This window comes from Nocardia sp. NRRL WC-3656 (assembly GCF_000720265.1).
GTDB lineage: Bacteria > Actinomycetota > Actinomycetes > Mycobacteriales > Mycobacteriaceae > Nocardia > Nocardia nova.
In genome coordinates, this window is sequence record NZ_JOJF01000036.1 from 1 (window position 1) to 42049 (window position 42049).

Below are 42049 nucleotides of genomic sequence, written 5' to 3' on the forward strand. Positions count from 1 at the left end.
TGGCGTCGCCGGGCAGGGTGCCGCAGGGGGCGACGTTTTCGACGAAGTGGCCGACCATGTGCCGCGACAGCGACCACACATCCTTCAACGGCGACGACATGGGCCGTCCCGAGAAGGTGAGACTGGACCTGTTGGAGCTGTCGACGGTCATCACTGACTCCTTCTACTCCCGAACTATCTGTTCCGGCGGTTAACGCTAACCGGCGGGCCGGGAACCGAGGGTGCTTCGCGAATCGTCTGTGCGGAAATCGAAGCAGGTCGGCGGGCCGTTGTGATCGCTCACAGTCGCCGGGACGCGGATCGGTTCCTCAATGCCACAATCGGCGGCAGGGCAGCGGTCGCAATCCGGGCCGGACCATGCCGTCCACGGTGACCGCCAGCCCGGAATGCACGGCGGCGGCGGCGAACTCCCAGGCCTCGGCGCGGGTGGCGGCGTATTCGAGCACCATGTCGCCGTCGGGGCCGGTGCCGCCGAAGTAGACCGTGATCCGGCGAGTGGGTATGTCGGGGGCCGTTTCGGAGATGTCCATAGCCGTGCTCCTTTGCATCGGTGCAGGAACGAAGCTACGTACTCGCGGGTAACCCGAACAGGTTTCAGTGCGGAATTCATCGCGTGACACATACCGCCGCGCGGCAAACTTGTGATTTCTCAGGACCTGCGGTGCCGATTTCGGGTTGCCTCGCGCGCGCGATAATCTCTTGGCCCATGGGCCTCACCGCGGTCCGGCGGGCGCTGAGCGTCGCCGCCGGCAGTCTGTTGCTGTTCGCTGCCGCCACGACTTCCGCACCGGCGCAACCGATCTACCCGGCACCGGACCCGGATCCGTTCTACGCCGCGCCGGCCGACATCGCCGAGCACAAGCCGGGCGATGTGCTGGCGACGAAACCGCTACCGCCGCTGGACATCTTCCCCGACACCGACATCACGCTGATCAAGTTCCGCTCGACCAATTCCGAGGGCAAGCCGATCGCGGCGACCACCACCGTCCTGACGCCGCGCAAGCGGGCGGCCGACGGGCCACTGCTGTCGTATCAGACGATCATCAACGGACTCGGCGCCGATTGCAGTGTCTCCCATGTGCTCTACACCAAGAACCCGGATCTGATGGTCCGCGAGGCGCCTGCCTACAACGTGGTGTTGCAGCGCGGCTGGAGTATCGCGATGCCCGACCATCTCGGGCCGCAGTTCGCCTACGGCGCAGCGCGTCTGGGCGGCCAGATCACCCTGGACGGCATTCGCGCGGTACAGCACGCCGCCGATCTGAAACTCGAGCACAGCCCGGTGACGATGGCCGGCTACTCCGGCGGCGGCATGGCCACCGCATGGGCGGCCGCGCTGGCGCCGGTCTACGCACCGGAACTGCGCATCGCAGGGGCCGCGGCCGGGGGCGTGCCGATGAACATGGTGAAGATGCTGGAGGGCCTGGGGTACGGCTCGCATCCGGCCTTCGGCCTGGCGATGGCGGCCGGACTCGGCCTGGAACGTGAATACCCCGACCGGTTCCCGCTGTCGGACCAGCTCAACGACAAGGGTATGGCGGTGCGGCAGGTGATGGCGAACAGTTGCACCAACGGACTGCTGGCCGCGGGCGCGGGGCACGGGGTGAGCGAGTTCGCGAAAACCACGTCGATGACCGAGGATCCGGTCGCGCGCAAGGTGGTCGAGGACAACAGTCTCGAGCTCTACACCGACAGCGTGCCGAATATGCCGGTCTTCGAATGGCATTCGCCCATCGACGGCCTGATCCCGGTGGATTCGATCGTCAATACCGATCGGCGCTGGTGCCAGGCCGGGGTCACGGTCCAGTCGGAGGCCATTCCGGTGCCCGACCACCTCACCGCGGCCGTGCTGGGCCTGCCGCAGGTGCTGAGCTGGCTCGACGGCCGCATGCACGCTCAGCCGGTGCCGAGCAACTGCTGAGCGCGCCGGCCCCGCACCGCGCGGGCGTGCCGGATTCGATATCGATGCGGACTCGCGGCGCGCACGATCCGAACACGCCGCCCGGACAGCCGGATTCGCCCCGGTAATCTCGAAACACCTGGTTCAGCGCGGAACTCGGGTTGGCAGCGCACGGGAACCAGCGGTGAGCTTTAGTGGGGTGCGCCATGCGAATCCGGCATGTACTGGTCACGGTATTGCTGATCGGTTGCGGTCCTGTTGCGGGTACCGCAGCGGCCCAGCCGCCGATTCCCCTGCCGGCCTTGCCGTTACCGGCGATCGCCTTACCCGGGTTGCCGGGGCAACCGCTCGCACCCCAGGATCCGGATCCGGCGCGGTCGAATCCGCCGGCGCCGGGGCTCGCGCAGCTGCAGCAGTGGATCAACGTCCTGGTGCCGCCGCCACCCATCCCGGTGGCCGATCAGGCGGCCGCCGGGGAGACCGGCGTCACCGCCGACCTGGCCCGGCTGCAGCAGGCCGTCATGCCCTCGCCGGTGGGCGATCCGCTGCTCGACGACTGGCCCGCGGATCTCGCGGGGCTGCGGCCCGGTGATGTGATCGCGACCCGGGACGTGACGGCGACCGCCGCTCCGCTGCTGGTGGTGCCCGTGCGGCAGGCGTTGCAGGTGAAATACCGCACCACCGACGCCCACGACGCACCCTCGTATGCGACTGCGACACTGGCGATTCCGGCCGCACCGTGGACGGGTCCCGGATCGCGGCCGGTGCTGGTGAACAATCTTCCCATCGACGCGCTGGGCCGGACCTGTACGCCCGGCTACACACTCGCGCACGGTTTCTCCGGGGATACCGGCACCACCGATTTCGTCCCGCCCACCACGCAATTGGCGCTGTTGCGCGGGTACGCGGTGCTGATTCCCGATCACGAGGGTCCGCGGATGGCCTATGCCGAACCCTTCGTGGCCGGCCACGCCGTGCTCGACGCGATCCGGGCGATGCGCACGGAGCTGCCCGCGGAATTCGGCGCCAGCCGCTACGCCATGCACGGATACTCCGGTGGTGCCATCGCCACCCGCGGCGCGGTGGCGCTGATCGATTCCTACGCACCGGAATTGGCGCCGCTGATCGTCGGCGCCGCATTGGGCGGCGTGCCGGCCGACTATCAGATCCTCTCGCAGAGCATGAACGCCAACTTCGCCTCGGGTGTGTTCCTGGCAGCCACCTTCGGGGTGGGACGGGAGCGGCCGGAAATCCTGGCCAGGATGAACAATCTGGCCCGGTGGGCGGCCCTCTCTCCGCTCAAGGACACCTGCGCCGGTGTGTTCGCCGTTCCCGGGGTGCTGTCACTGCCGATCGATATCGCCGCCGACACCCCCGATCCGCTGCACAGCGCGCTGGCCGGTGACATCTACCGGGTGACGCGGATGCAGGGCATGAAATCCGCTGTGCCGCTGTATGTCTACAACGGCGAACAGGAATTCTGGATTCCGGCCGCCGGGGCGCGCGAGTTCTATCGCGACCAATGCTCACTGGGCGTGGCGGCGGTGTATCGCAGCGTGCCGGGCGAGCACATCATCGCAGCGGGCTTGGGGTATCCGGAGGCCATGGGCTGGGTCGATCAGCGATTGCAGGGCGTTTCCGCCCCGAGTGAATGCTGAAACGGCGGCGTCTTTCTCTCGCGCCGGGGCGCGGATGATTTTGTGCCGCCACCCCAGCCGCCCCCGGTGCGATTCATGAATTGTCATCGGATCGACGGTGTTTCGGGTTCGAGGCGATTCCGTGGCCGTACCGTGATGTGAACGCGGCACCGGTTTTTGCGCGGACGGTGCCGCGTTCGGCAACCGGCGCACCCGCACCTTCCGTAAGGAGAGGAGGTCGGCAGTGCGGACGCCGGACCGGCCACCGGTGAGCGGCTCCCAACTCGAAGCCGCCGCTCACGGCACACAGCTCGACCCGCGGCACCAGGACTTCCAACCCCTTCCTCGACGCGGTCACTGTGCGTAGCAGTGGAACCGCCCGCCGGGTGCACCCTCACCCCAAGGCATCCGGCGGGCACACTTCGCGCGGGGACAGATTCTGGAGCGACCCGATGACACCATCCGCACCCAGCCTGGCGGCGACTCTGACCCGAAGTGTGCGCACCGACGCGCCGGCGCCGCATTCCGACACCACCGCCGAATTCGGCGCCGGGGTGCGCGAATGTCTCGCCCTGGCCGCCGATATGGTCGCCGAACCCGATCCCGAACCGGCGGATGCCGCGCGGCTGGCCGAACTGGTCGGCCGGGCCGGCGCCTGGGCGCGTGAGGGCATCGACCTCGACACCGTGCTGCGCGCCTACCACGAGGCGGTGCGGCGCGCGTTCAGCGATATCGCCGGTGGCCGCGGTGACGGCGAGACGTTGTTCGCCGACGCCGAGCAGGCCCTGCGCCTGCTGGAGACGGTGACGGTCGCCACCTCGGCCGCCTATCTCGACGAACACCGTTCGGCCGCACGGCATCATCAGACCGCGGCCCAGACCCTGGTCACCGCGCTGCTCAGCGGACACGGCCGCGCGGCGCTGGCCCGCCGCACCGGGATCGCGGTCGCGCCTGCCTATCAGGTGGTGGCGCTGTCGATCGCTCCGCATCCCGGCGAATCCGATCCACGTCGCAATGCCGAAACGGTGGCCCGCCGCAAACTGCGCCGACTGCAGAGCGCGCTGGCGCCGGTGCTGGGTTCACGGGCGCTGTCACTGCTCTCCGTCGACGGCGGCACCGTGCTGGTGCCGGTCGACGACCCCGATGCCACCGCCCGCATCGACGCCCCGGTATTGACCGCCGACACCCTGGACGTACTGTCCGCGGCGGCCTCGGTGCCGCTGACCGCGACCGTCGTCGCCGGTCCCACCGCACGCATCCCGGAGCTGGCCGCCCAGGCCCATGAACTGCTGGAACTGGTACGCGCACTGGGCCGCCCGCCGGGGCTGTACGAGATCGCCGACGTCGCGGTGGAGTACCAGCTGACCCGGCCCGGTCCGGCGCGTGCGCATCTGGCCGCGGTGCTCGGTCCGTTGCGGCCGCATCCGGATCTGCTGGAAACCCTTCGCACCTATGTGGATTCGGGTCTGGACCGCAAATCGACCGCGGTGCGGCTGGCGATTCACCCGAACAGCGTCGCGCACCGGGTGCGGCGCATCGAGCGACTGACCGGAATCGAACTGGCCCGCCCGGACGATCTGGCACGCGCGAGCCTGGCGTTGCTGGCCTTCGACCTCGGAACCGATTCGCGCACCGAGGGGTATGCGTGAGCCTCGCCGTGACCGATCACGATCTGCTCCGCGCGTTGGAACCTGTCGCCGAACGCTGCCTCGCGGATCATCTGCGCAAGGCGCGCGCCTGGCATCCGCACGACTACGTGCCCTGGGGTGAGGGCCGCAATTTCGCGGCACTGGGCGGAAACGATTGGGAGCCGCGACAATCGGCGTTGCCGGAGGTGGCTCGGGTGGCGTTGGTCACCAATCTGCTCGCCGAGGACGATCTGCCCTCCTGCCATCGCGCGATCACCGAGATGGTCGGCGGCGACGGGGCCTGGGGCACGTGGGTGGGATGCTGGACCGCGGAGGAGAACCGCCACGCGATCGTGATCCGCGACTACCTGGTGGTGACCCGCGCGGTGGATCCCGTTGCGCTGGAACGCGCCCGGATGACTCGGCTGACCAGCGGCGTCGCCGCGCCGGAGGTCCCGCGGTTGCTGCGCGGGTTGGCCTGTGTGACACTGCAGGAGCTGGCCACCCGGATCAGTCACCGCAACACCGGCATCGCCTGTGGTGAACCGATCGCCGACCGGATGCTGTCGCGCATCGCCACCGACGAGAACCTGCATATGATCTTCTATCGCAATATCTCCCGGGCCGCCCTCGAGCTGGCTCCGGACGCGATGATGCGTGCGATCACCGAGGCGGTCACCGGTTTCCGCCTGCCCGGGTCGGCAGGGCCCGGCTTCCGGCGGCACGCGCTGCTGCTGGCCGCCCACGGCATCTACGATCCGCCGCAGCATCTGGAGACGGTGCTGCGTCCGGTGCTGCGCAACTGGCATGTGTTCGATCGCACCGATCTGACCGGGACGGGCGAGCGGGCCCGCGACGAACTGGCCGCCTATCTGGCCGCTCTGGAGAAGACGGCCGTCCGCTTCCGGGAACGGCGGGAACGAGCGCGCGCCCGGGAGACGGCGTTCGCGGACGGTCCGGCGGTGGTGCAGCGGTGATCACTCGTGCGGCGCTGAGCGCTGCCTTGGCCGTGGCCGCCGGCGCGATGGCGGCGGCTCCGGTGTGCGCCGATCCGGCCGCGCCCCCACCTCCGGCCCCGCCGGCGATCGATCCCGCCGTGACGCGAACGGAATTGGTGCGCACCGAAACCCGCGGGCCGGGCTGGGATCGGCTGTATGTCGCCTCCGCCGCGATGCATCGGGTGGTGCCCATCGATGTGCTGCACGGCGCCGGGAGCGAACCCCGGCCCACCCTCTATCTTCTCGACGGCGTGGAGGGTGCGGCGACCTCGGGCTGGCTCACCGACGGCGACGCCGCGCGCTTCTTCGCCGGCAAACCGGTCGACGTGGTGCTGCCCGGTGACGGCGTGGGCAGTATGTACGCCGACTGGGACCATTACGACCAGAACCTGGGCCTCAACCGCTGGGAGACCTTCCTCGTCGACGAATTGCCGCCGATCGTGGAGAAATATCTGCATGCCGACGGGCGCCGGGCCATCGCGGGAGTGTCGATGGGAGCGCAGGCGGCGATGATGCTGGCACAGCGCCATCCCGGCTTCTATCGCGCGGTGGCGGGCATCAGCGGCTGTTATTCCACCGCGGACGAGGTCGGCCAGGCCGTCACTCGCATCACCGTGGCCTCGCGCGGCGGCAACCCCGAAAACCTCTGGGGCCCACCGAATTCGCCGGAGTGGGCGGCCCACGACAGTTATCTGGGCGCCGATACCTTGCGCGGCACCCCGATCTATCTGTCGGCCGCGACGGGCCTGCCGAGCCCACCGGATCTGACCGCGATCGCCACAGCGCACGACGTCGCCGGTGCGCTGCGGTCCGCGGGTGGTGGCGTGGCGCTGGAGGCGGGGGCGCGCACATGTACCGAGCGCTTCGCCGCGCGGCTCGCTCAGCTGAACATCCCGGCCACCGTGCGCTACATCCCCGCGGGGACGCATTCGTGGCCCGATTTCACCGCCGCCTTGCCCTCGGCATGGGATGCGCTGGCCGTCGGGCTGGGGATAGCGCGGACCTGGGGTCCGCGCTGAGACGACCGGCGACTCCGGTTTCACTGTCGGGGCCCGAACACCTCCAGCACCACCGGCGGCAGATCCTGCGGGCTGACCGTGCCGACCACCGGCACGCCCGCATCGACGAAATCGGCTACGGCGCGGGGCATGTGGTCGGCCGAGGTGACGACCACCGCATCGCCGGCGCCCAGCGCGTGCATCATTTCCGCGGAGTTGGTGGCGTTTTCGACGGTATCGCCGGCACGTGATTCGATGTGGATCCGGTCGGGGGCCGTGCCGTGGGCGACGAGCCAGCGGGCCATGGCGTCGGCTTCGGTGGTGCCGCCCTGCGGATTTCCGCCGGTGACGATGATCGGCGAGGCCGGCGACACCATCGCCTGCACGAGCGCCGCCTCCAGCCGGGCGACGAGTTCGGGGCGCATGGTCCCGTCGGGCATCAGCCCGTAACCGAGCACCACGATCGCGGTGGTCGGCCCGTGCGGGGCGGGCAGCGGCGGCAGCGGATCGCCGACGGCGCGCAGCTGTTCGATGACGCCGGCCGCATCGGTGAGCGGATCGGCAGCTGCGGCGGGAAGCGCGACCGCGGTGAGAGCGCCGACGGCCAGCGCGGTGGCGGCGAGCAAGCGAAAACCGGTGGGTCGCACAGTGATACGAATGCCGGGCATCAGGACTCCAGACGACGTGGGGCCGTGCCACGTGCTCACGTGGACCGGACCGGACGGACAACTCCCAGTGAGAATCCGATATCTGTTCGTGATTGCGTCGTAATTGGTTGTATCGCTGGATATTTCACGGCACATTCGGGATTACTGCTGTGACTGCGCCGATTCGGGAAAAGCTCCGGCGTCGCCGGACAATTCGCCCGGCTGTGCAACTTCACTGCGGTCCGTTCGGCGTCTCGTGAGATTCCGAAGAGACTGCCTTTGTCGGTATCGGCGGCTCGTCAGCGACTTTAGCGTCTGAGTTCGGTTTCGGCCGCGCGGCTCGCGGTCGCGCATCGCAACAAAGAACGCCGATGTTCTGACGAAAGGTTCACCCATGAGACCAAACACCCGCCGCAGGTCGCTGAGCGCCGCGGTCGTCGTGGGGGTTTCGCTGTTGATGATGGGCTTCGCGGGGGTCGGCGCCGACGCCGAGCCGGCGGGGGCGTCGAACGATCAGCAGCAGGAGCAGCAACTGGTCGACTTCATCGACCAGGGACTGAAGAATCCCGCCGCCCACCCGATCGCCGACACCGGCAGCGCCGGCACCGGTTCGGCCTGCACCTCGGGCAGTGGCGCGGGCTCCGGCAACGGCTCCGGTGACTGCTACGGCGGCTCGGGGTCCAGCTCGGGATCATCGGGTGGAACCTCCAGCGACACCATCGGCTACGGCCCGGCACAGAGCTCGTTCCTGGCCGCCTTCGGCTACGGCCTGCTGCATCCGGATGTGGCCCCGCCGGGGACCAACGACTGGAATTGCAAGCCGACCGCGGCGCATCCGGAGCCGGTGGTGCTGGTGCACGGGACGTGGGAGAACGCCTACGACAACTTCTCCTTCGTCAGTCAGCCCATCAAGGACGCCGGCTACTGCGTCTTCACCTTCAATTACGGCAAATCCAATCTCATTCAGGGCGGCGGACTCGGATCGGTACTGCCGGGTGCCAACGGCACCGGTTTGATTCAGGATTCGTCGAAGCAGTTGGCGCAGTTCGTGGATCGCGTGCTGGCCGCGACCGGGTCGCAGAAGGTGAATCTGGTCGGCCATTCTCAAGGTGGCGCTATGTCGCGGTGGTATCTGAAGTTCGACGGTGGTGCGGCGAAGGTGCATCACATGATGACCTTCGGCGCCACCAACCACGGCACGACCCTCGACGGTATCGGGGCGCTGGGCCGGGCCATCAACAACTTCGGCATCGACGTGCTCGGACTGGTCGAGATCTTCGTGGGCCACTCCGGTATCCAGCAGACGGTCGGTTCGGATTTCGTCAATCAGCTCAACGCCGGTGGCGACACCATGCCCGGTGTGGACTACACGGTGGTCGGCACCCGCTACGACGAGGTCACCACGCCGTACGACCTGACCTTCCTGCAGCCCGGGCCCGGTGCGACGGTCGAGAACGTCACCCTGCAGGACGGATGCGAGCAGGATCTGTCGGATCACCTGACGATGATGTATTCGCCGCGGGTGTTGTCGATCATCCTGCATGCCCTCGACCCGGCCCAGACTCCTGCGCTGACCTGCAGCTTCAACCCGTGGCTGCTGGGCGGCGGCGGCAAGCTCTGAGTCGTGGCGACCTGCCCGCCGGAACGCGAAAACCCTGAATTCCCCTCGTGTTCCGGCGGGTCGCACGCCGCCGTGGGGTCCGGCGCGGATCGGGGACACGCCGGCCTCGTATCCGCGCTCAGGAGTGCACACACCCACGGTGGTGCGCCCGCCGGGCGATGCCCTCACACCGCATCGCCCGGCGGGCCTTTTCGTCTCGGCCCGCCGCTGCGGCGATCCGTTACTTCGCGAAGGAGTTCTCATGTTCGGAAAGATGTTGCGCGGCAGCATCATTCCCGTCGTTCTGGTGCTGGCGGGCGCGGTGCTGGGGGCCGCGCCCGCCGGCGCGCAACCCGAACCGGTCGCCGCGGACGGGTCGGCGGTCACCGGCAGCTGGCGGCTCTATCCGCGCACCGAGCAGTTGCGGGTGCATTCGGCGGCGATGAACACCGACATCATGGTGAAGGTGCAATTGCCCGCCGACGACCAGGCGCCCGCGCCGGTGCTGTATCTGCTCAACGGCGGTGGGGGAGGACAGGATTCGGCCACGTGGGAGCGCAACACCGATGTCGCGGGCTTCCTGTCCGCGAAGCAGACCTACGTCGTGCAGCCGGTCGGGGGCCGCTGGAGCTACTACACCGATTGGCGCGCGCCGGATCCGAAACTCGGTGTGTACAAATGGAAGACGTTTCTCACCGCGGAACTGCCGCCGCTGATCGACGGGCGCTATCGCACCACCGGCGCCAACGCGCTGGCCGGGTTGTCGACCTCGGGAACCTCGGTGTTGCAGTTGCCGATCGCCGCCCCGGGACTGTATCGGTCGGTGGCCGCGTATTCCGGATGTGCGCAGATCAGTGATCCGATCGGCCGGGAATTCGTCAAGATGGCGGTACAGACCTGGGGCGGCGGCGATGTGGAGAACATGTACGGCCCCGACGACGATCCGATGTGGGCGGCCAACGACCCGTACGTGCACGCCGACGGGCTGCGGGGACTGAATCTGTTCATCTCCACCGGAACCGGCGTGCCCGGTATGTACGACGTGTACGGCGGTGACCACATGCAGCCCGGTCCGCGCGGATATCTGGATCAGCTCGTGATCGGCGGGGTGATCGAGGCCGCGGTGAACTGGTGTACGCACAATATGTCGACTCGTCTGGGGGAGTTGGGTATTCCGGCGACCTTCGACTTCGAACCCACGGGCACACACTCGTGGGGCTACTGGCAGGACGCGCTGAAACGCTCCTGGCCGATACTCGCCGCGGGTCTCGGCATCGCGCCGTGAACCGGCCGGTCACGCCGTGACGGTGGCGTTGCTGCGAGCAGGGCGGTTCGGGTGCGGCGGGTCACATCGGCCGGTACGGTGGCCCGGCAGTCGTAGACTGTGCACGAACGATACGACGATGGGACGGTCGCAACGGATGATTCGGGCAGGTGAGCAGGTGACCGGCGGGGTCCTGCGGTGACGGCGGCGGCCACGCAGACCGCCTCCGGACCGGGCGCGGGGGCGACTCCGCCGCAGCCGGTACCGGCGCTGGAGAAATTCGGATTCGCGGAGTTCCGGCGTACCGCCGCGATCGGCACGACGATCGGCAGCCGGGTGACGCGCCGGGTCCTGCGTGAGGGTCTGCGCCCGGCCAAGCGCCGGCGGGCGATGGCCGACGGCACGGTCGACGGTTTCGAGGCGCTGGGCCCGATGTTCGTCAAACTCGGCCAGCTCATCGCCTCGTCGCCGGCCTCGTTTCCGGACGAGCTCGCCGACGCGTGCCTGCGCTGCCTCGACGACGTGCCGCCGTTTCCGGCCACCGACGCCCGCGCGGTGATCGAGGCCGATCTCGGCGCCCCGATCGACCGGCTGTTCCGGGAATTCGACGACGAACCGCTCTCGGCCGCCTCGGTGGCTCAGGTGCACGCCTGCGTGCTCGCCGACGGCCGCCCGGCGGTGCTGAAGGTGCAGCGCCCCGACATCGCCCGCCGCATGATCGTCGATCTGCGCGCCGCGTACCGGCTGGCCGGTGCGCTGACCAAACGCTCGGAGAACGCCCGCATCGCCAATGCCGAAGGCGTGGTGCGCGATCTGTTCGACACGACCGTCGCCGAGCTGGACTTCCGCAACGAGGCCCGCAATCAGGCGCAGGCGAGGGCCGATCTGGCCGCCTTCGGCGACAACACCGGTGTGGTCGTGCCCGAGGTGTACTGGGAGTACTGCGGTCCGCGCGTGCTGTGCATGGAGCGGATGAGCGGCATGCCGCTCGACCGCTTCGACGACATCCGCGCCGCCCATCCCGACCCCGAGCTGCTGATCCGCCGTCTGGTCAAGGCTTGGGTGGAAAGTGTTGTGGTGCACGGCCTTTTCCACGGCGACGTGCACGCCGGAAACCTCTGGCTGCTCGACGACGGCCGCGCCGCCATGCTCGACTTCGGCATCGTCGGCACCATGACGCCGCAGTGGCGCGCCTTCGTGCGCGCACTGTTCCACGCCAGCGCCATCGACGGTGACTTCCGACCGGTCGCGCGGGCACTGCGGGAACTGGATCTGCTCGACGGCGACGACGGTGACGACGCCACCATCGGCCGGCAGCTGGCGACCGCGCTGGCGCCGGTGCTGTCGGGCAAGCTGGCGAAACTGGATATGGGCAAGGTCGCGGCCCGGCTGGTGGAATTCGGCAAACGCCGGGGCGCCTCGGGCCCGCAGCAGTTGCTGCTGATGGGCAAACAGCTCGGCTACTTCGAACGCTATGCGGTCGCGCTGGCCCCGGGCTGGCGGCTAGGTCAGGATCTGTACCTGTTCCGCAACATCTTCCCCGATGAGGTGGCCGCCAAGGTCGCCGCCGACGGTATCGAACTGCCCGCCGACTGAGCTCACCGGTCGTTCACGCCCGGCGTTCGCCGAGGAGCAGGGCGACGATGGCCAGCGCGGTGTCGATCCGTGGTCGATCGCCGCCGAGCAGGGGTGCGTAGAGGTGCGCGTCGCAGATGCGGACGATGGCCTCGGCCAGGACATCGGCGGCCAAGGGCAACGTCAGATTTCCCTGACGTTGTTCGCTGTCGAGCAGTTCGGCGACCATGCGCGCCGACGTCGATTCGATCCTGCCGGGGAGCAGCGCGAGCCGGATGAACAGCGCCGGTTCGCGACTGGTGAGCGTCCGCAGTGGTTCGGACTCGGCGACCGCGTTCATCACCCGTTCGAGGGTGTCGAGAACGAGGGCCGCACCGGATCCCGTGGCGGCGGTGAAGACCTTGCGGTAGGTGCGTTCGGTGGCTTCGGCCAGCACGGTCGCGATGAGGTCGTCCCGGTTGCCGACGTGCCGGTACAGCGTCGCGCGTCCGATGCCCAGGTCGCGGGCGAGCACCGACATGTCGAGTTGTTCGCCCGCCAGGTACAGCTTCGTCGCCGCGTCGACGGCGCGACGCCCCTCGGAAGTAGCGATCATGTCGTCCATCTCCTCATACCGCGGCAGGCCGTGCCGGCTCGGCGGCCGTATCGAGCTGGTTGACGAATCCTCGACTCTGAGACACACTTGCGCAGTGTCTCACACAGGATGGCGTGGATCACATTGTCCCGGTGGTCTTCATAGCCGTCCTGCTCGTCGCCGATACCCCGAGGAATTCGATGTCTACCGTTGAAACCGTCCGTGGACCCCTCGACACCGCTGCCCTGGGCAAGGTGCTGATGCACGAGCACGTTTTCGTGCTCGGCGAGGAGATGCGGCAGAACTATCCCGAATATCCGAATCAGTGGGATGAGGACGCGCGGGTCGCGGATGCGGTCGCGAAGTTGCGTGAATGCGCCGCGCGCGGAATCGACACGATCGTCGATCCGACGGTGATCGGGCTCGGTCGCTACATCCCGCGGATTCAGCGGATCAATGAGCAGGTCGACATCAATATCATCGTGGCGACCGGTCTCTACACCTACAACGAGGTGCCGTTCCAGTTCCACTACACCGGCCCGGGCCTGCTGTTCGACGTCGACGAGCCCTTGGTCGAGCTGTTCGTCAAGGACATCCGCGAAGGGATCGCCGGAACCGGCGTGAAGGCCGCATTCCTGAAGTGCGCGATCGAGGAACAGGGCCTGACGCCCGGAGTCGAGCGGGTGATGCGCGCGGTCGGCCAGGCCCACGTGGAGACCGGGGCGCCGATCACGGTGCACACGAACGTCCACAACCAGTCCGGCCTGATCGCGCAGAAGGTGCTCGCGGAGGAGGGGGTGGATCTCGGCAAGGTCGTCATCGGGCACTCGGGCGACAGCACCGATCTGGATTATCTGTGCGCACTGGCCGACGCCGGCTCCTATCTCGGCATGGACCGATTCGGACTCGACGTCTTGCTGCCGTTCGAGCAGCGAGTCGACACCGTGGTGCGACTGGTCGAGCGGGGGTACGCCGAGAAGATGGTCCTCGCCCACGACGCGGCGTGTTTCATCGACTGGTTCTCCGAGGAGGGCAAGGCCGCCGCCGTGCCGAACTGGAACTTCACCCATATCAGCGACGACGTGCTGCCGGCGCTGCGGGCGCGTGGCGTCACCGACGAGCAGATCGACACCATGCTCGTCCACAACCCGCGCCGCTATTTCGGTGCCTGAGCTCTGCACGGGCCGTGATGTGTTGCGCGCCCGGCGAAGTGCGAACGCGGCCGATCGAGGAGATGCACTGATGACAACCGAACCCGCGGTGATCGAGATTTCGCGCCGCGACAATCCCTTTCCGCGCACCGGCATCGCCGAACGTGACGGTGTCGCGCACTACACCGGCCTCCCGGCGACACTGCTGGATATGCTGCGCGCCCAGGTGGAGGCGCGGCCCGAGAGTGAAGCGGTCGTCGAACTCGGAGCGGATCGCCTGACCTATCGGCAGTTGTGGGAGCGTGCCGCTCGGGTCGCCGGCGGTCTGCGTGCGGCCGGATTGGAACGCGGAGACCGTGTCGCGGTGCGGTATCCGGCCGGGGTCGACTGGGTGCTCGCCTTCTGGGGCACGGTGATGGCGGGCGGTATCGCCGTCGCGGTCAACATCCGCTCGGCCGGGCCGGAGGTCGAGTTCGTGCTGGCGGATTCGGGCGCACGGATCGACCTCGCTCCCGGCATACCGCTTCCCGACGGCGAACCGGTTGTGACGCAGGATCTTTCGGCTGCCGATAGCGCGGCGATCTTCTACACCTCGGGCACCACGGGCCATCCCAAGGGTGTGCCCACCACGCACGAGGCGTTCGTGACCAATGCCGAGAACATGGTGCGCTGCATCGGACTGCCCCGCGATATCGGCGAGGGCATGCGGACGCTGATCTCTGTTCCGCTGTTCCACGTGACCGGCTGCAACTCCCAGCTGCTGACCGCCGTCCATCTCGGTGGCACCGCGGTGATCATGCCGGCGCTCGGTCTTCCCGAGCTGATCGCCGCGCTGTCGACGGAGCGGATTTCGTTCCTGGTAACGGTGCCGGCGGTCTATGCGCTGATGTTGCGGCACCCCGACTTCGCCGGCGCGGACACCGCCACGGTGCGCTGGGTGGGCTACGGCGGCGCGCCGATCGCACCGTCGCTGGTGCTGTCTTTGAAAGACGCGTTCCCCAACGCCCAGGTCTTCAACGGATACGGCATGACCGAGACCGCGTCCCTGATGACGGTGTTGCCCGACGGCGACGCCGTCGACCACGCCGATTCGGTCGGCTACGCGGTGCCCTCCGTCCAGCTCGGCATCGCCCCGCTCGGCGAGGAGCCCGGCGTCGGCGAACTGGTCGTGCGCGGGGCGAATGTCACCGGCTGCTATTGGAATCGGCCCGAGGCCGACGCCGCGACCATCATCGACGGCTGGCTGCACACCGGTGACGTGGTCCGCGTCGACGACGCCGGGCGGGTGCACATCGTCGACCGCATCAAGGACATCATCAACCGTGGCGGGGAGAACGTCTCCAGCGTCGAGGTGGAAGCGGTCCTGCTCGCGGCGCCGGGTGTCACCGACGCCGCCGTACTCGCCGTGCCGGACGCGGTCATGGGGGAGAAGGTCGGCGCCGTCGTGGTCCCCGATCCGGGCGGGCTCGACATCCCCACTCTGATCGAGCACTGCCGCCAACGGCTGGCCGACTTCAAAGTGCCGCAGTATGTGACCGTGGTCGGCGAGCCGTTGCCGCGCAACGCCGGCGGCAAACTGCTCAAGGCCGCGTTGCGGGAGCGGACGACGTGGGGCGATCCGCTGCGGTGAGAACGGCGACGCCGCCCGGCGGTGCCGGTGGCCGGCCGTTTCGGGCCGGTGTCGCGGGGGTACTGCCGCCTCATGGGTTTCGAATCGGCGAATGTCGTGGACTTTCCGCAGGCCGAGGTCTTCGAATGGTTCACCCGGCCCGGTGCGCTGACCAGGCTGGCGCCGCCGTGGCAACCGGTGCGGGTGGTCCGCGAGGCGGGATCGCTGAAGGACGGGCGCGCCGAACTGGCACTGCCCGGCAACCTGCGCTGGGTGGCCCGCCACGACCCGGTCGCCTACGACCCGCCGCACCGTTTCGCCGACGAGCTCGTCGCCGAGGGCCCCGCCTCGGCCTTCGCGCACGTGGTGCCATGGCGCCACACCCACGGCTTCGAAGCCGTCGACGCGGGGCGCACCCGGATCGTCGACGAGGTGGATACGCCCGTGCCCGCCGCGCTGCTGCGGCCCATGTTCGAATACCGTCACCGGCAGCTGGCCGGTGATCTGGCGGCCCACGCCCGGGCCGCCGAGAACGGCCTGCGATCGTCGACCATCGCGATCACCGGCGCCTCGGGACTGGTCGGGACGGCCCTGACCGCATTTCTGCGAACCGGCGGCCATCGCGTGATCCGGCTGGTGCGCGGGACCACACACGAACGCGACGAGCGGCAGTGGGATCCGGCCGCGCCCGCCGCCGATCTGCTGGACGGAGTGGACGCGCTGATCCATCTGGCCGGGGCGCCGATCGCGGGCCGGTTCACCGACGAGCACAAACGTCGCGTGCGCGACAGCCGCGTGGGACCCACGCGCGCGCTCGCGGAGCTGGCCGCGCGAACCGGATTGCCGACCTTCGTCGGGGCCTCCGCGATCGGCTACTACGGCTACGACCTCGGCGATCGGGTGCTCACCGAGGACAGTCCGGCCGGTGACGGATTTCTGGCCGAGGTGGTCTCGGCCTGGGAGGACGCCGATCGGCCCGCCCGCGAGGCCGGGGTCCGGGTGGTGCGGGTGCGGACCGGGCTGGTGCAGTCGCCGGCCGGCGGGCTGCTGCGCTTGTTGCGGCCGTTGTTCAGTGCCGGATTGGGCGGGCCCATCGCCGGTGGGCGGCAATGGATGTCGTGGATCGGCATCGACGACATGATCGACATCTACCACCGTGCGCTGTGGGATACCGCGCTGTCGGGTCCGGTGAACGCGGTGGCACCGCATCCGGTCCGCAACGCCGAATACACCCGCACGCTCGCCCGCGTCGTCCACCGGCCCGCGATTCTGCCGGTGCCGCAGGTCGGTCCGGCGCTGCTGCTGGGCGGGCAGGGCGCGCGGGAGCTGGCCGCGGCGAGTCAGCGGGTGGAGCCGGCCCGGCTGCTGGCCACGGGCCATCACTTCCGCACCGACCGTCTCGAACCGGCGCTGCGGCATGTGCTGGGCCGGCTCGAGGCGCCGGGGGAGTAGACCGCCTCACCCCACCCACAGCAGTCCGATGACGGCCGCGCAGCCGAACACCAGCCACGCCGCGTAGTCGCCCAGATGCCCGCTGTGCAACCGGTGCAGACCCTGCCGCACCGCTATCACCGCGGCCGGTCGAGAATCATTGTCCTCCAGTATGTTTCGTCGGTAAATGCCGAGCAGGGCGAGCGTCACCGCGGCCCCGGCGGACACCAGGCCGAGGATCGTTCCGTGCAGCGTCCAGCTCAGATCCGGCGCGGACTGCGCCGAGACGACTCCCGACAACGCCCGGTCTCGATAGCCGATCCGATCGCAGAATTGCGCTGCCGCCGCGGCCACCTCACGGCCGAATCGTCCCGGAAGTCCGCTCAGCACACCGGCACTCAACAGCGCGAACACCGCCGCGAGCATCGTCGCCGGAATGCGACCGGGCGGGGTGTCGGCATCGGGAGTCTCGTGCGCACCGGTGGTCTCGTCCGCCTCCGATGCCGGCCGGGGTGGACGGCCGACGCCGAAGAATACGCGCAACCCCACCCGCAGCACCGCGGCGCCGGTCAGCGCCGACACCGCGATCACGAGCACGGTCAGCGGTACCGAATGCGCCGACTCCTCCAGCAGCGATTTGCCGAAACCGGTGCCCGACAGCGGAATTCCGCTCAGCATGAGTCCGCCCAGCAGGAACGCCGCGCCCACCACCCGGTGTCGCCGGGCGCGACCGTACAGCCGCACCTCGTCGAGAGATCGATACCGCGACAAGAGGATTCCCGCCATGAGGAACAGCGCGCCCTTCACCGCGGCGTGCCCGGCCAGATACACCGCCGCGGCCGCCACGCCCTCCGGAGTCAATGCGGCCAGGCCGAGCAGGAACAGGCCGATGTGGGCGATGGTCGAATAGGCGAGCAGTCGCTTGATATGGCGCTGCAGGACACACATCACGGTGCCCAGCAGCGCGGTGCACACGGCCAGCACCAGCATCATCCGATGGACGCCCGCGGCCGGCAGCACGGTGTCGAACACGGCCCAATAGACCCGCGCCACACCGTAGATCCCCAGCGGCGCCATCGCGCCCGAGAACAGGACGCACACCGGAGTGGGGGCGACCGCGTGCGCGTCGGCCAGCCAGAAATGAAACGGCACCGCCGCCGCTTTCACCAGCCAGCCCGTCGCGATCAGCCCGAATGCGATGAGCACCAGCGCATCCGGCGTCCGCTGCGACAGCGCGAGGCTCAATTGCGGCAGACCCAGCTGACCGGTTCGCGCGTAGAGCAGTCCGATGCCGAACAGGCACAGATAGGCGCCCAGCGAATTGACGACCGCGAAATTCAAGCCGCCCTGTACGGCTTCGGGCTCCTCGATCTCGAGACCGGTCAGGGCGTACGCGGCCACGCTCATCAGCTCGAAGAAGACGAACATGTCGAACAGGTCGCCGGTGAGGGCGTAGCCCGCCATGCCCGCGGTGAACAGCAACAGCAGCGCCGGATAGTGTGCGCGCACGGTGTCGAAATAGCGCCAGCCGAACAGCAGCGCCGTGGTCGCGAGCACGGCGATCAGCAGCACCATGGCCGCGCCCAGCCGGTCGGCGATCAGCACGATGCCCACCGCGAACCGCGGCCCGGGATGCCAGCCGCCGACCCAGGTCACCACCGCGCCCGACCCCGTCGCGGCCAGCAGCCACCCGGCCAGGATCGCGGTGGCCAATGCGGTGAGCAGCGCGAGGGCGTCGACAAGGCGACGGGGTGCGATCCGCCCGAGGAGCAGCAGTACGCAGGCGCCGGCGATCGGCACCGTGACGATCAGCGGCGGCAGCGCGCTCGCGGAACCGCCCATCAGCCGCGCAGGGCGTGCAGCTCATCGGGCACCACGGTGCCGTGCCGCTTGGCCACCTGGATCACCAGCGCCAGCAGCAGCGCGCTCACCGTCGCCGACACCACGATGTCGGTCAAGGCCATGGCCGGCACCACCGGGTCCACCACCGGCGAACCGGGCGGATCGGCCTGCCCGAAAATGGGCGCGGTCGCCCCCTTCCGATATCCGACGGCGAGCAGCAGCACGTACGTACTCGACTGGGTCACCGATACGCACACCACGGTGTGGACGAGATGGCGGCTGCGGACGACGCCGAACAGTCCCATCAACAGGATCCACCCCGCGACCAGATACGGGAATACGCTCATCTCGCCCCTTCGTCGGCGCCCAGATACTCGTCGAGGAACTGGGCGAGCAGTACGACGATGCCGCTGCCCACCGCGATGCCGACCGCGCAGCTGAACAGTGCGACGGTGCCGGCGGAGAACAGGTGTCCGCTCGTGCCCTTCGGCAGGAAGTTGGACAGGAATCCGGTGCCGGCCGCCAGCCCGGCGGCGCCGAGTGCGAGGACCGCGCCCATGCCGACGGCTTCCCCCGTCTCGTACCAGACCAGCGGCCGGACCCGCCGCAGTGCGCGATAGTCGCCGGCCACATATAAAAGGTGCAGTCCGGTGGCCAGCACCACCCCGCCCTGAAAGCCGCCGCCGGGGGTCAGGTGGCCGTGCACGACGACGTCGGCGCCGATCAGCAAGGTCACCGGCAGCAGGACATAGCCCGCCAGGCGGGTGGCGGCCAGCAGCGGTGGACGCGACGACGGGTCGATCGCCGGACGCGATGGCCGGGGCTGGGAGGTGCGGCGCAGCAGTGTGGCGGCCCCGACCACGGCCGCCACCAGGATGGCTTCCTCGCCGAGGGTGTCGAACCCGCGCTGATCGAAGTTGATGGAGGACACCACATTCGGGCTGTTGCGGTGCAGCGCCTCGGCCACCGCGGCATCGCGGTAGGGGTGGAAGTCGTTGCCGAAACTCGGAATTCGCAGTATCGCGACGATCAGCGCGACACCCAGTCCGAGGGCTCCGGCGGCGACCACCACGAGGCGCGCCCGGGTGCTCACGAGCGTCTCCGCCGGCGCGCCGACCGCACGGCCAGCAACACCATCAGTGGCACCACCGCGGTGCCGACCGCGATCTGCGACAGTGCGACGTCGGGTGCGCCGAGCAGCAGGAACAGTGGCGACAGCAGCGCCCCGTAGACGCCCAGCGTCACCGCTTGGCGCTGCGGGTTCTCGGTGCAGACCACGACGGTGGCCGCCACCGCTACCAGGACCAGTGCGAGGATGATCAGTACGTCCATCACGATTTCCGTTCGCCCAGAACGACATTCAGTTTGCCGATCGCCGCCGACGACACCGGTGCGGTGACCCACAGCAGTGCCGCGGTGAGAGCGACGATCGCGGTGGTGAGACCGGGGCCGTAGTCCAGCAGGACCGCCAGTGTCAGCAGCGGCCCGGTCACCGACGCGAGCATGCCGGGATAGTGCAGCCGCGCGTACACCCCGCGCGGTCGCAGCGCCGACCAGGACGCCGCCACCGCCACCACGACCGCCGCGCCGAGTACGACGCCGGCCGCGATCGTGGCGGGGTCAGTCATCGCCGGCCCCGGTCAGCCGGGTGAACACCAGGGTTCCGGCGAAGGCGAGCAATGCCAGCACCGTCGCCACGATCAGATAATCGGGGCGGCGAACGGCGAGGCTGATCGTGATCAGCGCCAGCACCGCGACTGTTCCGACCATTTGCATTCCGACCAGCCGGTGGGCTGCGATACCGCGCGCGGACAACCAGATTCCCGGCGGCAGGGCACCCGCCAGCAGTGCGATCGAGGCGACGGTCCACATCAGCGTCGCCGGTCCGGGTCGCGGACCGCACGTTGCAGCGCGGACTCGGGCAGCGGCAGGGTGTGCAGCCTGATCCGGGAATGTTCGGGATCGGAGTAGACCACCAGGGAACCGGGTGTCGCCGAGAGCAGAATCGTCGCGGCCGCTTCCCGTCCGTCTTGCTGTGCAGTCGAACCGGTTTGGGGCAAGGGTAATTCGATGAACCGCCCGGCCGGACGCCGGCCGCGCGCCACCAGCGCGAGCGCTCCGGCGCCGTCTCGAACCACGGTGAGGGCGGTGCGCGCCACCCACCGCGGCAACCGGGCCGGGGGCCGCCAACTGCCGCCGACCGCACGTCGCGCCGCGCACGCGGCCACCGCGCACGGCAGCGCCGGCACCGCGGCGGCGATCAACTCCTCCCACGCCGCGACCGTCACCGTGGCTTGCCAGATCAGCACACAGATCAGCCACCAGGCCGCCGCCTCCGCCACGACACCGCCGCGCCGCATCCGCACCTCCTCCTCGGGGTCGCACCGGAACGGCACATACCCGCTCGACCTGCGGGTACCCGGCGATGGCGCCGTCAATCGCGGACCGCCGCCTGCCCGGTCCCCCTCCGACGTTTGGTTCCCCGGATGGCAGGGTATCGGCGACGACGAGCGGAAAAATGCGGAGACGCGCCTGCGGGGCGGAAGGAGAGGACGTGTCCTTGAGCGAGTGGATTTCGCCGTCGGCGGACCCGGCGCCTGCGGGTTCGGTCGTCGGCGTGCGAGTACTCGCCCAAGCGCGCCAGTTGCTCATGCTGCGCGCTCTGGCCGAAACGGTCGCTTTGATGGCCGAATTCGCACTCGACGAGGTGACCGATATCCGGGTGGCGCTGGACGAGATCGCCACCGCGTTGATCGAACGTGCCGTGCCCGGATCGTCGATCGAATGCGATTTCGGCTACGACGGTGACCGGATGTCGGTGGCGGTGACCGCGGTAGCGGTCACGCCGGAGGCGCTGCACCGGGACGGACTGGGCTGGCATGTGCTGACATCAATCACCGACTCGCTCGAGGCCACCACCGCCCCCTTCGATTCGGCGGTGGCCGGCTATCCGGTGACGGTGGAATTCCGGCGGTTGCGCCGGCACGGTAACACCGCCTGAGGATCACCGCACGGGGCACGGCGAGGGTCCGGCAATCGTATTGCCGGACCCCCGAGTTGCGCGCCGGCCGTCGAATTTCAGCTCGCCGGAGTCAATTCGCGCAGGGGGGCATCGAGTTCGCTGCGATAGAAGTCGATGAATCCTTCCGGATCGGGTCCGGCGTTCTGCATCACCAGATGATCGAATCCGGCATCCACATATTGCTGCGCGACTTCCAGATAGCGTTTCGGATCGGAACCGCACGCGAATTGCCCGAGAATATCGTCGCGCCGCACGGTGGTGGTCGCCGCGGCGAAATTCACCGGATTCGGCAGCTCGCTCATCACCTTCCATCCCGTGAGCGCCCAGCGGGTGGTGTCCAATGCGGCCTGCGCCGCGGTCTGTTCGTCGGGGGCCCAGGCCATTCCGACCTCGGCGTAGCCGCCGCCGCGCCCGCCGGCGCCGCGATAGGTGTCGACGATCTGCGCTTCGGGGTCGGTCGCGAACAGCCCGTCGCCGAGTTCGGCGGCGAGGCGGGCGGCGTCGGGGCCACCGGCGGCGACGATGATATCGGGCAGCCGCTCGGGCAGATCGAACACCCGCGCGTCCGAAATCGACAGGTACTCACCGCGATACGTGTGATACCCACCGCGCCAGAGCAGCCGGATGATCTCGAGGGCCTCGCGCAACATGCGCTGGCGGATATCGATCGGCGGAAACTCCCGGCCCACCACGTGTTCGTTGAGCCGCTCACCGGAGCCGACCCCGAGGTCGAAGCGTCCGTCCGACACCAGCGCCAAGGTGGCAGCGGCCTGCGCCACGATCGCCGGGTGATACCGGATGGTGGGGCAGGTGACGCCGGTGACCAGGCGGATGCGTTCGGTGCGTTCGGCGATGGCGCCGAAGACCGTCCAGGTGAAGGGCGAGTGGCCCTGATTGTCGAGCCACGGATGATAGTGATCGCTCATTTCCACGAAGTCGAATCCGGCCGCCTCGGCACGAATCGCCTGTCGGATCAGTTCGCGCGGTCCATAGGATTCCGACGCCAGTTTGTAACCGATCTGCATTGCGGGGGCTCCTCACATGCGTGGGACAGTCGAGTCTCGGCTACCCAGCGTCGCGGTCGGCAACCGTACGCCGACGGGCTATACAGACCGCTTCGTCTTTGTTAGAAATGTGACAGCGGGATTTGCCTCGAAAAAGCGGGGCACTGCACATGTCGATTTCGCCTGGGAGATCGCACATGAAGACGAACGCCACATTCCGAATCGGTCATCACCGTTCCCTTCCCGTCCCGGGTCGCCCCGAGGCCCGGCTCAGTGCGATCATGCGCACCCACGGAGCCGCGGTCGTCCTGTCGGTGCGAGGCGAGGCCGATGCGTGCACTCTCGATGATTGGCGCCGCCTCGTACACGAGGGTGCGGCGCTCGCGGCAGCCCACGGCGGGCCGCTGGTCGTGGATACCGGCGGCCTCGGCTTCCTGGGTTGGCGCGCACTGGTCGCGCTGGCCGAGGAAGCCGCCGACCAGCGTCGACGTGGTGTCGCGATCTGCCTGGTCAGCCGCATGCCGACGATCGCGCGGATGGCGGCGGTCGACCCGCTGACCGCCGATTTGCCCATCCATTCCACCGTGGTCGGCGCCTTGCACAGCCTGCCCGCCCCGCCCGCCGCCGCGAAGTGAGCCGACACAATCGTTGTCGGACTCGCAAGATCGTCGTAGCGTCGCTGGGGTGAGTGTTCCTCAGCATCTGCCCGCCACCGCGGGCGAACTGCGCGCCGCCGGTTATCAGCCGCGCGGGGTGAAATCCGAAATCCGCGAGAACCTTCTCGCCGCACTGCGATCCGGGACCGATCCGTGGCCCGGCATCGTCGGCTTCGACCGCACCGTCGTCCCGCAACTGGAGCGGGCGCTGCTCGCCGGCCACGACGTGGTCCTGCTCGGCGAGCGCGGCCAGGGCAAGACCCGGCTGCTGCGCACCCTGGTGGGGTTGCTCGACGAATGGACGCCGGTGATCGACGGCGCCGAACTCGGCGAACATCCGCTGGCACCGATCAGCCCGGCGGGCCGGCGACTCGCGGCCGAACTGGGCGACGACCTGCCGGTGGCGTGGCGTCACCGCAGCGAACGCTACGCCGAGAAGCTCGCCACGCCCGACACCTCGGTCGGCGACCTGATCGGCGATGTCGACCCGGTGAAGGTGGCCGAGGGCCGCAGCCTGGGCGATCCGGAAACCATCCACTTCGGGCTGGTCCCGCGCGCCCACCGCGGCATCGTCGCCATCAACGAATTGCCCGACCTCGCCGAACGGATCCAAGTCGCGCTGCTGAACGTGATGGAGGAGCGCGACATCCAGGTGCGCGGCTACACGCTGCGGCTGCCGCTGGACGTGCTGCTGGTCGCCACCGCCAACCCGGAGGACTACACCAACCGCGGCCGCATCATCACTCCGCTCAAGGACCGGTTCGGCGCCGAGATCCGCACCCACTATCCGCTCGACGTGGAGGCCGAGACCGCGCTGGTGCGTCAGGAGGCCGAGCTGGTCGCCGAGGTCGGCGATCCGCTGCTCGAGGTTCTGGCCCGCTTCGTGCGCCAGCTGCGGGAATCGCCGGCCGTCGATCAGCGCTCCGGTGTCTCGGCGCGCTTCGCGGTGGCGGCTGCCGAGACCGTGGCCGCCGCCGCACTGCGCCGGACCGCGCTGACCGGTGAACATCCCGCCGTCGCCCGCCCGGTTGACCTGGAGTCGGTGCCCGCGGTGCTGCGCGGCAAGGTGGAATTCGAATCCGGCGAGGAGGGCCGCGAAACCGAGCATCTCACCCATCTGCTGCGGCGCGCCTTCGCCGAGACGGCACGCCGCCGGTTGGCCGGGGTGGATCTGCGGCCGCTGGCCGAGGCGGTGAGCGCCGGCCATCCGGTCACCACCGGTGAACGGGTGCCGGGCCAGGAGGTGCTCTCGGCGCTGCCCGAGCTGCCGGTGCTGGCGCGGGTGGCCGAGCGGCTCGGCACCCGGTCGACCGATTCGCCGGCGCGTATCGCCGCGGCCGTCGAATTCGCTTTGGAGTCACTGTATTTGAGTCGTCAGCTGGCCAAGGACTCCGACGACGGCACAGCGACCTACGGCTCATGACGACTCCCGACCGCTACTCCTACGGCCCCTATCACGACGGTCCCGATCCGCTGGCGCCGCCGGTCGATCTCCGGGAGGCGCTGGATTCCATCGGCCGCGACGTGATGGACGGCAGCTCCCCGCGCACCGCCCTGGAGGAGCTGCTGCGCCGCGGCACCGGCCGCACGCCCGGGCTGGACGAGCTGACCCGGCGGTTGTGGCAACGCCGTGCCGAGCTCACCCGGCAGCACCGCCTCGACGGCACCTTGCAGCAGGTGCGGGAACTGCTCGACCAGGCATTGGAGGCCGAACGCACCGCGCTGTTCCCCGACCCGGCCGATGATGCCCGCTTCGCCGAGGCGCAACTCGACGCGCTGCCGTCGAGTACCGCCGCCGCGGTGACCGAACTTGCCGACTACCAGTGGCGCTCGGAGACGGGGCGCGCCAACTACGAGCAGATACGGGAACTGCTCGGCCGCGAACTGCTCGACTCCCGCTTCCAGGGAATGAAGCAGGCGCTCGAGAATGCCACGCCCGAGGATGTCGAGCGGGTGCGGCAGATGATGTCGGATCTGAACCGGCTGCTCGCCGCCCACGCCCGCGGCGAGAACACCGAGCGGCAGTTCGCGGAGTTCATGGCCGAACACGGCGAGTTCTTTCCCGAAAACCCCCGCAACACAGAGGAATTGATCGACGCGCTGGCGGCGCGGGCGGCCGCCGCGCAGCGGATGATGAATTCGCTCTCGCCGCAGCAGCAGGCGGAGTTGAGCGAACTGATCGGCCAGGCCTTCGGCGATCCGCGTATCGCCGAACAGGTTTCGGCGCTGGATGCCGCGCTGCGCGCGCTGCGTCCGGGTGAGGACTGGGATTCGGGGCAGCGATTCCGGGGCCAGGACCCGCTCGGTCTCGGCGAGGGCGCACAGGCGATGCAGGATCTGGCCGAAATGGACGCGCTGGCCGAACAACTCGGCCAGTCCTATCCCGGCGCCCGGCTCGAGGATATCGACCTCGACGCCCTGACCCGTCAGCTCGGTGCCGACGCCGCCGTCGACGCCGCGCGGCTGGCCGAGCTGGAACGCGAACTGCGCCGCCAGGGTCTGTTCGAACGCGCCCCCGACGGGTCGCTTCGCTTGACCCCCAAGGCGTTACGCCGTCTCGGTGAGGTGGCGCTGCGCGATGTGATCGGGCGGTTGCGCGCTCAGCGCGGACAGCGGGAGACGGTGACGGCCGGGGCGGCCGGCGAACACACGGGCGCGACGCGGCCGTGGCGCTTCGGCGACACCGAACCGTGGGATGTGTCGAAGACCGTGCGCAACGCGGTTCTTCGGTCGGCGTCGACGGGGAGCCGCCGGGTATCGCTGTCGGTCTCGGATGTCGAGATCATCGAAACCGATCAGCGCTCCCGCGCGGCGGTGGCCCTCTGCGTCGACACGTCGTGGTCGATGGTGCAGGACGGACGCTGGCTGCCGATGAAGCGGACCGCCCTGGCGCTGCATCAGCTGATCAGCACCCGATTCCGTTCCGACGCACTGGAAGTCGTGACCTTCGGCCGCCACGCCACCACGGTCGACATCGCGGAACTGACCGGCCTGGAAGCGGTCTGGGAACAGGGCACCAACCTGCACCACGCCCTGTTGCTCGCCGCCCGCCACCTGCGCCGCCACCCCGACGCGGTGCCGGTGGTCCTGGTGGTCACCGACGGCGAGCCCACCGCCCACCTGGAACCCGACGGCAGCTCGTATTTCAACTGGCCGCCCGACTCCCGGACCCTCGCGGTCACCATGGCCCAGGTCGACGTCCTCGCGAAGCTCGGTGCGTCGGTCTCGGTGTTCATCCTCGGCGAAAACTTCAGGCTCGCCGCGTTCGTCGACCTGATGGCACGCCGCAGCGGGGGCCGCGTCATCGCCCCGGATCTCGACGGCCTGGGTGCGGCAGTGGTGTCGGACTACCTGAGCGGGCGGCGCCGATAGCGTCGACAGGACGAATGCTGTGGTTCGCGGTGGCGCCGCTCGCGTCGCCGCCGTGAGCCCAGCGGCGTGCGGGTTTCCCGTCACGGGCAGGAGTCCGGTGGCGTCGCACACGAGCTCACCCGCAACGGGTGAAGCGCCGCACGGGGTCCGAGGCGTGAACTGGTCGGCGTACCGCGGTGGTTGCTGCCGGTGGAAGCACGGTCGCGGGAAGCCGTTCGGAGGAAGCCGGACGCTGTCATCGAGGAGACGTCATGCCCGTGTGGGATGTGTTCTGGCTGATCATCATGAGTTTCGCGTTCGCCGCGTATCTGATGCTGCTGTTCTGGATCTTCACCGATCTGTTCCGGGATCGCGGCACGTCGGGCTGGGTGAAGGCGGTGTGGGTGGTGTTCATGTTCGTGCTGCCGCTGCTCACCTCGCTCGTCTACCTGATCGTGCGTGGCGGCGGCATGGCGCAGCGTTCGGCTCGGGCGGCGAAGGAGACCGAGGAGGCGCAGAACGCCTACATCAAGGAGGTGGCCGGAACCAATACGGCCACCCAGATCGCCGACGCCAAACGGCTCCTCGACGAGGGCACGATCACCGCGCAGGAGTTCGAGCAGCTGAAGAGCCGCGCCCTGGCCTGAGCCGCGGTGACGACGGGGTGCCTGCGGCACCGCACGGCACAGGGGATCGAGAGGCGGTGCGGTGCGCTACGAATTCATCGTCGCCGGGGAGCTGTCCGGCGACATCTGCGCCGAATTTCCCGAACTGGCCCGCAGTAGCGTGGCCGCGCCCGGCACCACCGCGCTGTTCGGCCCGCTCGAGGACTACACCGCGATGCGCAGCGTGCTGGCCCGCATCGATGCCCTGGGACTGACGTTGATCGAGATGCGCCGACTGCCGGATTGAGGCAACACGTGCGACGGCCTTCGGCCGACGTCGGCGCTCAGGAGTGCCCGTGTCCCACGTGCGGGCTGATCCGCCGCCATTCGCGCTCCCATTCGCCGGCCCGGCGCCGATCCAGTGCGTAACCGGCGCTACGGGCCAGTGCGTAGGCCAGCGCCCAGCAGGCGAGCAGGGCGGCCGTGCCGGTGGCGATGCCCTTGGCGACCGCGGCGTCGTCGGCGATCGGCGGTGTGGTCGGATCACCGTGGGTGGTGAGCCACAACGGGATCCGGTCGCCGCGATGCGTGGTGCCGTCGACGTCGACCATCGCCTGGCCCGGTTGGCCGTCGCGGCTCCACTGCGCCTCGGCGCGGAGCTGATCGGCGAACATGCCGCTGGGTGCCGGCATCCGGATCGGATCGCTCGTAACCTCCGCTGTCACAGCGGTTTTCATGGCGTTGTCCGCGTGGATCGAGGCGAGTTCGGCCCGATACTGGGCGGTGCCGGCGGCGACGGCCAGCAGGATCGCGGCGAACGCGCCCACCACCAGTGCGAGCCGCAGCGCCTGTTCGAAGCGGTCGGCGCGGCGCATCAACGGTGAGCGGGTCCACGGCGCGATCCGTCCGGCCCGCAGCACCGCGTAGGTAGTACGCACCATTTCACTCTCCCACCACAACCGGCAGAGGCACGGTCGGAGAATAACCGTTCCCGCCCCGGACAAACGGCGTTCGGAGTGGATCTTCGCCACGATCGGCCACATGTTTGACCCGCACCTGCGTGGTTATCGCCATCAATGCGACCCGCATCGTGCGGGTGGTCCGGCAAATTCGGAAGGAGCACGGTATGAGTGCCATCGATAAGGCCAAGAACAAGCTCGAGGACGCCGCCGGCCAGGCGAAGGAGAAGCTCGGTGCCGCCACCGGCGATCCCGACAAGAAGAACGAGGGCAAGGCCGATCAGACCAAGTCGAACCTGAAGGACGCGGGCGAGAAGGTCAAGGACGCCTTCGATCACTGATCTCGTCCGGCACAACTCCTCGTCCCGGGGCCCGGACCGGTGCAGCAGATGCGCCCGGTCCGGGCCTCGCCGCGTTTCGCGGCGCTTGCGGCACATACGCTGGAGCTGGGCTTATGCCGTTTCGGCTGTACAGACCGCTGTGTGTCTGTTATGAAGGAGAGGCGGGTCGGTCTTCAAGTGGTAGGACGCCCGCAGCGGGCTCGCGCCCGTTGCCCTCGGCTCCGGTTGGAGACCTCAATGAGCTCGAGCGCCGAATTACGTTCCGTAACCCCCGCCGGTGAATCCGGCACCTCTCGCGTCGCCGAGGCGCGCCTGTCCGCGGTGGTGCGCACCCGCGGCCCGGCGCTGGTGCTGTCGTTCCGCGGTGAGGCCGACAGCTACACGATGCCCGGATGGTCTGAACGCATACGTGCCGCTGCCGAAAGCGGTATGCGCATCGTGGTGATCGACACCAATTGCCTGAGCTTCTTGTCCTGGCGCTCCCTGCTGACACTGGCCCGCGAAGCCGAGCATTACCGGTCCGCGGGCGTGCATCTGTGCCTGGTCACCCAGTCCCGGACGATCATGCGGATCGCCGAACTGAATTCGGTGACCCGGCAACTGCCGATCCATTCGACGGTCGTGAGCGCGGTCAGCCGTGCGCTGCACGACGTGACCGGGCCCGCGATCGCCGCCACCCCCGGGTGAGTCGCTACTCGTCGGGCAGCGGGAAATAGGAGTCGTCGGTGCCGGATTCGCGCCGCACGATCTCCTCTACGGCCTCGGTGTCACTCGCGCCGCCGGGTGATCCGGTGCGGATCGAATCCAGGCCTTCGGTCGCACCGGATTCCGGAAGCGCCGGCTCGGCGGGCGGCCTGGTCCCCACATCGGGTTCCTCTTCGGCCAGACGTTGCGAGAGTGGCCGTTCGGTGCGCTGCTCGCCGGCCGTCATGCCGTAGCTGTCGACGCCCGACCAGTCGTCGGGCGGTTCCACGATCTCGTCGCCGTCGTCGTTGCCCACATCGTCGGAATCCAGTCCCTCGGTCGAGGTGAGCAGGTCTTCGTCGGATTCGTTTCCAGCCATGTGCTCCGCGTGCCCCCAATCGCCTGCCGCAAACCGTCGGCGGCGCGCCCGTTCGTTTGGCCATCCGGGCGGCGGGTAGGCCGACGGTGGCCGTATCCAGCACAAATGCAGATCGAGGTGACACGATGAAAGCAGTGACGTGGCAGGGCCGCCGCAAGATTTCGGTGGACGAGGTGCCCGACCCGCGGATCGAGGAACCGACCGATGCCATCATTGCCGTGACCTCCTCGGGTGTGTGCGGGTCCGATCTGCACCTCTACGAGGTGCTCGGCCCGTACATGAGTGCCGGTGACGTTCTCGGCCACGAGCCGATCGGGGTGGTGGTCGACGTCGGCTCGGAAGTGCGGTCGCTGTCGGTGGGTGACCGGGTGGTGGTGCCGTTCCAGATCGCCTGCGGGCACTGTGTCATGTGCGATACCGGTTTGCCGACGCAGTGCGAGACCACCCAGGTGCGCGAATACGGCAGCGGCGCAGCCCTGTTCGGATATTCCAAGCTCTACGGGCAGGTGCCGGGCGCGCAGGCACAGTACCTGCGGGTTCCGCACGCCGATTTCACCCACATCCCGATTCCGGCCGGTCCCGACGACAGTCGCTTCCTGTATCTGTCGGATGTACTCCCGACGGCGTGGCAGGCCGTGGAATACGCCGGCGTGCCCGACGGCGGCTCGGTGGCGGTGCTGGGGCTGGGTCCGATCGGGGATATGGCGTGCCGGATCGCCGCCCATCGCGGATACCGGGTGATCGGTGTGGACCGGGTGCCGGAACGATTGCACCGGGTGGCCGATCGCGGTGTGGAGGTGGTCGATCTGGAACAGATCGGCGCCTCGATCGGGGATGTGATCCGCGACCGCACCGACGGGCGGGGCCCCGACAGTGTGGTCGACGCGGTGGGTATGGAGGCGCACGGATCACCGGTCGCGGAAATGGCGCAGCGCTCGGCCGGCTATCTGCCGGCGATGGTGTCGCAGAAGCTGATGGATACCGTCGGTGTGGACCGGCTCGCGGCATTGAACAGCGCCATCGACATCGTGCGGCGCGGCGGCACGATCTCGCTGTCCGGGGTCTACGGCGGGATGGCCGACCCGTTGCCGATGCGCATCCTGTTCGACAAGCAGATTCAGCTGCGGATGGGCCAGGCCAACGTCAAGCGGTGGGTGGGTGACATCCTTCCGCTCCTGCAGGACGGTGATCCGCTGGGGGTGGAAACCTTTGCCACCCATCGGCTTCCGCTGTCGGAGGCGCCGCGGGTGTATCACGACTTCCAGCGCAAGGCCGACGGCATGGTGAAGGTGGTGCTCGACCCGGCCGCCGCGTGATCGCGGCCGTGGTCCTCGGCCTCGGTGTCCGAATTGCCTGGTGCCGCAAGATATTTACGTGTCCGACCAGTGCTTTCGCAATCGGTCGAGATCTCGGCGCATAGCCTCGGGAGGCCCGGGTAGAGCCTCTGATGTGGCCGGGCAGTACGCCGGTCGCGATCGAAGAGGTCCCTACTGCGAAGGAGGTCCGCAATGGCCGACCAGAACAATCCCGGACAGTTCGGCAACCGCAGCGACACCGAGGAACAGGCTCGTCGCGGCGGACAGGCCAGCACGGGTAGCTTCGGCCAGCGCAACGCCGCCGATCCGCACGAAGCCGGGCGCAAGGGTGCCCAGGCGCAGCCGACCGCGGCCAAGCAGGCCGGCGGTCAGCACAGCCACGGCGGTCGCTGACCCGAATCGCTACGACGGACTCGACAGCGTAGGCCGGACCGATCGATCCGGCCTACGCGGCTGTCGGGACCCGCACACCGCGATGTCCCTAGCCGCCGGATAGGTCTTCGCGGCATTCCGCGAGGCGGGTGTGACAACCGTCGGGCTCGGATTCACGCCTGAGTAGGCGCCGGGGACGGAGCCCGGAAAGCTGTCGAAATCCTCGGTTGGCGCGGCGGCTCCGATCGCGGAATTTCGACGTTCTCGAGATTGTTCCATTTTTGTGGTTAACATCTGGCACTCAGCTTTCGATGCTAGATATGTCGTTGATTATGACGACACCTCTCGGCCGGTTCCAGCGGCTCGGATCGGGTATCACGCGTTCGGCCGCGAGCATCGGCGCTCGGTGGCGCAAGGAGTGAACAGGGCGATTCGGCGACAAAGCCGATTCTCACCGCAGGTAACGACTATCCCGCGAAACGAAACGGTGTGCGATGGACATCGATCAGCGTTACCGTCAGAGTAGTTCGACCCCCATCACGGCAGCGGAGCTGGCTACCTTGCTGCACAAGTCCGCGGCCGGGGACGCCGAATCCTTCGCCGCCTTCTATCGCAGCACCAATTCCCGCCTGATGGCACGGTTGACCGCTATTCTGCGCAGCCCCGGATTGGCTCAGGAGGTGAGCCAGGAGGTCTATCTGCAGGCGTGGGCCGCGGCCGGCGAATACGACGCCGGGCGGGCCAGCCCGATGGCCTGGCTGATGATGTTCGCGCACCGGCGTGCGGTCGACCGGGTGCGCTCGGAACAATCGCTGGCGGACCGGGAACGCGCGTTCGGTCGCAATCAGTATCAGCCGGAATGCGATGTGGTATTCGACGAGGTGACGCAGCGGCTCGACGAGCGGTCGGTCGCGGGGGAGGTGCACCGGCTGGGTCATCGCCAGCGGGAGGCGATCCTGCTCGCCTTCTACGGTGGCCGCACCTATCCGGAGGTGGCGCAGGATCTGGGTATCCCGCTGCCTACCGCGAAGGCCCGTATCCGGGCCGGATTGAAAACGCTCGGTTCCAGACTTTCGGAGAAGTCGCGCGACGAGACGAAGTGAGCGCAGCCGGTTCCCGGCAGTTGGTATTTCTACCCCCTAGGGGTATATTGCGAGGTGTCGCTTCGGCGGCGGCCGCCTTCTCGGCGGCTATGATCTACTAGTTACGTACATAAGTAGTAGATGTAAACGAGGCTACGGTGGCGGTCCCCATTGCTGGGACGGCCACCGGTCCGGTGTTCGGCAGCGCCGTGCGAAGGTGTTGCGCGGCAAAGACACTCGCGGTGAGGAGGCTGGGTTGGTGGATCGGTGTCCGACCCGGCCCGTGCCCCGGCACCGTGGCTGTTCGCTGCTGCGGGCGCCCGAGCGGCGGGTGCGAACGCGGTGAGTTCCGTGCTTCGGCCGCGGCGAGGTGTCGCAGCCCTGATCTTCGTCTTCCTCCTCACTCTCGTCGCGCTGCATACCGATTGCACGGTCGCCGAGGCGGAGACATCCGGCGCCGCTGTCTCCTCCGCCGCCGCGAAATCGGCACTCGTCCACCTCGGTTCCCATCTGCCCGCCTGGGACGACTGCTGTGCGCACGACCGGCACATGGTGCTGGACTCGGTGCTCCCGGCCGATCCGGCGAAACTCTGGCCACCGGGCCATCTGTGGGCTGCGGTGGAGCCCGCCACCGCAGCCACGTGGCATTTTCTCGCGACCGCCGTGCGCGGACCACCCGGCCCGCCGCCGCGCACCGGTCGCGACATTCTGACGCATTTCGGTATCGCCCGCCGCTGATCGGTCAGCGACAGGCCGCCGGCCCCCATGCCGGCGGCCGGTGTCCGCTGCCCGCATCCGTCCCGCCCGCACCGGGCGGAGATACCGAAAGCGACAGTCATGGACGACATCGTGCTCGACCACCCACAGCCGATTCCGGCAGCACCGATCCCGGCGCAGCGCCCGCGTGGCCTGGTGGGCAATACACCGGTGCTGTGGATCGGCGAACCGCTGAGCGGTCGCGGCCGCGGCTTCTGGGCCAAACTCGAAGGCGCCAATCCGGGCGGTATGAAAGACCGCCCGGCGCTGCACATGGTGCGCCGCGCCGAACATCGCGGCGATCTGCGCCCCGGCGCGCGCATCGTCGAATCATCCAGCGGCACCTTGGGATTGGGCCTCGCGCTGGCGGGGATGGTGTATGCGCATCCGGTAACCGTGGTCACCGACCCCGGCATGGAACCGATGGTGGCGCGACTGCTGCGGGCCTACGGCGCGCAGGTGGAGACGGTCACCGAGCCGCATCCGGCCGGCGGCTGGCAACAGGCGCGCCGCGATCGGGTCGCGGCTCTACTGGCCGCCGAACCGGAGGCCTGGAGCCCCGACCAGTACAGCAATCCCGACAATGTGGACGGCTACGAATCGCTGGCCCTGGAAATGGTGCAGCAATTGGGCCGCGTCGATGTGCTGGTGTGCGCGGTCGGGACCGGCGGGCATTCCGCGGGCGTGGCGCGGGTGCTGCGCCGGAACAATCCGCGGCTGCGGCTGATCGGCGTCGACACCGTGTCCTCGACGATTTTCGGTCAGCCGGCCGGGCCGCGCCTCATGCGTGGGCTCGGCTCGAGCATCCATCCGCGCAACGTCGACTACGCCGCCTTCGACGAAATCCATTGGGTGGCACCGGCCGAGGCGGTGTGGGCCTGCCGGACGCTGGCCGCCACCCATCACGCCAGCGGCGGCTGGAGTGTCGGCGCGGTGGCGCTGGTGGCGGGCTGGGCCGCGCGCGTGCACGACACCGGCACCCGGATCGCCGCCGTCTTTCCCGACGGGCCGCACCGCTACGCCGACACCGTCTACAACGACGCCTACTGCGACGAACACGGTCTGCTCGATGCCGATCCGCCCGTCGAGCCCGACACGATCGGCCATCCCGGCGAGCGAGTGGTGACCTCGTGGACTCGCTGCACCACCGTCGTCGACCCCCGCACCTTCGACCCGGAGCCCGCCGCATGAGTCTCCTCGCCCGATTCCGCAGCTTCGACCCGGCGGCTCGGCTGCTGATGATCAACCAGTTCGGCATCAACCTGGGCTTCTACATGCTCATGCCGTACCTGGCCGGATATCTCGCCGGGCCGATCGGTCTGGCGGCGTGGGCGGTCGGGCTGGTGCTGGGCGTGCGCAACTTCTCCCAGCAGGGCATGTTCCTCGTCGGCGGCACGCTCGCCGACCGGCTCGGCTACAAACCGCTCATCGTGGCGGGTTGTCTGCTGCGCACGGCGGGATTCGCTCTGCTGATCTTCGCCACCTCCCTGCCGATGCTGCTGATCGCCTCGGCCGCAACGGGTTTCGCCGGTGCGCTGTTCAATCCGGCAGTGCGCGCGTACCTGGCCGCGGAGACCGGTGAACGCCGGGTCGAGGCATTCGCGGTCTTCAACATCTTCTATCAGGCCGGTATCCTCGTCGGTCCGCTGGCCGGGCTCGCCCTGCTGGTCACCGACTTCCGGGTGACCGCCGCGGCCGCCGCCGTGGTCTTCGCGGTGCTGACGCTCGCGCAACTGTTCGCGCTGCCGCCGCGGCGGGCGGGCGATCCCGCAGTGCGCACGACGGTGCTCGAGGATTGGCGGACCGTACTCGCCAACCGGCGATTCCTGGCCTTCGCCGTCGCGATGATCGGCTCGTACGTGCTGTCGTTCCAGGTCTATCTGGCGCTGCCGTTGCAGGCCGAATATCTGAGCCCCGCCCACGCGCAGGCGTTGACTTCGGCGTTGTTCGTGGTGTCGGGGGTCGTCGCGGTGGCTGGGCAGCTGCGCATCACCGCATGGTTTCGCCGCCGGTGGGGGACCGGCCGCGGTCTCGTGGCCGGCATGGGCGTGCTGGCCGCGTCCTTCCTGCCGCTGCTGCTGATACCGGGGCCGCGGCCGTTCGGCACGGTGGCTGCCGTTGCGGCGCTGCTGATTTCGGCGGCGATTCTGGCGGTCGGGACCGCGGCGGTCTTCCCGTTCGAAATGGATACGGTGGTCTCGCTGTCCGGAGGCGCACTCGTGGCCACCCACTACGGGTTGTACAACACGGTGGTCGGAGTCGGGATACTGACCGGCAACCTCGTCACCGGCGTGGTGGTCGACGCCGCGCGGTCGGCCGGACTCGACGCGCTGGTGTGGGGCGGCTTCGCCGCGATCGGGGCGCTCGCGGCCGTCGCGCTGGCCGTGCTCGAGCGGACGGCACGCGCGCAATCCGCTGGGGGAGAGATGGTTTCGACGGAGTCGGTGCGCGAATCCGCCTGATCGGCGGTGGCCGGTACACGTCCGCAGCCGCGGACGAGTACCGGACCGGTCATGCGCGTCGCAGTTCCAGCACCGGAATGGTGCGGATGCCTTCGGTTTTGCGGGCGTAGCCGGCGAATCCGGGATAGCGGCGGGCCTGTTCGGCGAAGATCCGGTCGCGGCGCTCACCGGTCACCTCCGTCACCGACACCGGATAGCGGTCGGTGCCGCGTTCGATCTCCGCCGACCCGGCGGTGGTCAGGTTGTAGTACCAGTCCGGATTGGTCGGAGCCCCGGCCTTGGACGCGAAAACGTAGATGGCGTCGGGATTCTCCTCGTCGGCCAGGTACATCATCGGTGTCACCAGTTCGCTGCCGGATTTGCGGCCGCGGTGATGCACCAGCACCATCGGCGCGCCCTCGAAATCGCCGCCGACGCGGCCCTCGTTGGCTCGAAATTCCTCGATGATCGCGGTGTTCCAATCGCTCATGAGCTGCATTCTGCTGTCGAACCGGCGGCCGCGGCGGGAGGCGCGCACGTGGGAATACCGGTGATGCGCGGTATGCGATCATCGGTCCGGTGTTCGTGATCCATTTCGTGGCGGCCGCCACCCCGCGGTCCCATGGCTGAGCTGTACGGGCGCGCGGCCGATACCGCGGCGATCGCCGCCCTGCTGGACCGGGCCCGCGCGGGGGAGAGCGGCTGGCTGGTGCTGCGCGGCGAACCCGGAATCGGTAAAACCGCCCTGCTCGACCACGCCGCCGACCTCAGCGGCGACCTGCGGGTGCTGCGCGGCGCGGGGGTGGAAATCGAGGCCGAACTTCCGTTCGCCGGACTGCAGTTGCTGCTGCGGCCGGCGCTGGCACATCTGCCCGCCCTGCCGGTGCGCCAGCGGGCGGCGCTGGAGGCGGCCCTGCGCCTCGGCGACGATCCCGGCGGCGATGCGATGCTGGTCGGATTGGCGGTGTTGTCGCTGCTCACCGAATACGCCGGCGATACCGGGCTGGTCTGCCTGATCGACGACGCGCAATGGCTCGACCGTGCCTCACTGGACACGATCCTGTTCGCCGCCCGACGGCTGTACGCCGAGGGGGTCGTGATCATCCTCGCCGCCCGCGACGGTGCCGCGTTCGCCCGGGCCGCCGACCTGCCCGAACGGCGCATCGCCGAGCTCGACTCCGAGGCCGCCGCCGCGCTGCTCGACCGTCGCGAACTGCCCGCCGGGGTACGCCGGCAGGTCCTGGCCGAGGCACAGGGCAATCCGCTGGCATTGCTCGAATTGGCCGATGCCACCCGCGGCGAGGGTCCCGGCGCGGCCCATCCCGCCGCGCTGGCGTTGACCGATCGCTTGCAGCTGGCCTTCCACGGCCAGGTGAGCCGGATGCCGAAGTCGACGCAGGACGTGCTGCTGATCGTCGCGGCCGAGGAGTCCGGCGAATTGTCGGCGGTATTGCGCGCCGCGGCGGCCGTCGGCGCCGGAATCGACGATCTGGCCCCGGCCGAGGAGGCAGGACTGCTGGTGCGCGGTGAGACGGCGGAGACGATCGCCTTCCGCCATCCGCTGATCCGGGCCGCCGTGTACCAGCGAGCCCCGCTGGGACAGCGAGTGGCCGCGCACCGCGCACTGGCGGCCGCGCTCGACGGTCCCGCCGACGCCGACCGCCGCGCCTGGCACGCCGCCGCGGCGGCCACCGACCAGGATGCGGACGTCGCTGCGGCCCTGGAGGATACGGCCGCGCGTGCGCTCGCCCGCAGTGGCCACGAAGCGGCGGCCGCGGCCTACGAACGCGCCGCCCGGCTCACCGCGGAGCCCGGATTGCGCGCGCACCGTGAGGCGCTGGCCGCCCAATCCGCCTTGAACGCGGGCGATCTGGAGCTCGCCGCGGGGCTCGCCCGCCGTGCGGCCGGAAGAGCGGGTGCGACAATCGAATTGCGCGCTCGCCTCGCGCATGTCGAAGGCCTCGCGCACTTCTGGCAGGGCCGTTTCGCGGAGGCGGACGCCCTGCTGCGCGACGGCGCCGCGCAGGTCGCCGACCGCGATCCCACACTGGCGGCGACCATGCTCGTCCAGGCCCTGCACACCGGCTGGTACCTGGGCGAACAGCATGTCCGCGACTGCGTGGCGCAGTTGACCGCCGTGCCGCTGGCCGACACGGATCCCCTGCGTCCGGTCGTGACCTATATGGCGAGCGTTCTGGATCCTCGCGACACCGCCGGCGCGCCACCGGAATTGACGCAAACGCTGGAAGAATCCGCGCGGCGCGGACCGATACCGGATCAGGTGCGGCTGATGCTGTGCGGCGTGGCGCTGGCCAGCGGCCAGGATGCCGCCGTCTATGGTCCGGCCGATGCGCTGACCCGGGACTATCGCAGCAACGGTGCCGCGGGCCGGCTGCCGACCACGTTGTTCTTCGCCGCCGAAGTGGAGATCTTCACCGGTCGTCTGCGCGATGCGCGAACCACCGCGGCCGAGGCGCTGCGGCTGGCCGAAGATCTGGGCCAGCGCCAATGGGTCAGCCAGCTCAGCAGCGTCCTCGCGCATATTCATGCCGCCGAGGGCGACGAGCAACGGTGCCGGCAGTACGCCGAGGCGGGGCTCGCCGACAGCACACCGGGTTCCGTCTCGCCCGGTGCGGCGTGGGCGCATTGGTCGCTCGGGTTGCTCGAACTCGGTTCGGGCCGAGCCGAATCCGCGCTGTCGCGCTTCGAGCGGCTGACCCGCGACCCGCTGCGCCATCACCTGTGCGCGATGCGCTCGATACCCGATCTGGTCGAGGCGGCGGTGCGGGTCGGCGCCGCCGGCCGGGCCGAACCCCACGCCGATCGGCTCGCCGACTGGGCCGAGGTGGTCCGGCAGCCATGGGCCGAGGCGCTCGTCTTGCGTTGCCGCGCACTGCTGTCCGACGACGACAGCGCCGAAGCGCACTTCACACGGGCGCTGGGGCTGCACGACCGCGAGGCGCGTCCGGTCGAATACGCCCGCACCGCGCAACTCTACGGCGAATGGTTGCGCCGGGCCCGCCGCAAGAGCGAGGCGCGAACGGTGCTGACCGAGGCGCTGGACATGTTCGAGCGAATCGGCATGCGCCCCTGGGCCGAACGCGCCCGCACCGAACTCGTCGCGACCGGCGCCGCCCCGGGAGGGCCCGGCACACAATCGGATTCGCGACCTCCCGCGGTAACGGGTCTCACCCCGCAGGAATTGCAGATCGCTCGCCTCGCCGCCCAGGGCCTGTCCAATCGGGATATCGCCGCCCAGTTGTTCCTCAGTCATCGCACCGTCGGCTACCACCTCTACAAGGCGTACCCGAAACTCGGGGTGACCTCGCGCGGCGAGCTGAAAACCATTGCGGAGCAACTGCATTGACGGATGCGGACATGCCGCGGCCCCCGGTGGCGAACACCGGGGGCCGCGAATGTCTACTTGCGGAGGCGGGGGGACGGGAGCAGTTGCACCAGCACCGCGGTGAGCAGGCACAGCAGCGCCATCGGCACCAGGCTCGCGACGAACGCCGGCACGAATCCGCCGGGCGCCGCGAGCCGGTCGTAGAAGACGATGCCGACCACCGCGATCCCGACCGCGCCACCGACCTGCTGTGCGGTGGCCAGCACGCCCCCTGCGGCGGCCGCGTGCTCCGGCGTCACGCCCGCCAGCACGATGCCGGGCATCGGCACCAGCGCCAGGCCCATCCCCGCCCCCGCGACGATCATCGCCGGCAGCAGGTCGAGCACCGAACCGCTGCCGCCGAGCTCGTGCGCGGTGAGCGCGAGGAGCAGATATCCGCCGGCCTGCAGCACCGCTCCGACGGCGACGACCTGCCGCCCGATCCGTGCCGCCATTCGCTCCGACAGCATCGAGGTGCACAGGTACGCCGCGCCCAGCGCGAGGAACAGCAGGCCCGACCCCAGGGCCGACAGGCCGCGCCCCTGTTGCAGATACAGCGCCAGGAACAGGAAGAACGATCCCATGGTCATCTGGTAGCTCAGCGCGATGATCGAACCGACCGCGAACGAGCGTTCGGCGAACAGGGCGGGATTCACCAGCGGCTCCCCGCCGCGGGCCGCCGATCGCCGTGCCGCGGCGACGAAGACGGCGACCAGCACGGCCGCGGTGGCCAGTGAGATCCAGGTCCACAGCGGCCAGCCCTGTTCCCGGCCCTGGATCAGCGGCAACACCACCGCCACCAGGGCGGTCGCGATCAGGCCGACGCCGAGCCGGTCCAGCCGGGTGCCGCCGTCTCCGCGTGATTCGGGCACCAGCCGGGCCAGCACCGCGAGGGTGAGCGCACCCACCGGCACGTTGATCCAGAAGATGGTGCGCCAGCCCAGTCCGAACAGATCGGCCTGGATCAACAGTCCGCCGATCAGCTGGCCGAAGACCGCGGCCAGGCCCATCGCAAGCCCGTAGGCGGCGAAGGCGCGCACTCGGCGCGCGCCGGTGAACACCACGCTGATGATGCCCAGAACCTGCGGCATCAGCAGCGCCATCCCGGCGCCCTGCGCGATCCGGGCGACGACCAGTTCGCCGGTGCCCCCGGCCAACGCGCAGGCCAGCGATGCGACGGTGAACACCGCCATGCCCAGGCCGTAGAGCCGGCGGCGGCCGTAGAGGTCACCGAGTCGCCCGCCGGTGATCAGTCCGGCCGCGACCGCCAGGCCGTAGCCGGCGACCACCCACTGCATGGTGGCGCTGCTCGCGTGCAGATCGGCCTGGGTGTCGGGGATCGCGACGTTGACGATGAAGAAGTCCAAAGTGGCCATGAAGATCCCGGCCAGCAGGACGAGCAGGGTGGCGCGTGCGGGTGGTGCGCTCGCCGGGCGGGTGCCGGGGGCGAGCAGGGTGGGTGTGGACATGGGTGTTCCTCGGTGATTGTGCTGCGGGACAAGGGTTTCGCTCAGCCCTTGACGAATTCCAGGAGATCGTTGTTGAACTCGGCGGCGTGCGAGGTGTAGAGGCCGTGACCGGCGGTCGGGTACTCCTTGTAGACGGCATTCGGCATCAGTTCGGCGGTGCGCCGGCCGGTGACCTCGGCGGGCGCGGAGAAGTCCAGGGCGCCGTGCACGATCAGCGCGGGAACCGTGATGCCGCGCAACGCTTCCCGGTTGTCGCAGTGGAAGACCGCCTGCTGCATGTGCAGCGTCGCCCACGGCGCGGTGGACAGGCACTGACGGTAGGTGATGTCGACCTGTTCCGGCGAGACGTCCGGGTTGAGGTGGGTGTTGAAGTAGATCTGCGACTGGCGGGCCAGCCACCGGCCGCGATCGGTGCGCACACTGTCCAGCAGCGCGTCGAGCATCGCCTCCGGGATGCCGTCGGGGTTGTCGTCGGTGGCCTTCATGAAGGGCAGGATCGCCGCGAGGAAAACCACTCGGGCGACGCGGCTTTCACCGTGGCGGGCCAGATACCGGGCGATCTCCGCTCCGCCGGTGGAGTGCCCGACCAGGGTGGCGCCGCGCAGGTCGAGATGATCGAGCAGGGCACCGAGATCGTCGGCGGTGGTGTCGATGTCGTAGCCGGTGGACGGGCGATCCGAGCGGCCGTGGCCGCGCCGGTCCAGGGCGATGCAGCGGTAGCCGCGGTCGGCGAAGTACGGAATCTGGTACTCCCACATCTCGGTGTTGAGCATGGCGCCGGCGACGAAGACGATCGGCTCGCCCGTGCCGTAGTCCTCGTAGGCGAGGGTGGTTCCGTCGGTGGTGGTGAAGTACATGACCGGTCCTTTTCTGGGAGGGGGAGAGAAGTGTCGGGGAGGGATCAGGCGCCGGTGGGCACCTTGTCGAGGAAGCCGAGGATCTGGCGGATGCGGCCGTCGTCACCGAGCACGGCGACGTCGAAGCCGATCACCAGCGGCTCCTCGCCGGGCCGGCCCAGGTGCCAGGTGAAGCGGGCGATGCCGTGGTGGCTGTCGATCGGGCCGCCGAGACCGAATTCCAGTCCGGCGAACTGCTGTTGAACGGCGGCGACGGCCGCGTCGAGGCCGGCGTGACCGCGCACCGACACCAGCGGATCGGTGTACTCGGCGTCGTCGGTGAGCAGGTCGGCGATCTGCGCGGCGCGGGCGGTGGGATCGGTCTCGTTCCAGACGGCGAGGTAGCGTTCGACCAGGTCGTTGATGTCGCTCACGGGATTCTCCCTAAGTTTGTAGGTGTCTGGGGTTGGTGCCCTGGATGCCCAGAGCGGTGGGGTGTAGCTGATGGGTTTTTGCCTTGTTCGAGGCTCCGAAGGA

General features: G+C 69.2%; 43 protein-coding genes. 26 read left to right on the plus strand and 17 right to left on the minus strand.

The features are described 5' to 3' along the window. Window positions 1–308: 308 nt before the first annotated feature. Window positions 309–530: a hypothetical protein gene (locus IG65_RS0130280; RefSeq protein ID WP_030518370.1), complete on the minus strand. Its 222-nt coding sequence runs from the start codon at window positions 528–530 to the stop codon at window positions 309–311. 176 nt (window positions 531–706) lie between these two features. Between IG65_RS0130280 and IG65_RS0130285 the strand changes: the two genes are divergently transcribed. The 5 genes from IG65_RS0130285 (at window position 707) to IG65_RS0130305 (ending at window position 7182) form a co-directional block, all read left to right on the plus strand. Beyond that, window positions 707–1921, plus strand: a complete 1215-nt coding sequence (locus IG65_RS0130285; RefSeq protein ID WP_030518371.1) for a lipase family protein — start codon at window positions 707–709, stop codon at window positions 1919–1921. A gap of 185 nt (window positions 1922–2106) precedes the next feature. Continuing rightward, window positions 2107–3558 (plus strand): lipase family protein, encoded by a 1452-nt coding sequence (locus IG65_RS0130290; RefSeq protein WP_030518372.1) that lies wholly within the window; start codon window positions 2107–2109, stop codon window positions 3556–3558. A gap of 431 nt (window positions 3559–3989) precedes the next feature. Beyond that, complete coding sequence (locus IG65_RS0130295; protein WP_156055850.1) at window positions 3990–5186, plus strand: CdaR family transcriptional regulator; 1197 nt, start codon at window positions 3990–3992, stop codon at window positions 5184–5186. Next, on the plus strand, window positions 5183–6142 hold the full coding sequence (locus IG65_RS0130300; protein ID WP_030518374.1) for an acyl-ACP desaturase: 960 nt from the start codon (window positions 5183–5185) through the stop codon (window positions 6140–6142). The genes IG65_RS0130295 and IG65_RS0130300 overlap by 4 nt, the downstream gene beginning before the upstream one ends. Beyond that, window positions 6139–7182: an alpha/beta hydrolase family protein gene (locus IG65_RS0130305; RefSeq protein ID WP_030518375.1), complete on the plus strand. Its 1044-nt coding sequence runs from the start codon at window positions 6139–6141 to the stop codon at window positions 7180–7182. The genes IG65_RS0130300 and IG65_RS0130305 overlap by 4 nt, the downstream gene beginning before the upstream one ends. Before the next feature lie 20 nt (window positions 7183–7202). On the opposite strand, the gene IG65_RS0130310 is transcribed toward IG65_RS0130305, so the two are convergent. Further along, window positions 7203–7829: a YdcF family protein gene (locus IG65_RS0130310; RefSeq protein WP_030518376.1), complete on the minus strand. Its 627-nt coding sequence runs from the start codon at window positions 7827–7829 to the stop codon at window positions 7203–7205. A 373-nt stretch (window positions 7830–8202) separates the two neighbouring features. On the opposite strand from IG65_RS0130310, the gene IG65_RS0130315 reads away from it, so the two are divergent. The 3 genes from IG65_RS0130315 to IG65_RS0130325 all read left to right on the plus strand — a co-directional run bounded on the left by IG65_RS0130315 (window position 8203) and on the right by IG65_RS0130325 (window position 12268). Next, window positions 8203–9429 (plus strand): triacylglycerol lipase, encoded by a 1227-nt coding sequence (locus IG65_RS0130315; protein ID WP_030518377.1) that lies wholly within the window; start codon window positions 8203–8205, stop codon window positions 9427–9429. Between the two features lie 241 nt (window positions 9430–9670). Beyond that, window positions 9671–10693 (plus strand): alpha/beta hydrolase family protein, encoded by a 1023-nt coding sequence (locus IG65_RS0130320; protein ID WP_051757233.1) that lies wholly within the window; start codon window positions 9671–9673, stop codon window positions 10691–10693. A 177-nt stretch (window positions 10694–10870) separates the two neighbouring features. Then, window positions 10871–12268 (plus strand): AarF/ABC1/UbiB kinase family protein, encoded by a 1398-nt coding sequence (locus IG65_RS0130325; protein WP_030518379.1) that lies wholly within the window; start codon window positions 10871–10873, stop codon window positions 12266–12268. Between the two features lie 13 nt (window positions 12269–12281). On the opposite strand, the gene IG65_RS0130330 is transcribed toward IG65_RS0130325, so the two are convergent. After that, window positions 12282–12842: a QsdR family transcriptional regulator gene (locus IG65_RS0130330; RefSeq protein WP_030518380.1), complete on the minus strand. Its 561-nt coding sequence runs from the start codon at window positions 12840–12842 to the stop codon at window positions 12282–12284. Between the two features lie 179 nt (window positions 12843–13021). Between IG65_RS0130330 and IG65_RS0130335 the strand changes: the two genes are divergently transcribed. The 3 genes from IG65_RS0130335 to IG65_RS0130345 all read left to right on the plus strand — a co-directional run bounded on the left by IG65_RS0130335 (window position 13022) and on the right by IG65_RS0130345 (window position 17033). Further along, a complete protein-coding gene (locus IG65_RS0130335; RefSeq protein WP_030518381.1) occupies window positions 13022–13993 on the plus strand; it encodes a phosphotriesterase in 972 nt (323 codons plus the stop codon). Window positions 13994–14081: 88 nt separating this feature from the next. Next, window positions 14082–15602, plus strand: coding sequence for a class I adenylate-forming enzyme family protein (locus tag IG65_RS0130340; RefSeq protein WP_030518382.1), 1521 nt, complete (start codon window positions 14082–14084; stop codon window positions 15600–15602). A gap of 72 nt (window positions 15603–15674) precedes the next feature. Then, on the plus strand, window positions 15675–17033 hold the full coding sequence (locus IG65_RS0130345; RefSeq protein WP_030518383.1) for a TIGR01777 family oxidoreductase: 1359 nt from the start codon (window positions 15675–15677) through the stop codon (window positions 17031–17033). 6 nt (window positions 17034–17039) lie between these two features. Here IG65_RS0130345 and IG65_RS0130350 read toward each other — a convergent pair whose 3' ends face one another. From IG65_RS0130350 to IG65_RS0130380, 7 genes are read right to left on the minus strand one after another with little or no spacing between them, the layout of a single operon-like run. Then, window positions 17040–18854 (minus strand): complex I subunit 5 family protein, encoded by a 1815-nt coding sequence (locus tag IG65_RS0130350; RefSeq protein WP_030518384.1) that lies wholly within the window; start codon window positions 18852–18854, stop codon window positions 17040–17042. Beyond that, a complete protein-coding gene (locus IG65_RS0130355; protein WP_030518385.1) occupies window positions 18854–19201 on the minus strand; it encodes a sodium:proton antiporter in 348 nt (115 codons plus the stop codon). The genes IG65_RS0130350 and IG65_RS0130355 overlap by 1 nt, the downstream gene beginning before the upstream one ends. Then, the gene (gene mbhE, locus IG65_RS0130360; RefSeq protein ID WP_030518386.1) at window positions 19198–19947 is read right to left on the minus strand and encodes a hydrogen gas-evolving membrane-bound hydrogenase subunit E; all 750 of its coding nucleotides are present in this window, start codon (window positions 19945–19947) and stop codon (window positions 19198–19200) included. The genes IG65_RS0130355 and mbhE overlap by 4 nt, the downstream gene beginning before the upstream one ends. Further along, window positions 19944–20186 (minus strand): DUF4040 domain-containing protein, encoded by a 243-nt coding sequence (locus IG65_RS0130365; protein WP_030518387.1) that lies wholly within the window; start codon window positions 20184–20186, stop codon window positions 19944–19946. The genes mbhE and IG65_RS0130365 overlap by 4 nt, the downstream gene beginning before the upstream one ends. Further along, the gene (locus tag IG65_RS0130370) at window positions 20186–20482 is read right to left on the minus strand and encodes a monovalent cation/H(+) antiporter subunit G (protein WP_030518388.1); all 297 of its coding nucleotides are present in this window, start codon (window positions 20480–20482) and stop codon (window positions 20186–20188) included. The genes IG65_RS0130365 and IG65_RS0130370 overlap by 1 nt, the downstream gene beginning before the upstream one ends. Then, the gene (locus IG65_RS0130375; RefSeq protein WP_030518389.1) at window positions 20475–20726 is read right to left on the minus strand and encodes an MrpF/PhaF family protein; all 252 of its coding nucleotides are present in this window, start codon (window positions 20724–20726) and stop codon (window positions 20475–20477) included. The genes IG65_RS0130370 and IG65_RS0130375 overlap by 8 nt, the downstream gene beginning before the upstream one ends. Next, window positions 20726–21214: a Na+/H+ antiporter subunit E gene (locus tag IG65_RS0130380; RefSeq protein ID WP_156055851.1), complete on the minus strand. Its 489-nt coding sequence runs from the start codon at window positions 21212–21214 to the stop codon at window positions 20726–20728. The genes IG65_RS0130375 and IG65_RS0130380 overlap by 1 nt, the downstream gene beginning before the upstream one ends. 194 nt (window positions 21215–21408) lie before the next feature. Between IG65_RS0130380 and IG65_RS0130385 the strand changes: the two genes are divergently transcribed. Continuing rightward, the gene (locus IG65_RS0130385) at window positions 21409–21855 is read left to right on the plus strand and encodes an ATP-binding protein (protein WP_231509528.1); all 447 of its coding nucleotides are present in this window, start codon (window positions 21409–21411) and stop codon (window positions 21853–21855) included. A gap of 77 nt (window positions 21856–21932) precedes the next feature. Here IG65_RS0130385 and IG65_RS0130390 read toward each other — a convergent pair whose 3' ends face one another. After that, the gene (locus IG65_RS0130390; protein ID WP_030518392.1) at window positions 21933–22901 is read right to left on the minus strand and encodes a TIGR03557 family F420-dependent LLM class oxidoreductase; all 969 of its coding nucleotides are present in this window, start codon (window positions 22899–22901) and stop codon (window positions 21933–21935) included. Window positions 22902–23161: 260 nt separating this feature from the next. Between IG65_RS0130390 and IG65_RS35290 the strand changes: the two genes are divergently transcribed. The 5 genes from IG65_RS35290 (at window position 23162) to IG65_RS0130415 (ending at window position 27799) form a co-directional block, all read left to right on the plus strand. Further along, entirely contained in the window at window positions 23162–23515 is a 354-nt protein-coding gene (locus tag IG65_RS35290) for an STAS domain-containing protein (RefSeq protein ID WP_156055852.1), read from the plus strand. A 49-nt stretch (window positions 23516–23564) separates the two neighbouring features. Continuing rightward, the gene (locus IG65_RS0130400) at window positions 23565–24959 is read left to right on the plus strand and encodes an ATP-binding protein (protein ID WP_030518394.1); all 1395 of its coding nucleotides are present in this window, start codon (window positions 23565–23567) and stop codon (window positions 24957–24959) included. After that, on the plus strand, window positions 24956–26908 hold the full coding sequence (locus IG65_RS0130405; RefSeq protein WP_030518395.1) for a VWA domain-containing protein: 1953 nt from the start codon (window positions 24956–24958) through the stop codon (window positions 26906–26908). The genes IG65_RS0130400 and IG65_RS0130405 overlap by 4 nt, the downstream gene beginning before the upstream one ends. Window positions 26909–27159: 251 nt before the next feature. Beyond that, entirely contained in the window at window positions 27160–27534 is a 375-nt protein-coding gene (locus IG65_RS0130410; protein ID WP_030518396.1) for a PLDc N-terminal domain-containing protein, read from the plus strand. Window positions 27535–27595: 61 nt separating this feature from the next. After that, window positions 27596–27799 carry a hypothetical protein gene (locus tag IG65_RS0130415; RefSeq protein ID WP_030518397.1) on the plus strand — a complete coding sequence of 68 codons (204 nt, stop codon included), beginning with the start codon at window positions 27596–27598 and terminating at the stop codon, window positions 27797–27799. Between the two features lie 37 nt (window positions 27800–27836). Here the strand turns inward: IG65_RS0130415 and IG65_RS36270 are convergent, their stop codons facing one another. Further along, window positions 27837–28433 (minus strand): hypothetical protein, encoded by a 597-nt coding sequence (locus tag IG65_RS36270; protein ID WP_030518398.1) that lies wholly within the window; start codon window positions 28431–28433, stop codon window positions 27837–27839. A gap of 185 nt (window positions 28434–28618) precedes the next feature. Between IG65_RS36270 and IG65_RS0130425 the strand changes: the two genes are divergently transcribed. Together IG65_RS0130425 and IG65_RS0130430 are read left to right on the plus strand one after the other, a co-directional pair. Continuing rightward, the gene (locus tag IG65_RS0130425) at window positions 28619–28792 is read left to right on the plus strand and encodes a CsbD family protein (RefSeq protein ID WP_030518399.1); all 174 of its coding nucleotides are present in this window, start codon (window positions 28619–28621) and stop codon (window positions 28790–28792) included. A 237-nt stretch (window positions 28793–29029) separates the two neighbouring features. Beyond that, the gene (locus tag IG65_RS0130430; protein ID WP_030518400.1) at window positions 29030–29479 is read left to right on the plus strand and encodes an STAS domain-containing protein; all 450 of its coding nucleotides are present in this window, start codon (window positions 29030–29032) and stop codon (window positions 29477–29479) included. A 4-nt stretch (window positions 29480–29483) separates the two neighbouring features. On the opposite strand, the gene IG65_RS36275 is transcribed toward IG65_RS0130430, so the two are convergent. Next, window positions 29484–29855, minus strand: coding sequence for a hypothetical protein (locus IG65_RS36275; RefSeq protein WP_051757235.1), 372 nt, complete (start codon window positions 29853–29855; stop codon window positions 29484–29486). A 125-nt stretch (window positions 29856–29980) separates the two neighbouring features. On the opposite strand from IG65_RS36275, the gene IG65_RS0130440 reads away from it, so the two are divergent. The 6 genes from IG65_RS0130440 (at window position 29981) to IG65_RS0130470 (ending at window position 35843) form a co-directional block, all read left to right on the plus strand. Further along, on the plus strand, window positions 29981–31171 hold the full coding sequence (locus IG65_RS0130440; RefSeq protein WP_030518402.1) for a Zn-dependent alcohol dehydrogenase: 1191 nt from the start codon (window positions 29981–29983) through the stop codon (window positions 31169–31171). Between the two features lie 192 nt (window positions 31172–31363). Further along, window positions 31364–31564, plus strand: a complete 201-nt coding sequence (locus tag IG65_RS0130445; protein WP_030518403.1) for a hypothetical protein — start codon at window positions 31364–31366, stop codon at window positions 31562–31564. Window positions 31565–32037: 473 nt separating this feature from the next. After that, a complete protein-coding gene (locus IG65_RS0130455) occupies window positions 32038–32646 on the plus strand; it encodes a sigma-70 family RNA polymerase sigma factor (protein WP_051757236.1) in 609 nt (202 codons plus the stop codon). A 321-nt stretch (window positions 32647–32967) separates the two neighbouring features. After that, entirely contained in the window at window positions 32968–33363 is a 396-nt protein-coding gene (locus IG65_RS0130460; RefSeq protein ID WP_030518405.1) for a hypothetical protein, read from the plus strand. A 99-nt stretch (window positions 33364–33462) separates the two neighbouring features. Beyond that, on the plus strand, window positions 33463–34572 hold the full coding sequence (locus IG65_RS0130465) for a PLP-dependent cysteine synthase family protein (protein WP_030518406.1): 1110 nt from the start codon (window positions 33463–33465) through the stop codon (window positions 34570–34572). Then, on the plus strand, window positions 34569–35843 hold the full coding sequence (locus tag IG65_RS0130470) for an MFS transporter (protein ID WP_036526169.1): 1275 nt from the start codon (window positions 34569–34571) through the stop codon (window positions 35841–35843). The genes IG65_RS0130465 and IG65_RS0130470 overlap by 4 nt, the downstream gene beginning before the upstream one ends. 49 nt (window positions 35844–35892) lie before the next feature. Here the strand turns inward: IG65_RS0130470 and IG65_RS0130475 are convergent, their stop codons facing one another. Next, window positions 35893–36321 (minus strand): nitroreductase family deazaflavin-dependent oxidoreductase, encoded by a 429-nt coding sequence (locus tag IG65_RS0130475; RefSeq protein ID WP_030518408.1) that lies wholly within the window; start codon window positions 36319–36321, stop codon window positions 35893–35895. Between the two features lie 123 nt (window positions 36322–36444). On the opposite strand from IG65_RS0130475, the gene IG65_RS0130480 reads away from it, so the two are divergent. After that, a complete protein-coding gene (locus IG65_RS0130480) occupies window positions 36445–39189 on the plus strand; it encodes an AAA family ATPase (RefSeq protein WP_030518409.1) in 2745 nt (914 codons plus the stop codon). A 53-nt stretch (window positions 39190–39242) separates the two neighbouring features. Here the strand turns inward: IG65_RS0130480 and IG65_RS0130485 are convergent, their stop codons facing one another. Genes IG65_RS0130485 through IG65_RS0130495 form a run of 3 tightly spaced genes read right to left on the minus strand, consistent with a single transcriptional unit; the run spans window position 39243 to window position 41946 of the window. Further along, window positions 39243–40676: an MFS transporter gene (locus tag IG65_RS0130485; protein WP_030518410.1), complete on the minus strand. Its 1434-nt coding sequence runs from the start codon at window positions 40674–40676 to the stop codon at window positions 39243–39245. 41 nt (window positions 40677–40717) lie between these two features. Next, window positions 40718–41533: an alpha/beta fold hydrolase gene (locus tag IG65_RS0130490; protein WP_030518411.1), complete on the minus strand. Its 816-nt coding sequence runs from the start codon at window positions 41531–41533 to the stop codon at window positions 40718–40720. 44 nt (window positions 41534–41577) lie between these two features. Next, on the minus strand, window positions 41578–41946 hold the full coding sequence (locus IG65_RS0130495) for a nuclear transport factor 2 family protein (RefSeq protein WP_030518412.1): 369 nt from the start codon (window positions 41944–41946) through the stop codon (window positions 41578–41580). Between the last annotated feature and the right edge of the window lie 103 nt (window positions 41947–42049).

Excerpts from the sequence above, each read along its gene's own strand:
- IG65_RS0130280 (WP_030518370.1), bottom strand. The coding sequence starts at position 530 with ATGGACATCTCCGAAACGGCCCCCGACATACCCACTCGCCGGATCACG.
- IG65_RS0130285 (WP_030518371.1), top strand. The coding sequence starts at position 707 with ATGGGCCTCACCGCGGTCCGGCGGGCGCTGAGCGTCGCCGCCGGCAGT.
- IG65_RS0130290 (WP_030518372.1), top strand. The coding sequence starts at position 2,107 with ATGCGAATCCGGCATGTACTGGTCACGGTATTGCTGATCGGTTGCGGT.
- IG65_RS0130295 (WP_156055850.1), top strand. The coding sequence starts at position 3,990 with ATGACACCATCCGCACCCAGCCTGGCGGCGACTCTGACCCGAAGTGTG.
- IG65_RS0130310 (WP_030518376.1), bottom strand. The coding sequence starts at position 7,829 with ATGCCCGGCATTCGTATCACTGTGCGACCCACCGGTTTTCGCTTGCTC.
- IG65_RS0130315 (WP_030518377.1), top strand. The coding sequence starts at position 8,203 with ATGAGACCAAACACCCGCCGCAGGTCGCTGAGCGCCGCGGTCGTCGTG.
- IG65_RS0130320 (WP_051757233.1), top strand. The coding sequence starts at position 9,671 with ATGTTCGGAAAGATGTTGCGCGGCAGCATCATTCCCGTCGTTCTGGTG.
- IG65_RS0130330 (WP_030518380.1), bottom strand. The coding sequence starts at position 12,842 with ATGATCGCTACTTCCGAGGGGCGTCGCGCCGTCGACGCGGCGACGAAG.
- IG65_RS0130335 (WP_030518381.1), top strand. The coding sequence starts at position 13,022 with ATGTCTACCGTTGAAACCGTCCGTGGACCCCTCGACACCGCTGCCCTG.
- IG65_RS0130345 (WP_030518383.1), top strand. The coding sequence starts at position 15,675 with ATGGGTTTCGAATCGGCGAATGTCGTGGACTTTCCGCAGGCCGAGGTC.
- IG65_RS0130350 (WP_030518384.1), bottom strand. The coding sequence starts at position 18,854 with ATGGGCGGTTCCGCGAGCGCGCTGCCGCCGCTGATCGTCACGGTGCCG.
- IG65_RS0130355 (WP_030518385.1), bottom strand. The coding sequence starts at position 19,201 with ATGAGCGTATTCCCGTATCTGGTCGCGGGGTGGATCCTGTTGATGGGA.
- IG65_RS0130365 (WP_030518387.1), bottom strand. The coding sequence starts at position 20,186 with ATGGACGTACTGATCATCCTCGCACTGGTCCTGGTAGCGGTGGCGGCC.
- IG65_RS0130370 (WP_030518388.1), bottom strand. The coding sequence starts at position 20,482 with ATGACTGACCCCGCCACGATCGCGGCCGGCGTCGTACTCGGCGCGGCG.
- IG65_RS0130375 (WP_030518389.1), bottom strand. The coding sequence starts at position 20,726 with ATGTGGACCGTCGCCTCGATCGCACTGCTGGCGGGTGCCCTGCCGCCG.
- IG65_RS0130380 (WP_156055851.1), bottom strand. The coding sequence starts at position 21,214 with ATGCGGCGCGGCGGTGTCGTGGCGGAGGCGGCGGCCTGGTGGCTGATC.
- IG65_RS0130390 (WP_030518392.1), bottom strand. The coding sequence starts at position 22,901 with ATGCAGATCGGTTACAAACTGGCGTCGGAATCCTATGGACCGCGCGAA.
- IG65_RS35290 (WP_156055852.1), top strand. The coding sequence starts at position 23,162 with ATGCGCACCCACGGAGCCGCGGTCGTCCTGTCGGTGCGAGGCGAGGCC.
- IG65_RS0130405 (WP_030518395.1), top strand. The coding sequence starts at position 24,956 with ATGACGACTCCCGACCGCTACTCCTACGGCCCCTATCACGACGGTCCC.
- IG65_RS0130410 (WP_030518396.1), top strand. The coding sequence starts at position 27,160 with ATGCCCGTGTGGGATGTGTTCTGGCTGATCATCATGAGTTTCGCGTTC.
- IG65_RS36270 (WP_030518398.1), bottom strand. The coding sequence starts at position 28,433 with ATGGTGCGTACTACCTACGCGGTGCTGCGGGCCGGACGGATCGCGCCG.
- IG65_RS0130425 (WP_030518399.1), top strand. The coding sequence starts at position 28,619 with ATGAGTGCCATCGATAAGGCCAAGAACAAGCTCGAGGACGCCGCCGGC.
- IG65_RS0130430 (WP_030518400.1), top strand. The coding sequence starts at position 29,030 with ATGAGCTCGAGCGCCGAATTACGTTCCGTAACCCCCGCCGGTGAATCC.
- IG65_RS36275 (WP_051757235.1), bottom strand. The coding sequence starts at position 29,855 with ATGGCTGGAAACGAATCCGACGAAGACCTGCTCACCTCGACCGAGGGA.
- IG65_RS0130440 (WP_030518402.1), top strand. The coding sequence starts at position 29,981 with ATGAAAGCAGTGACGTGGCAGGGCCGCCGCAAGATTTCGGTGGACGAG.
- IG65_RS0130445 (WP_030518403.1), top strand. The coding sequence starts at position 31,364 with ATGGCCGACCAGAACAATCCCGGACAGTTCGGCAACCGCAGCGACACC.
- IG65_RS0130455 (WP_051757236.1), top strand. The coding sequence starts at position 32,038 with ATGGACATCGATCAGCGTTACCGTCAGAGTAGTTCGACCCCCATCACG.
- IG65_RS0130465 (WP_030518406.1), top strand. The coding sequence starts at position 33,463 with ATGGACGACATCGTGCTCGACCACCCACAGCCGATTCCGGCAGCACCG.
- IG65_RS0130470 (WP_036526169.1), top strand. The coding sequence starts at position 34,569 with ATGAGTCTCCTCGCCCGATTCCGCAGCTTCGACCCGGCGGCTCGGCTG.
- IG65_RS0130475 (WP_030518408.1), bottom strand. The coding sequence starts at position 36,321 with ATGCAGCTCATGAGCGATTGGAACACCGCGATCATCGAGGAATTTCGA.
- IG65_RS0130480 (WP_030518409.1), top strand. The coding sequence starts at position 36,445 with ATGGCTGAGCTGTACGGGCGCGCGGCCGATACCGCGGCGATCGCCGCC.
- IG65_RS0130485 (WP_030518410.1), bottom strand. The coding sequence starts at position 40,676 with ATGTCCACACCCACCCTGCTCGCCCCCGGCACCCGCCCGGCGAGCGCA.
- IG65_RS0130490 (WP_030518411.1), bottom strand. The coding sequence starts at position 41,533 with ATGTACTTCACCACCACCGACGGAACCACCCTCGCCTACGAGGACTAC.